At 57.3% G+C, this 56,642-nt stretch carries 58 protein-coding genes (2 of these 58 cut by a window edge); 29 read left to right on the top strand and 29 right to left on the bottom strand.

From position 1 onward, the window contains the following. The 3 genes in view from gspE to gspC are tightly spaced (at most 15 nt apart) and all read right to left on the bottom strand, a layout consistent with a single transcriptional unit that may run on beyond the window. A protein-coding gene (gspE, locus tag N037_RS03650; RefSeq protein ID WP_032639030.1) for a type II secretion system ATPase GspE crosses the window boundary here: on the bottom strand, positions 1-1,035 show its 5' portion. It extends 444 nt beyond the left edge of the window; 1,035 of the gene's 1,479 nt are visible here — the first part of the coding sequence; it begins with the start codon at positions 1,033-1,035; its stop codon lies off the left edge, out of view. Between the two features lie 15 nt (positions 1,036-1,050). Then, a complete protein-coding gene (gene gspD / locus N037_RS03655) occupies positions 1,051-2,976 on the bottom strand; it encodes a type II secretion system secretin GspD (RefSeq protein ID WP_032639032.1) in 1,926 nt (641 codons plus the stop codon). 13 nt (positions 2,977-2,989) lie between these two features. Continuing rightward, positions 2,990-3,721, bottom strand: coding sequence for a type II secretion system protein GspC (gene gspC / locus N037_RS03660; RefSeq protein ID WP_032639034.1), 732 nt, complete (start codon positions 3,719-3,721; stop codon positions 2,990-2,992). Between the two features lie 300 nt (positions 3,722-4,021). Here gspC and N037_RS03665 point away from each other — a divergent pair, with 300 nt between their 5' ends. Further along, complete coding sequence (locus tag N037_RS03665; RefSeq protein WP_032639036.1) at positions 4,022-5,587, top strand: ExeA family protein; 1,566 nt, start codon at positions 4,022-4,024, stop codon at positions 5,585-5,587. After that, a complete protein-coding gene (locus N037_RS03670; protein WP_032639037.1) occupies positions 5,587-6,216 on the top strand; it encodes a hypothetical protein in 630 nt (209 codons plus the stop codon). Before N037_RS03665 ends, N037_RS03670 begins: the two co-directional genes overlap by 1 nt. Here the strand turns inward: N037_RS03670 and N037_RS03675 are convergent, their stop codons facing one another. The 3 genes from N037_RS03675 to N037_RS03685 form a co-directional block, all read right to left on the bottom strand. Then, complete coding sequence (locus N037_RS03675) at positions 6,217-6,840, bottom strand: helix-turn-helix domain-containing protein (RefSeq protein WP_032639039.1); 624 nt, start codon at positions 6,838-6,840, stop codon at positions 6,217-6,219. Positions 6,841-7,111: 271 nt separating this feature from the next. Then, on the bottom strand, positions 7,112-7,942 hold the full coding sequence (locus N037_RS03680) for an N-acetylmuramoyl-L-alanine amidase (protein WP_032639041.1): 831 nt from the start codon (positions 7,940-7,942) through the stop codon (positions 7,112-7,114). Beyond that, positions 7,939-8,262 (bottom strand): heavy metal-binding domain-containing protein, encoded by a 324-nt coding sequence (locus N037_RS03685; RefSeq protein WP_023310944.1) that lies wholly within the window; start codon positions 8,260-8,262, stop codon positions 7,939-7,941. Before N037_RS03685 ends, N037_RS03680 begins: the two co-directional genes overlap by 4 nt. A 97-nt stretch (positions 8,263-8,359) precedes the next feature. On the opposite strand from N037_RS03685, the gene N037_RS03690 reads away from it, so the two are divergent. The 6 genes from N037_RS03690 to artJ all read left to right on the top strand — a co-directional run bounded on the left by N037_RS03690 (position 8,360) and on the right by artJ (position 12,902). Continuing rightward, positions 8,360-8,878, top strand: coding sequence for a lipoprotein (locus N037_RS03690; RefSeq protein WP_023335076.1), 519 nt, complete (start codon positions 8,360-8,362; stop codon positions 8,876-8,878). 226 nt (positions 8,879-9,104) lie between these two features. Next, the gene (gene artP, locus N037_RS03695) at positions 9,105-9,833 is read left to right on the top strand and encodes an arginine ABC transporter ATP-binding protein ArtP (RefSeq protein WP_023310942.1); all 729 of its coding nucleotides are present in this window, start codon (positions 9,105-9,107) and stop codon (positions 9,831-9,833) included. 19 nt (positions 9,834-9,852) lie between these two features. Beyond that, positions 9,853-10,584, top strand: a complete 732-nt coding sequence (gene artI, locus N037_RS03700; RefSeq protein ID WP_008500032.1) for an arginine ABC transporter substrate-binding protein ArtI — start codon at positions 9,853-9,855, stop codon at positions 10,582-10,584. 6 nt (positions 10,585-10,590) lie between these two features. After that, positions 10,591-11,307, top strand: a complete 717-nt coding sequence (gene artQ, locus N037_RS03705) for an arginine ABC transporter permease ArtQ (RefSeq protein ID WP_023310941.1) — start codon at positions 10,591-10,593, stop codon at positions 11,305-11,307. Next, on the top strand, positions 11,307-11,975 hold the full coding sequence (gene artM / locus N037_RS03710; protein WP_032639043.1) for an arginine ABC transporter permease ArtM: 669 nt from the start codon (positions 11,307-11,309) through the stop codon (positions 11,973-11,975). The genes artQ and artM overlap by 1 nt, the downstream gene beginning before the upstream one ends. 195 nt (positions 11,976-12,170) lie before the next feature. Then, positions 12,171-12,902 carry an arginine ABC transporter substrate-binding protein ArtJ gene (artJ, locus tag N037_RS03715; RefSeq protein WP_023335073.1) on the top strand — a complete coding sequence of 244 codons (732 nt, stop codon included), beginning with the start codon at positions 12,171-12,173 and terminating at the stop codon, positions 12,900-12,902. A gap of 84 nt (positions 12,903-12,986) precedes the next feature. Here the strand turns inward: artJ and N037_RS03720 are convergent, their stop codons facing one another. Further along, entirely contained in the window at positions 12,987-14,459 is a 1,473-nt protein-coding gene (locus tag N037_RS03720) for a sensor histidine kinase (protein ID WP_023335072.1), read from the bottom strand. Beyond that, positions 14,456-15,178, bottom strand: a complete 723-nt coding sequence (locus tag N037_RS03725) for a response regulator transcription factor (RefSeq protein ID WP_023335071.1) — start codon at positions 15,176-15,178, stop codon at positions 14,456-14,458. Before N037_RS03725 ends, N037_RS03720 begins: the two co-directional genes overlap by 4 nt. 144 nt (positions 15,179-15,322) lie before the next feature. Between N037_RS03725 and N037_RS03730 the strand changes: the two genes are divergently transcribed. Genes N037_RS03730 through N037_RS03740 form a run of 3 tightly spaced genes read left to right on the top strand, consistent with a single transcriptional unit; the run spans position 15,323 to position 16,973 of the window. After that, complete coding sequence (locus N037_RS03730) at positions 15,323-15,919, top strand: cytochrome b/b6 domain-containing protein (protein ID WP_023335070.1); 597 nt, start codon at positions 15,323-15,325, stop codon at positions 15,917-15,919. A gap of 9 nt (positions 15,920-15,928) precedes the next feature. Beyond that, the gene (locus N037_RS03735) at positions 15,929-16,699 is read left to right on the top strand and encodes a molybdopterin-dependent oxidoreductase (RefSeq protein ID WP_023335069.1); all 771 of its coding nucleotides are present in this window, start codon (positions 15,929-15,931) and stop codon (positions 16,697-16,699) included. 28 nt (positions 16,700-16,727) lie between these two features. Further along, positions 16,728-16,973: a pentapeptide MXKDX repeat protein gene (locus tag N037_RS03740; RefSeq protein ID WP_023335068.1), complete on the top strand. Its 246-nt coding sequence runs from the start codon at positions 16,728-16,730 to the stop codon at positions 16,971-16,973. Between the two features lie 40 nt (positions 16,974-17,013). Here N037_RS03740 and rlmC read toward each other — a convergent pair whose 3' ends face one another. The 9 genes from rlmC to nfsA all read right to left on the bottom strand — a co-directional run bounded on the left by rlmC (position 17,014) and on the right by nfsA (position 25,456). After that, entirely contained in the window at positions 17,014-18,141 is a 1,128-nt protein-coding gene (gene rlmC / locus N037_RS03745; RefSeq protein ID WP_023335067.1) for a 23S rRNA (uracil(747)-C(5))-methyltransferase RlmC, read from the bottom strand. A gap of 40 nt (positions 18,142-18,181) precedes the next feature. Then, positions 18,182-18,655, bottom strand: a complete 474-nt coding sequence (locus tag N037_RS03750; protein ID WP_032639045.1) for a YbjO family protein — start codon at positions 18,653-18,655, stop codon at positions 18,182-18,184. A 65-nt stretch (positions 18,656-18,720) separates the two neighbouring features. Beyond that, on the bottom strand, positions 18,721-19,566 hold the full coding sequence (gene potI, locus N037_RS03755; RefSeq protein ID WP_023310934.1) for a putrescine ABC transporter permease PotI: 846 nt from the start codon (positions 19,564-19,566) through the stop codon (positions 18,721-18,723). Continuing rightward, positions 19,563-20,516, bottom strand: coding sequence for a putrescine ABC transporter permease PotH (potH, locus tag N037_RS03760; protein WP_023335064.1), 954 nt, complete (start codon positions 20,514-20,516; stop codon positions 19,563-19,565). The genes potI and potH overlap by 4 nt, the downstream gene beginning before the upstream one ends. 9 nt (positions 20,517-20,525) lie before the next feature. Next, positions 20,526-21,659 (bottom strand): putrescine ABC transporter ATP-binding subunit PotG, encoded by a 1,134-nt coding sequence (gene potG, locus N037_RS03765; protein WP_024907855.1) that lies wholly within the window; start codon positions 21,657-21,659, stop codon positions 20,526-20,528. A 98-nt stretch (positions 21,660-21,757) separates the two neighbouring features. Then, a complete protein-coding gene (gene potF / locus N037_RS03770) occupies positions 21,758-22,870 on the bottom strand; it encodes a spermidine/putrescine ABC transporter substrate-binding protein PotF (protein ID WP_032639047.1) in 1,113 nt (370 codons plus the stop codon). 351 nt (positions 22,871-23,221) lie between these two features. Next, positions 23,222-23,698 (bottom strand): YbjN domain-containing protein, encoded by a 477-nt coding sequence (locus N037_RS03775; RefSeq protein ID WP_014169308.1) that lies wholly within the window; start codon positions 23,696-23,698, stop codon positions 23,222-23,224. A gap of 63 nt (positions 23,699-23,761) precedes the next feature. Further along, positions 23,762-24,664, bottom strand: coding sequence for a 30S ribosomal protein S6--L-glutamate ligase (gene rimK / locus N037_RS03780; protein WP_032639049.1), 903 nt, complete (start codon positions 24,662-24,664; stop codon positions 23,762-23,764). A 69-nt stretch (positions 24,665-24,733) separates the two neighbouring features. After that, positions 24,734-25,456 (bottom strand): nitroreductase NfsA, encoded by a 723-nt coding sequence (nfsA, locus tag N037_RS03785; protein WP_032639051.1) that lies wholly within the window; start codon positions 25,454-25,456, stop codon positions 24,734-24,736. 184 nt (positions 25,457-25,640) lie between these two features. Between nfsA and N037_RS03790 the strand changes: the two genes are divergently transcribed. Beyond that, positions 25,641-25,910, top strand: coding sequence for a GrxA family glutaredoxin (locus N037_RS03790; RefSeq protein ID WP_006809455.1), 270 nt, complete (start codon positions 25,641-25,643; stop codon positions 25,908-25,910). 30 nt (positions 25,911-25,940) lie between these two features. Here N037_RS03790 and N037_RS03795 read toward each other — a convergent pair whose 3' ends face one another. Further along, positions 25,941-26,315, bottom strand: coding sequence for an inner membrane protein YbjM (locus N037_RS03795; protein ID WP_023335059.1), 375 nt, complete (start codon positions 26,313-26,315; stop codon positions 25,941-25,943). 273 nt (positions 26,316-26,588) lie between these two features. Between N037_RS03795 and N037_RS03800 the strand changes: the two genes are divergently transcribed. The 5 genes from N037_RS03800 (at position 26,589) to N037_RS03820 (ending at position 31,510) form a co-directional block, all read left to right on the top strand. Then, the gene (locus N037_RS03800; protein ID WP_023335058.1) at positions 26,589-28,274 is read left to right on the top strand and encodes an aspartate:alanine antiporter; all 1,686 of its coding nucleotides are present in this window, start codon (positions 26,589-26,591) and stop codon (positions 28,272-28,274) included. A 252-nt stretch (positions 28,275-28,526) separates the two neighbouring features. Next, positions 28,527-28,847: a metalloregulator ArsR/SmtB family transcription factor gene (locus tag N037_RS03805; RefSeq protein WP_023335057.1), complete on the top strand. Its 321-nt coding sequence runs from the start codon at positions 28,527-28,529 to the stop codon at positions 28,845-28,847. Between the two features lie 40 nt (positions 28,848-28,887). Beyond that, positions 28,888-30,177, top strand: a complete 1,290-nt coding sequence (locus N037_RS03810; protein WP_032639053.1) for an arsenic transporter — start codon at positions 28,888-28,890, stop codon at positions 30,175-30,177. 12 nt (positions 30,178-30,189) lie between these two features. After that, positions 30,190-30,621 (top strand): glutaredoxin-dependent arsenate reductase, encoded by a 432-nt coding sequence (arsC, locus tag N037_RS03815; RefSeq protein ID WP_032639055.1) that lies wholly within the window; start codon positions 30,190-30,192, stop codon positions 30,619-30,621. 118 nt (positions 30,622-30,739) lie between these two features. Then, entirely contained in the window at positions 30,740-31,510 is a 771-nt protein-coding gene (locus tag N037_RS03820) for an SDR family NAD(P)-dependent oxidoreductase (RefSeq protein ID WP_032639057.1), read from the top strand. On the opposite strand, the gene N037_RS03825 is transcribed toward N037_RS03820, so the two are convergent. After that, positions 31,507-32,058: a TetR/AcrR family transcriptional regulator gene (locus tag N037_RS03825; RefSeq protein ID WP_032639059.1), complete on the bottom strand. Its 552-nt coding sequence runs from the start codon at positions 32,056-32,058 to the stop codon at positions 31,507-31,509. The genes N037_RS03820 and N037_RS03825 overlap by 4 nt on opposite strands. Before the next feature lie 81 nt (positions 32,059-32,139). On the opposite strand from N037_RS03825, the gene N037_RS03830 reads away from it, so the two are divergent. Together N037_RS03830 and N037_RS03835 are read left to right on the top strand one after the other, a co-directional pair. Beyond that, positions 32,140-33,354, top strand: a complete 1,215-nt coding sequence (locus N037_RS03830; RefSeq protein ID WP_032639061.1) for an MFS transporter — start codon at positions 32,140-32,142, stop codon at positions 33,352-33,354. Further along, on the top strand, positions 33,344-34,156 hold the full coding sequence (locus tag N037_RS03835; protein WP_032639063.1) for a Cof-type HAD-IIB family hydrolase: 813 nt from the start codon (positions 33,344-33,346) through the stop codon (positions 34,154-34,156). The genes N037_RS03830 and N037_RS03835 overlap by 11 nt, the downstream gene beginning before the upstream one ends. A 67-nt stretch (positions 34,157-34,223) precedes the next feature. Here the strand turns inward: N037_RS03835 and N037_RS03840 are convergent, their stop codons facing one another. After that, positions 34,224-35,456, bottom strand: coding sequence for an MFS transporter (locus N037_RS03840; protein WP_032639065.1), 1,233 nt, complete (start codon positions 35,454-35,456; stop codon positions 34,224-34,226). Positions 35,457-35,624: 168 nt separating this feature from the next. On the opposite strand from N037_RS03840, the gene N037_RS03845 reads away from it, so the two are divergent. The 3 genes from N037_RS03845 (at position 35,625) to deoR (ending at position 37,795) form a co-directional block, all read left to right on the top strand. Next, positions 35,625-36,353, top strand: a complete 729-nt coding sequence (locus N037_RS03845) for a phosphatase PAP2 family protein (protein WP_032639067.1) — start codon at positions 35,625-35,627, stop codon at positions 36,351-36,353. 7 nt (positions 36,354-36,360) lie between these two features. Beyond that, positions 36,361-36,969: an undecaprenyl-diphosphate phosphatase gene (ybjG, locus tag N037_RS03850; protein ID WP_023335048.1), complete on the top strand. Its 609-nt coding sequence runs from the start codon at positions 36,361-36,363 to the stop codon at positions 36,967-36,969. Positions 36,970-37,036: 67 nt separating this feature from the next. After that, the gene (gene deoR / locus N037_RS03855) at positions 37,037-37,795 is read left to right on the top strand and encodes a DNA-binding transcriptional repressor DeoR (protein ID WP_032639068.1); all 759 of its coding nucleotides are present in this window, start codon (positions 37,037-37,039) and stop codon (positions 37,793-37,795) included. 87 nt (positions 37,796-37,882) lie between these two features. Here deoR and dacC read toward each other — a convergent pair whose 3' ends face one another. Beyond that, positions 37,883-39,088, bottom strand: coding sequence for a serine-type D-Ala-D-Ala carboxypeptidase (dacC, locus tag N037_RS03860; RefSeq protein ID WP_023335046.1), 1,206 nt, complete (start codon positions 39,086-39,088; stop codon positions 37,883-37,885). A 240-nt stretch (positions 39,089-39,328) separates the two neighbouring features. On the opposite strand from dacC, the gene N037_RS03865 reads away from it, so the two are divergent. Next, positions 39,329-39,955, top strand: a complete 627-nt coding sequence (locus tag N037_RS03865; RefSeq protein WP_032639070.1) for a glutathione S-transferase family protein — start codon at positions 39,329-39,331, stop codon at positions 39,953-39,955. Here the strand turns inward: N037_RS03865 and N037_RS03870 are convergent, their stop codons facing one another. Continuing rightward, a complete protein-coding gene (locus N037_RS03870) occupies positions 39,956-41,074 on the bottom strand; it encodes a PQQ-dependent sugar dehydrogenase (protein WP_032639072.1) in 1,119 nt (372 codons plus the stop codon). Positions 41,075-41,181: 107 nt separating this feature from the next. Further along, entirely contained in the window at positions 41,182-41,565 is a 384-nt protein-coding gene (bssR, locus tag N037_RS03875) for a biofilm formation regulator BssR (RefSeq protein ID WP_023310914.1), read from the bottom strand. Between the two features lie 216 nt (positions 41,566-41,781). On the opposite strand from bssR, the gene rimO reads away from it, so the two are divergent. Next, complete coding sequence (rimO, locus tag N037_RS03880; RefSeq protein ID WP_032639074.1) at positions 41,782-43,107, top strand: 30S ribosomal protein S12 methylthiotransferase RimO; 1,326 nt, start codon at positions 41,782-41,784, stop codon at positions 43,105-43,107. A gap of 59 nt (positions 43,108-43,166) precedes the next feature. Here the strand turns inward: rimO and gsiD are convergent, their stop codons facing one another. Genes gsiD through iaaA form a run of 5 tightly spaced genes read right to left on the bottom strand, consistent with a single transcriptional unit; the run spans position 43,167 to position 49,389 of the window. Continuing rightward, entirely contained in the window at positions 43,167-44,078 is a 912-nt protein-coding gene (gene gsiD / locus N037_RS03885; protein WP_023335042.1) for a glutathione ABC transporter permease GsiD, read from the bottom strand. A 1-nt stretch (position 44,079) separates the two neighbouring features. Then, positions 44,080-45,000: a glutathione ABC transporter permease GsiC gene (gene gsiC, locus N037_RS03890; RefSeq protein ID WP_023335041.1), complete on the bottom strand. Its 921-nt coding sequence runs from the start codon at positions 44,998-45,000 to the stop codon at positions 44,080-44,082. Positions 45,001-45,005: 5 nt separating this feature from the next. Then, positions 45,006-46,544, bottom strand: coding sequence for a glutathione ABC transporter substrate-binding protein GsiB (gene gsiB, locus N037_RS03895; RefSeq protein ID WP_023335040.1), 1,539 nt, complete (start codon positions 46,542-46,544; stop codon positions 45,006-45,008). 23 nt (positions 46,545-46,567) lie between these two features. Further along, on the bottom strand, positions 46,568-48,439 hold the full coding sequence (gene gsiA / locus N037_RS03900; protein ID WP_032639076.1) for a glutathione ABC transporter ATP-binding protein GsiA: 1,872 nt from the start codon (positions 48,437-48,439) through the stop codon (positions 46,568-46,570). Positions 48,440-48,450: 11 nt separating this feature from the next. Next, complete coding sequence (gene iaaA / locus N037_RS03905) at positions 48,451-49,389, bottom strand: beta-aspartyl-peptidase (RefSeq protein ID WP_032639150.1); 939 nt, start codon at positions 49,387-49,389, stop codon at positions 48,451-48,453. A 188-nt stretch (positions 49,390-49,577) separates the two neighbouring features. Here iaaA and moeA point away from each other — a divergent pair, with 188 nt between their 5' ends. Continuing rightward, positions 49,578-50,810: a molybdopterin molybdotransferase MoeA gene (gene moeA / locus N037_RS03910; protein ID WP_032639079.1), complete on the top strand. Its 1,233-nt coding sequence runs from the start codon at positions 49,578-49,580 to the stop codon at positions 50,808-50,810. A gap of 1 nt (position 50,811) precedes the next feature. Further along, positions 50,812-51,564, top strand: a complete 753-nt coding sequence (moeB, locus tag N037_RS03915) for a molybdopterin-synthase adenylyltransferase MoeB (protein ID WP_023335036.1) — start codon at positions 50,812-50,814, stop codon at positions 51,562-51,564. 86 nt (positions 51,565-51,650) lie between these two features. Here moeB and fsa read toward each other — a convergent pair whose 3' ends face one another. After that, complete coding sequence (gene fsa, locus N037_RS03920) at positions 51,651-52,313, bottom strand: fructose-6-phosphate aldolase (protein ID WP_032639081.1); 663 nt, start codon at positions 52,311-52,313, stop codon at positions 51,651-51,653. Between the two features lie 128 nt (positions 52,314-52,441). Here fsa and N037_RS03925 point away from each other — a divergent pair, with 128 nt between their 5' ends. The 3 genes from N037_RS03925 to N037_RS03935 form a co-directional block, all read left to right on the top strand. Then, entirely contained in the window at positions 52,442-53,341 is a 900-nt protein-coding gene (locus N037_RS03925; protein WP_032639083.1) for a glycyl-radical enzyme activating protein, read from the top strand. A gap of 4 nt (positions 53,342-53,345) precedes the next feature. Continuing rightward, the gene (locus N037_RS03930; RefSeq protein ID WP_032639085.1) at positions 53,346-55,778 is read left to right on the top strand and encodes a formate C-acetyltransferase/glycerol dehydratase family glycyl radical enzyme; all 2,433 of its coding nucleotides are present in this window, start codon (positions 53,346-53,348) and stop codon (positions 55,776-55,778) included. A gap of 166 nt (positions 55,779-55,944) precedes the next feature. Next, on the top strand, positions 55,945-56,642 hold the 5' portion of the coding sequence (locus tag N037_RS03935) for a Cof-type HAD-IIB family hydrolase (protein ID WP_032639087.1). 118 nt of this gene lie beyond the right edge of the window; only the first 698 of its 816 coding nucleotides appear in the window; it begins with the start codon at positions 55,945-55,947; its stop codon lies off the right edge, out of view.

The raw sequence follows: 56,642 nt of genomic DNA on the forward strand, positions 1-56,642 counted from the left end.
GGTGTGCAGCGTAGACATGACCAGGTGACCGGTGAGCGACGCCTGCACCGCAATTTGCGCGGTTTCGCCGTCGCGAATTTCCCCGATCATCACCACGTCCGGATCCTGACGCAGAATAGCGCGCAGCCCGCGGGCAAAGGTCATGTCCACGCGCGGGTTAACCTGCGTCTGCCCCACCCCTTCCAGCTCGTATTCAATCGGGTCTTCCACGGTCAGGATGTTGCGTTCATGGCCGTTCAGCGCCGAGAGAATGGCGTACAGGGTGGTACTTTTACCGGAGCCCGTTGGCCCGGTGACCAAAATAATGCCGTGCGGGCGGTCAATCAGCCCTTTTAACTTCTCCAGCTCTTCGTCAATCAGGCCCAGCTTGTTGATATCGGGCTTCAGGTTGCTTTTATCGAGCAGACGCATGACCACGCGCTCGCCGTACTGGGACGGAATGGTCGAGACGCGCACGTCGATCGCCTTGCGGCCAATGCGCAGGGAGATACGGCCATCCTGCGGCAGGCGCTTCTCGGCGATGTCGAGTTTTGACATGACCTTGATGCGCGACACCAGCAGCGGTGCCAGCTTGCGCGCCGGCTGCAGCACCGGGCGCAGCACGCCGTCAACGCGAAAGCGAATGCTCAGCGTGCGCTCGAAGGTTTCGATATGAATATCCGACGCGCCGTCTTTGACCGCCTCGCCGAGAATGGCGTTGATCAGGCGGATCACCGGGGAGTTTTCGTCGTTATCGAGCAGATCCTCGTTATCCGGGATCTCCTCGGTTAACGCCATCAGATCGATATCCGCGTCCATGTCGTCCACCAGCTGCTGCGACACGCCGCTGCTCTGCTGCCAGATCCTGGCAAGCAGTTCGTCAAAGGCTTCCGGCGTCAGGGTCACCGGAACGAACGCGCGTCCCAGCACCCGGCGCACCTCCAGCAGTGCAAACGCCGGGGTGTCTTCACGGATATAGACGTCGCTGTTGTAAAACAAAACGCCGTTATCTTTTGCGTAGCTGCTGCTACACAGGGTTTTAGTCAGTTCGTCCACGGTGCCCTCTCCGTCTTAGTGTTTAAACGGATTGCGCGGTGCGCTGGCGCTGGTTTTTACCGGCGCAGCGCTGGCGTCAACGGGAAACGCGGGCAGGACCGCGTTATCCGTGGGTTCGATAATGCCGAGCTTTTTCTCTTCCACGCGCTGCTGCTGGCGGGCGCGGATCTGGTCATATTTCTCTTTCGACGCCGCGCTGTAGTTGTCGTCGTCGCGCAGAACGGTGGTATGGATAAACACCATCAGGTTGCGTTTAGACGTATCCTGCGAGGTATAGCGGAACAGCTGCCCCACCAGCGGAATATCGCCCAGCAGCGGCACTTTAGAGACCGACTGTTTGGTGACGTTTTCCATCAGGCCACCGAGCACCACCGTCTGCCCGCTGTGCACCATCACTTCGTTGTTGATGGTGCGGGTGTTAAAGGTTGGGCCGAGGCTGGCGTCTTCCGTCGCGCTGTTGTCAACGCTGGAGACTTCCTGCTCAATCTTCAGGTGGATCATGTCGCCGTCGTTGATTTGCGGCACAATTTTCAGCTTGGTACCGACCGTCTTACGCTCAACGGAGTTAAAGACGTTGTCGCCGCTGGTGGTCTGGGAGCCGGAGAGCACAGGCACGTCCTGACCGACGTTGAACGACGCCTCTTTGTTATCCAGCGTGACCACGCTTGGCGTGGAGAGAATGTCGTTTTTGCCGTCGGTAGAGAGCGCGGTCATCAGCGCCCCGAAATCACCGTTAAAGAAGCCGGTCGCCAGGCCGGTGAAGCTCGCCCCCTTCATGGTGCCGTTCTTGACCTGGCTGATTGGCAGGCCGGTGGAGCCGAACTGCACGCCGCCGTGCTTGCTGGTCCACTGCACGCCGAGATCCAGGCCATTACCGTCCTGCACTTCAGCAATGATCGCTTCCACCAGCACCTGCGGACGGCGGATGTCGAGCTTGTCGATCACCTTCTCCAGCGAGTTCATCACGTTAGGCTGGGCGGTGATCACCAGTGAGTTGGTTGACTCGTCGGCGCTGATGTTCAGCTCGCTGGACGCGGTGGCGGTTTTCGCCTTCGGCGTGCCGGCCTTGTCTTTCAGCTGTTCGCCAATCCCGGTGAGAACCGGCACCACCTTCGTGGCGCTGGCATATTTGAGGTAGAAGACGCGGGTATTCCCCTCGTTGTTCTGCTCGCGATCCAGCTGCTGGATCAGGGAGCGGGTACGCATGCGCGCATCTTCCGAGCCGCTGATCACCAGGCTGTTGGTTTCGTCATCCGCCACCACTTTGGTCGCCAGCTGCGGCGCGTTCTGCCCCTTCTGCTCTTCGTTGTTGAGGTTGTTCAACATGTCCGAGAGCTCTTTAGCAGAGGCAAAGCGCAGCGGCACAATTTCGCGGCGCTGAATGCCGTCTTTATCAACGCGCTGCACCAGATCCACCAGGCGGTTCACCACCGAGGCTTTACCGGTCAACAGCAGCACGTTGGACGGCTCGAAGTGAACCACGTTACCGATGCCGGTGGCATCGTTAAGCTGGCGCAGCAGCGGAGCGAGTTCACGTACCGGCACATTTTCCATGCGCACCACGCGGGTGATGATCTCATCGCCTTTGCCCGGGTTTTTGCTGTCCGCCAGCGGCGCGCCGGCGGTGCGGGCTACGCTTGAGCGCACCACTTTCACCATGCCGTTGTCCATCGGGATCACCGACAGGCCGTACAGGTCCAGCACGCTCAGGAAGAACTGGTAGTACTCATCTTCCGTCAGCACGTTGTAGGTTCGCACCGACACAGAGCCCTGAACGGACGGGTCGACGAGAATGGTTTTGTTCAGATTGCGGCCTACCGTATCGATAAACTCGCGGATATCGGTATTTTTAAAGCTCGCGCTAAAGTTGGCTGCAAGCAGCGAACTCGAATATAACGACAATGCGGTCAGCGCCACGCACGCCCATGGAAATTTCTTCATGTCTGTACACTTGTTAATTGTTTAGAACATTAACCCGAATATTTTCAAGGTGAGCGTGACGCCTGACGACGACCTCCGCTTCTTTCATTTTCGACCAGCTGGCAATAATACTTTTTGCCTTAGCTTCATCGGTCATATCGACAGAATTTACTTCTACGGCCACGTCCCCTTTTTTCAGACCCGAATGGCTGTAGAAGGAGGAGGCATTCCTTGGATTAATGTTGTAGCCTTCCAGCTGGCCCTTTTCGATTAACGGCTTTAACACCAGGTAATCATTCAGATGCACGCTTTCCGCACCTGCATCTTTCGTCGATTTGGTCACCGGGCCGCTGTCAACGCCGCCCTTAAAATAATCAGGTTTATTTAATGCCAGTACCTGCGTAGCACCTTCGTAATTAACCACCACATTGTCTTTGTTAATTTCCTGAATAAAAGCATCGTTAAACCCGATCAGCGGCTCGCCTTCACGGTAGCTCTTCTGGCCACCCGGCGTTTTGATAACGGCGAACGAAAGCCAGGCGTCATCGCTGCGAACAATGCCTTCTATCTCCGCTGCCAGCGGGGCGTTTACCGCCGTTGCCGTGTTGTCCTGACGTACCGCTGCCGTGAAAAGGGTGAATGGCTTTTCGTCATGACGTTTTTTCAGCGGCTGCGCATCAGCATTAGCCAACTTATTCGTAACTTTTTTATAATCTTTAAACGTCAGATACCCTTGCTGGCCGCAAAAAATTAACAGCGCAAACATAATGCAAGGCGTTACCCACCGTGACAGAAATGAGAACCTCATTTTTCATCTGGCCTTTAACAAAGCGAAAATAAGCAGCGTCGTGCTGCGCCAATATGTGAGCAAAGAGTAATTTCACGCTGTAAAAACGACCACTGACTTTGCCGCTAACTTTCATACCGAAAAATATTGACCGTATAAAATCCAGATGTTAGGCCTCACCGGCAGGATATTTTTACCCTGTGCGCAAATTGACCACCCTATAGCGTTGCTTTACTTTCTCGTCCTGTTGCTATTCCTAATCAGAGACGGTAAGTCGTTATGTATCAGAGCCACTTTAATTTTAAAAATCCGCCCTTTCGGAAAATAACCCGCTTATCCGGGGATTTTCTGGTGCCTTATCATCAGGACGTGTTCAACCTGCTGAAAGAGAAAACCCAACTGGCGGGAATTACCGGGCTCTTTTCCAGCGATGCCCCGCTGCTGGGCCAGTTCAGCAGTGCCCTGAAATCCGCTAATCCTGGCGTGCTTGCCATCAACGCGTTTCCAAAACTGAGTGCCAGTAGCCTGCTGTACAAACTCAATTCGGGAACGAAAGAGAGCAAGAACCGGCTTCAGGCGGTGGATGCCGTTCTGCGTCAGTGGCAGGAGGGGAAAGCGAAAGCCAAAGTGCTGGTCATCGCCCATACCGAAGCGATGAAAGACAACTGCCGGGAAGTCCTGGCGATGCTGCTCACCCGCGCTCAGGAGCTGGATTTCCGGTTGTCCGTGGTGTTGATGGGCGCGGCGGAGCAGGAAGCCGTTCTGAATCAGCAGCCTGAACTGCGTGAATACACGCACACACATCATACCTTGCGTCCCCTGACCTGCCGCGAATTCCTGAGCTATGTTCAGGCGCAGTGTGGGGAGCACGGGTGCGATACTTCGCCGTTAACGCCGGCGCGCGTGCGCAAGATGCATGTCCTGACCAAAGGGAGTATCAGCAAGCTGAACGAGCTGGCGCACCTCTCGCTGCTGGCCGCCTGGACCGAACGGGCAAGACAGGTCAGCCCGCGTCATTTACGCCTGGCGGCAGGTGAGATCCTGCCCGCGAAAAAACACGGTAAGCGCCTGGCAACCGTGGGATTATTCGCGTCCGTGCTGTTCGCCGCCTGCGGCTGGTATTTAACCTCCTCTATTAGTGCAAGACTGCCGGTTCAACTGCCCGTTCCCGTGAGCTGGCAACACCCGGCGCCAAAAGTACAGGCGCCCGTGGTGCCGGTTATCGACAACGAGGTGGTGAATCAGCCGGACGCCATGCATCAGCTTTATCAGATGTGGGGGTATGACGCCTCGGCGGACGATGCCCTGTGTCAAAACGCCGCGAAGGTGAACCTGATGTGTAAGCAGGGGAACGCCTCACCGGACGCGCTGGCGCAGGAAGGCTATCCGTGGGTAAGCGAACTGAAAACCGGCAATCACCTCAACTATGCTGTGGTCGCTCGCGTCGGGGATACCTCACTCGACCTGCTGATGAACAACCGCACCTGGCAGGTGAGCCGCAGCTGGTTTAACCAGCATGCCACCGGGAACTTTACCCAGCTGCACCGCCTGACGCCGGAAGGCAAAGACGCCATCAGCGCCGCCAGCGATGCAAAAGACATGGGTTGGCTCGATCGGCAGTTAAGCGTGGCCCTTAACCAGCCGCAAACCCATGCCCAGACCTGGACAACGGAGATGGTGAAACGCACCCGTGAGTTCCAGCAACAAATGCATCTGCATGTGGATGGTATTCCGGGGGAAGATACGCTGATGCAGTTAATGCGTGAAACGCATTCCACGCCGAGCGTATTAATTCAGGCCTCGCGTTCCACGCCGGACGCAAAAAAACAGGAGAAGCATTCCTGATGTCTACCATCTGTCTTGCTGCTCAGCGCAGCTACGTTTCCGGGGAAGCGGTCTGGTTTTCGTACCGCCTCCCCAGCCTGAGAAAAATCTTTGGCAACGCCTTTTTATGGACGTTGGGCCTGTGCGCCATGCTGATGGCGGGCCTGTACGCGCATACTTACTGGAGCCTGCGCCATCCTGCGCCGGAACCGGTAAAAAAAGCGAGCGTCGCGAAACCCGAAACGCAGCTTTCCGATATGCACTACGTGTATGTGAGCAAGCCGTTCCCGCATCCGCAGCCGAAACCGGCGCCGGTGCAGGCCGACGTACCTGCCATGCAGGATCTGCCGATTAACAGCGATGATGCCGACTGGCAGCAGGCGCCCGACGGCGCCGAACCGCACGATACGTCGCGAGATACATTACCGGGCACCGAAGCGCATGATGCCGCTCCCGCCAGCGCAGGCGGCGAGGATGCTTCTTTAACTGAGCTGTTTAAGCAGGCGTTAAAAGAACAGGAGCAGGATTATTCGCACGGCAAAATTCCCGCGCCGCCGGTGGACGAAACGCAGGATAATTTACAGTCGAGGGTGCGACATAAGGTGGATGACCGATCGCCTTTGAGTCAGAAAGGCGACCGGCTGGAGTAATTAATATTTTTCAGGCAACGTTGTCAGGTTAAGGAGTCGTCCTTTTTCCACAACAATATATTGACCCTTCTTCAGGTCGGAGAGGATTTTAATAATGGTACTACGCGCCAGGTTGGTGTATTCCTGAATATAATCGTAGATATTAATATCACGCTGATGGAGCACAATCAGTTCATTAATCTCGTACAAGAATTCACGCACCACTGAATAAGCGCTGCGGGCAACCAGCACATCGTCACGTTTGCTCAGCATGCAGATGTACCAGGCCAGCACTTTGGTCAGTTCAGGCCATAAATTGTTGTCCGTCATCAGCTGCGCGAAGACCTCTTTTTTGATCGAGCGCACCACGGTGTTAGCGCGAACGAGGCCGTACATATGGGTTGCGCTGTAGTACATAGATGAGAGACCAAAAATGCACTGGCCCGTCACCGTGAACATACACAGTTCGTCGGATTCGCGTCGGAATTCAACTTCACCGCTGACGATAATATGAATATATTGTGATTCAGACGTGGATATTTTCTGCCATTTCTTTAAGGTTTTTTCCTCAAAGCCTGACGTTGCAGAAATAATGGCGTCCATTTCCTGTTGCGGACGTAATTTTTTTGCATAGATGCTTAACATTGTTATACCCGATTTAAGATGTGAATTTTAAAAATGCAGGCGTAAGGCAAAAAAAGCCTTACAACTCGAATATTTTCCTGATGATGTTCTCAAGGAGAAAAATAAAGAATAAGTTCGATATGATTTTTTGCTGCATTACTTAGCAAGCTATGCATCTATCTTAAATCCGGATGATTTTAAGTCAATTAACTAAAAATGAATTGAGTTTGTACTTAAGATTAATCTGAAGGAATCAAAGAGAAAACGACTCATTCGGGGGTATTCCGAAGGATTACCCCTGTCCGTAATTCTCCAGAAGGGCTTCAGCAATGGCCATCGTTTCGACGTCCGCGACGCCGTTCCACAGGTCAGGCCGGAAATGCATCTGGAACGCCGTGATGATGCGCTTTTGCTGCGCCGGGGTGCTGTCAGCCGGCACTTCATAGCCATACCGTGCGAGGAGATCGAGTAATTCCCCGGTATCCACCTGCTGATAGCGCGGACGCCCGTTTATATAGAACGCGACGCGCGCCGGATCGGGCCACGCGCCAATGCCCTGCTGTGCCAGCTGCCGCCACGGGAACAGCGGACCGGGGTCGTCTTTGCGCTGCGGAGCGATGTCCGAATGGGCCACCACGTTTTCAGGCCTGATGCTGTAGCGGGTAATAATGTCTCTGGCGAGCGGCACCAGCGCCGCAATTTGCGCGGGCTCAAACGGGGTAAAATGCTTAACGCCTGACGTTTTTTGCCAGCCGCGATTTTCCAGCTCAATGCCGACAGAGGTATCATTAATCCGGTTAGTGCCGCGCCAGAAGCTGATGCCCGCATGCCAGGCCAGTTCGCTCTCAGGCACCAGCTGCCAGATGCGCGGTTTACCGTCCGGCGCCGGGGGTTTAGCCGGGATCAAATAGTGCGAGCTGACGTTCTTATCCGTCAGCGTGGCCAGCGAGCTGTCAAAGTCATCCGCGGTGTAGTGGATCACCAGCACCTTTATTCGCGGGTAAGCCGCCTGCGCCTGATGGCGCGTGTCCAGCTCGTAGGCGCCTTTGTCGATGATCCCTTTTTCGGTGGCACACCCTGCCAGCAGCAGCGCCAGCAGGAGTGTCGCATACAAACGCTTCATCGCAGGGTTTTTACCGCCGTACCGCTTACGCTCACCATCAGCATGCTGGCATCTTTCCCGACCGTTTCGTAGTCGATATCAATCCCCACGACAGCATCCGCGCCGAGGGCTTCCGCCTGCTCGCCAAGCTCTTTAAAGGCGATTTCGCGCGCTTTACGCAGCTCTTTTTCGTATGCGCCCGAGCGGCCGCCAACGATGTCGCGGATACCGGCAAAAAAGTCGCGGAAGATATTGGCGCCGAGAATCGCTTCGCCGGTAACCACGCCGCAATACTCGGTTATTGTCTGCCCTTCCAGGGTTGGCGTTGTTGAAAACTGCATGGTTTCTCTCCTTCTTTAGCGTTCAATGCCTTAGGCACAGCATTATCGGTTCGTTACGCTATGATTGAAAGGATAGTTAATAAATAAGGAAATCAACATGCGCTATTCTGCTTTAACACTTTTGGTGCCCTGCGCGCTGGTGCTCAGCGCCTGTACCACCACGGTCACGCCAGCCTTTAAGGATATCGGTACCCGCAGCGGCCCCTGCATCGAGGGCGGCCCGGACACCGTGGCGCAACAGTTCTATGATTATCGCATTCAGCACCGCAGCAACGATCTCACCGGCCTGCGCCCGTATCTGAGCGACGGCCTGGCAAAACTGCTTAACGACGCCACCCGCGATCCGCAGCATAACGCCCTGCTGAAATCCGACCCGTTCTCCAGCCGTACCACGCTGCCGGACAGCGCTGAAGTAGCCAGCGCGTCAACCATCCCGAACACCGATGCCCGCAATATTCCGCTGCGCGTGAAGCTGACGCAGGGAACCCAAACCTGGCAGGATGAAGTGCTGATGATCCGTGAAGGACAGTGCTGGGCGGTAGACGACGTGCGCTACGTGGGCGGCAGCGTTCATGCCCCGGCAGGCACGCTTCGCCAGTCGATTGAGAATCGCTAAACCCGCCGATGCAACCTGGTAACCCCCGTAAAATGTGCGGCATTTCATGCGGAATGCCGACATTTATACTCGCCGACCTTACCGTTCGCTATTTTGTGCTATGTTTAAGAGGAAACACGGGTTATATTTAACTTTTAACGCAGAAATATTGCATAACTATTCTGTCAACGGTACTATCTGCGGCCTCAATTGCTATAGATTGCCTGGATGAGTAAAGACTGCCCCGATGAGTATTAAACTAAACGGCATTAACTGCTTCTACGGCGCACACCAGGCGCTGTTTGACATCACGCTGAACTGCCCGGAAGGCGAAACGCTGGTTTTGCTTGGACCAAGCGGTGCAGGCAAAAGCTCCCTTCTGCGCGTCCTTAATCTGCTTGAAATGCCCCGTTCAGGTACGCTGGCAATTGCCGGTAACCATTTTGATTTCGCGAAAACGCCGTCTGATAAAGCGATTCGCGAACTGCGTCAAAACGTCGGCATGGTCTTCCAGCAATACAATCTCTGGCCGCATCTGACCGTTCTGCAAAACCTGATTGAAGCGCCGTGCCGCGTGCTGGGGTTAAGCAAGGATCAGGCGATAGCGCGTGCCGAAAAGCTGCTGGATCGTCTGCGCCTTAAACCTTACAGCGACCGCTATCCGCTGCACCTTTCCGGTGGTCAGCAGCAGCGCGTGGCCATTGCCCGCGCACTGATGATGGAGCCAGCGGTACTGCTGTTTGATGAACCGACCGCGGCGCTGGACCCGGAAATCACCGCCCAGATCGTCAGCATCATTCGCGAGCTGGCGGAAACCAATATTACGCAGGTTATCGTCACCCACGAAGTGGAAGTGGCGCGTAAAACCGCCAGCCGTGTGGTCTATATGGAAAACGGTTATATCGTTGAGCAAGGTGATGCGAGCTGCTTCGCGAACCCGCAAACCGATGCCTTCAAAAACTATTTATCTCATTGATTGTGTCAGGGGAAATATAATGAAAAAAGTATTACTTGCCGTGCTGCTTGCTGGCGTTACCCTTTCCGCTACCGCAGCCCAGACCATTCGTTTCGCCACGGAAGCCTCTTACCCTCCGTTTGAATCCATTGATGCGAACAACAAAATTGTTGGCTTCGACGTGGACCTGGCTAACGCCCTGTGTAAAGAGATCGACGCGACCTGTACCTTCAGCAACCAGGCGTTCGACAGCCTGATCCCAAGCCTGAAGTTCCGCCGTATCGACGCGGTGATGGCCGGTATGGACATCACCCCGGAGCGTGAAAAGCAGGTGCTGTTCACCACCCCTTACTACGACAACTCCGCCCTGTTCATTGGTCAGAAAGGTAAATTCACCTCTGTCGATCAGCTGAAAGGCAAAAAAGTCGGCGTGCAGAACGGCACCACGCACCAAAAATTCATCATGGATAAACATCCGGAAATCACCACTGTTCCGTATGACAGCTACCAGAACGCGAAGCTGGATCTGCAAAATGGTCGTATCGACGGCGTATTTGGTGATACCGCGGTTGTGACCGAGTGGCTGAAAGCGAACGACAAGCTGGCGCCTGTGGGCGACAAAGTGACCGATAAGGATTACTTCGGTACCGGTCTGGGGATTGCCGTTCGTCAGGGCAACACTGAGCTGCAGCAGAAATTTAACGCTGCGCTGGAAAAAGTGAAGAAAGACGGCACCTACGAAACCATCTACAAAAAATGGTTCCAGAAGTAATTCCTGATGAATGAAATTTTTCCTTTAGCAAGCGCCGCCGGGATGACCGTCGGCCTTGCCGTTTGCGCACTGATTATCGGCCTCGTGCTGGCGATGTTCTTTGCGGTGTGGGAATCCGCGAAATGGTTCCCCGTCGCCTGGACAGGCTCCGCGCTGGTCACCGTGCTGCGTGGGCTACCGGAAATTCTGGTGGTCCTGTTTATCTATTTCGGCTCCTCGCAGCTGCTGCTCACGCTGTCTGACGGCTTCACGATCAATCTTGGCTTTGCGCAGATCCCGGTGCAGATGCAGATTGAAAACTTCGACGTCAGCCCGTTCCTGTGCGGCGTGATTGCCCTCTCCCTGCTCTACTCCGCGTACGCGTCGCAAACGCTGCGCGGTGCGCTGAAAGCCGTGCCGCAGGGTCAGTGGGAGTCGGGTCAGGCGTTAGGCCTGTCGAAATCAGCCATCTTCTTCCGTCTGGTCATGCCGCAGATGTGGCGCCATGCCCTGCCGGGCCTCGGCAACCAGTGGCTGGTGCTGCTGAAAGATACCGCGCTGGTGAGCCTGATCAGCGTGAACGATTTGATGCTGCAAACCAAAAGCATCGCCACCCGTACCCAGGAGCCCTTTACCTGGTACATTGTGGCGGCGGCTATCTACCTGGTGATCACGTTGCTCAGTCAGTACATCCTCAAGCGTATTGACCTGCGTGCGACGCGCTTTGAACGGAGACCAGGCTGATGCTTGAATATTTCCCCGAGTTGATGAAAGGGCTGCACACCAGCCTGGCGCTGACCGTGGCGTCCATTATCGTAGCGCTGATCCTGGCCCTTATCTTTACCATCATCCTGACGCTGAAAACGCCGGTGCTGGTGTGGATTGTGCGCGGGTACATCACCCTGTTTACCGGTACACCGCTGCTGGTGCAGATCTTCCTGATTTACTACGGCCCGGGCCAGTTCCCGTCGCTGCAGGAGTATCCGGTTATCTGGCACCTGCTCTCTGAACCGTGGCTGTGTGCCCTGATTGCCCTTTCGCTGAACAGTGCGGCCTATACCACCCAGCTGTTCTACGGGGCGATCCGCGCCATCCCTGAAGGACAATGGCAGTCCTGCGGGGCGCTGGGCATGAGCAAGAAAGACACGCTGGCGATCCTGCTGCCGTACGCCTTTAAGCGCGCGCTCTCCTCTTACTCCAACGAAGTGGTGCTGGTGTTCAAAAGTACCTCTCTGGCCTACACCATCACCCTGATGGAGGTGATGGGTCACGGACAGCTGCTCTATGGACGCACCTATGACGTAATGGTGTTCGGCGCGGCTGGCGTGGTTTACCTGGTGGTTAACGGCCTGTTGACGCTGATGATGCGCCTGATCGAGCGTAGAGCGCTGGCGTTTGAGCGCAGATCGTAGATCGGGCAAGCGCAGCGCCACCCGGCAAGAAGTGCATAAATGTGATTAATCAATGCGGATAACTTTTTGGTTATCCGCTTTTTTTTATCCCAATATAAATATTTACTCATATATATTGCATACAAATTCATTAAATGGCATTGTACATCCATGCCGCAGACACGGCGCATAAATAAGACAGACGGGAGTATTACAATGAAAAAGTTAGTTCTGGCCGCATTACTCACAGCCTTCGCCGCTGGCGCATCCGCTGCTGATAAAATTAATTTTGGCGTGTCCGCCACCTATCCGCCGTTTGAATCGCTGGATGCCAGCAACCAGATCGTGGGTTTCGACATTGACCTGGCGAAAGCGCTGTGCAAACAAATGCAGGCCGACTGCACCTTTACCAACCACGCGTTCGACAGCCTGATCCCGTCGCTGAAATTCAAAAAATACGATGCGGTGATCTCCGGGATGGACATCACGCCTGAGCGCAGCAAGCAGGTCGCGTTCACCGACCCGTACTACGCCAACTCGGCGGTAGTGATTGCGAAGAAAGGCGCTTATACCTCTTTCGATCAGCTGAAAGGCAAACGCATCGGGATGGAAAACGGCACCACGCACCAGAAGTACCTCCAGGACAAGCATCCTGAAGTGAAAACCGTAGCCTATGACAGCTATCAGAACGCGATTATCGACCTGAAAAATGGCCGTATCGACGGCGTGTTCGGCGATACGGCCGTGGTGAACGAATGGCTGAAAACCAATCCGCAGCTGGGCACCGCAACCGAGAAAGTGACCGATCCGCAGTACTTCGGCACGGGCCTCGGCATCGCGGTACGTCCGGATAACAAAGCTCTGCTGGAAAAACTGAACGGCGCGCTGAAAGCGATTAAAGCGGACGGCACGTATCAGAAAATCAGCGAGCAGTGGTTCCCGCAGTAAGGGTTTTTGCCGGGTGACGGCTGCGCCTTACCCGGCCTACGGGGGGAGTTGTAGGCCGGGTAAGCGCAGCGCCACCCGGCACTCTCACAACGGCACAAAGAACCTGAACCGTGCCCCGCTCACCGACTCCATCAGCCTGATCCCGCCGCCGTGCAGCTCCAGCATGCGTTTTACGATTAACAGCCCTAACCCGCCGCGATTCTCCCGCGATGCCTGTGGGTTTAACGCAGAAGGACGCTGAAACAGATCGTCACGCAATGCACGCTCTATGCCTGACCCGCTGTCCGCCACCTCAACCTGAAGAAGCCCATTCTCCTGCCAGACTTTTAGCAAAATCTCGCCTCCTGCCGGAGTATGGCGAACCGCATTATCCAGCAAATTCGTGACCACCCGCTCAATCATCGACACATCGGCATACACCAGCGGCAGTGGCCCAGGGACGTCTATATGTATTCGCAACTGCCTTGTCTGTGTGGTCAGTTCAAATTTCTGTGCCACATCTGAAATCAACTCAGCCATCGCAAAACGCTCGCGCTGCGGTTTAATTCCCCCATGCTCAAGGCGCGCCAGTTCAAACAGCTGTTGAGAGAGATGGCGCACTTTCTGCCCCTGACGCAGCGCGATAGCCAGGTACTGCTTCTGCTCTTCTGGACTCAACGTGGCGGACTTGAGCGATAAGGTTTCGAGATACCCTAGCAGTGAAGTCAGCGGCGTACGAAGATCGTGAGAGATATTGGCGATAAACTCCCTGCGCTGGCGGTCGCTGTCAGCCAGTTGATCCCATTGTGAAGCAATCTTGCGCGACAACTCGATAAACGTATTACGAAGCAGTTCAACTTCGTTTTCAGGTGCCAGATTGACCGGCCGGGCGGCCAGACTTTTTATGGCGCTTATGCTGTCCTGCTCAAGGTCATCTACCTCGCGGGTTAACTGTTCCACTGGACGGGTAACCCATTTTTTGACTAACCACCAGGCCAACGCGCCAAAGATTAATGCCAGTAACAGCGATCCTACGATAGCGTCGGTCAAGGTCTTATGCCACGCGGTATTCGCCAGTGCATTGAGGTTTTCGCCCTGGAGAATAATATACAGGTAGGAATGCAGATTGCCGTTAAGGAGGATCGGCGCAACGCTGAACACCTTGCGCTGATCAAGACTTCTTGGGTCATCACCATACACAGGAAAAGCGGCCCCGGATAAATAGTTGTTTAACGGGGTAAGATCGATCGTTTGGCGCTTCATGTGCCCGACCGGCGCCGCGTCTGCCACAATATGTCCCTGAGGCGACACCACGTAGAGTTCAACGCTGGGATTAAGCGTCATCAGACGATCAAATAGCGATTTGAGATTCTCAGTGTTTGCTTTACCCTGGTTATCCAGAAGCGGTTCACTGTTTACTATCTGCTGCGCCAGCCCCGCAGACAGACGCTGCACCATGGCATCACCATACTGCTTACTGCTATAAAGCTGTACCCCACATGCCACGAACATGCATACAACAAGCGTGGCGCTAAAAAGAAGTGACAGACGCTGGCTTAACGTTAAGTGGCTTATCATACGTGGGGCTCCGCTTTTTCCACGGCAAATTTGTACCCTTTCCCCCACACCGTCAGAATGATATCTGGCTCTGCAGCATCTTTTTCAATTTTGACACGCAGACGGTTAATGTGCGTATTTACCGTGTGCTCGTACCCCTCATGCTGATAGCCCCAGACATGATCCAGCAACGATAAACGGGAAAATACCTCGCCCGGATGACGGGCAAACCAGTAGAGCAAATCAAACTCACGCGGGGTTAAGTCGATGGTTTCCCCTCGCAGGCGAACCTCTCGTGCCAGAGGGTCAATTTCCATGCCGTGACAGCGAATGATGCCAGCCTCAAGACGTAGATTTTGCCCCATTGCTTCCTGACGTCGAAAGAGCGCCTTGACGCGAGCAATCAGCTCCAGAACGGAGAAGGGTTTAGGGAGATAATCGTCAGCCCCCATCTCGAGCCCCAGTACACGGTGCGTCTCGCTGGTGCGTGCGCTAATGATAATGACAGGCAGATAGCGGGTCATCTGGCGGATACGGCGACAGATCTCCAGCCCGTCCACGCCAGGCAGCATCAAATCGAGAATGACTGCATCCCATTGCTGTTTTTCCAGTTGTAGCAGTGCACGTTCACCATCGGATTCGTGCACAATCTCGAAACCTTCATCTTTTAAGTTCAGGCTCAGGAAGGCGGCGATATCGCAATCGTCCTCCACCAGCAATATTTTCTTTGCGTTACTCATGACCCACGTCCACGCCGTTTCATTACAGATGAGCTTACCTAATAACGCCCGCCAGAGTTATCACATTTTATTTAAACTTCCGTGAGGATGTAGTGACCAAATTTATCTTAGGATTTGACCACGCAATGGGATAACGAGGTCACCATGTCTCAGCCAACAGCTGTTATTCATCCCCTTTGGGTCAGGGTGTGTCACTGGATTAATGCCCTTGCCATGGCTGGCATGGTATTCAGCGGATGGCGAATATATAACGCTTCGCCGTTGTTTCCCTTCTCTTTTCCCTCTTCCCTTACGCTGGGAGGCTGGCTGGGTGGCGCGCTGCAGTGGCACTTCGCCATGATGTGGGTTTTAGGCATTAACGGCCTGATCTACTGCACGTTAGGTGTTGTCACCGGTCGCTTTGCACGCACCTTTTTTCCTATATCTGTTAAGGGGTTGCTCAAGGATATGTCGCTGGCCCTGCGGGGAAAACTGCAGCATGCCGATCTCAGCCACTACAACATGGTTCAAAAACTGGCCTACTTACTGGCCATATTAACTGGGGTAATGCTCGTGCTTTCCGGGCTGGTTATCTGGAAATCCGTGCAATTTCCGCTTTTACGCGAACTGTTTGGAGGCTATGACACCGCACGTTACATCCACTTCTTTTGCATGTCCTTCATTGTTGCGTTTGTCGTGATCCACCTTCTTATGGTGCTGCTTGTTCCTAAAACATTACTGGCCATGCTGCGCGGTCGCTAAGGGTATCTCATGAAAAAGCCTACCTTTCTCTCTTCCCGCGACGCGGAATATCTGGTGAAGGACGCCGAAAAATCCGTAAACGCACAGCGACGTCACTTTCTTAAACAGGGGCTGACGTTAGGCGGGATCATGCTGCTTACGGGGTGTGACCTGAGCGACAACGCCAGTGTTGAAACTGCACTTTTACGAATGTCGCGCTTTAACGATCGTGTCCAGGGGTTTCTGTTTAGCGACCGCCATCTGGCACCTGAATATGCCGAACGCGACATCACCCGGCCTTTCCCGTTTAACGCGTTTTACGACCGCGACCAGATTCCGCAGATCGACGGACGGGATTATCAACTCGCTATTCGTGGCCTGGTGCGCGACACCCGCAGCTGGTCCCTGCCTGAGCTGTATCGCATGCAGCAGGTAAACCAGATCACGCGCCATATTTGCGTCGAAGGGTGGAGCGCCATAGGCCGCTGGGGCGGTATCCCCTTCCACCATTTTCTGCAGGTTATCGGTGCCGACACCCGTGCCAAATACATCAGCTTCCGCTGCGCGGATGATTACTACACCAGCATTGATATGGCGACCGCGCTGCACCCGCAAACGCTGCTTGCCCTGACCTGGGATAACCAAATCCTACCTCCTGAGTATGGTTATCCCATGAAACTCCGTATTCCGACCAAGCTGGGATACAAAAATCCCAAGCATATTCAGGTCATTGAAATCACCAATCGCTTCCCTGGCGGTTACTGGGAAGACCAGGGTTACAACTGGTTTGGTGGCAGTTAATACAACAACGTAAACGACGAGGAATACCATGAAAAAGATGATCATTGCGGCAACCATGCTTTCTGCTCTGTTTATGGCAAATGTGCAGGCGGCAGATTCCATGAGTAAAGAGACGATGGCGAAAGACAACATGTCCAGACCACACGATAAAATGTGTAAGGACAACATGTGCAAAGACGCCATGAAGAAGGATCACATGGGGAAAGACAAAATGGGCAAAATGGATAACATGAAAAAAGATGAGATGGGTAAAAAAGACGCCATGAGCCAGTAGGCCCGATCGCAGCCGGAGGGCCGCCCTCCGGCTGCTTTGCTTATTGTTTAACGAGCAGCGTCAACACTTCATAATGCGCGGTATGCGGGAACATATCGAAAAGCTGAACGCGTTCAATGCGGTAGCCCGGCAGGCTGGCAATATCTTTCGCCATGGTCTGTGCGTTACAGCTGGAATAGACGATGTACTCCGGTGCCATCTGGCTCAGGTAGTCGCACAGCGCATTCCCAATGCCGCGGCGCGGCGGGTTGACCAGCACCAGCGCCGGCACGTTGCCCTGGCCGGTGGCGAACTGCGTGGAGTCCAGCGCCTGAAAGTGCAGATTCGTTAACCCCAGCTCGGCGGCGGACTGTTTCGCGCAGGCAATCGCTTCGGCAGAAATCTCAATTCCGGTGAGCTGCATCTCGGGCGTGGCGCAGTGCAGGCCAAAGCCGCCCACGCCGCAGAAGAGATCCCACATATGCTGGATGTTTAACGCACGCACCCAGTCGCGGGCGGTGGCGTAGAGGCTGCTAGCCACGGTTGGGTTAGTCTGGAAGAAGCTTTGCGGGCGGATCCACAGCGGCACGCCGTTGAAGTTCTCGGCCAGCGCGTGCTGTTCGGTGAAGAAAATCTCTTTCTCCCCTTCCATGATCGCCATATGCACCGGCTGAATATTCGCCGTAATGACCTTCAGCTGCGGAAGCTGCGCCTGCAGCCACGGCAGCGCCGCGCGAAGCTGCTCCAGCTTGGTTTCGGAGCGCAGCACGACGCGCAGCATCATGCCGCCGTCGATCTGGCTTTCCGTCAGCAGAAGGTATTTCAGCTCCCCGCGCCTGCGGGCGACGTTGTAAGGCGTTAACCCTGCACGGGCGATAAACGGTTTCAGCGCGGCAAAAACGGGCTCAAAGGAGGCGGGATACAGCGGACAGTCGGTTAAATCTTCCGGCGTGCCGTCGCGGTGCAGCATCCCCAGCAGCGGTTTTTCCACGCTGCCGCTGACCACCATCTTGGCTTTATTACGAAAACCCTGCTCCGGGCCGCTGACGGGCGCGCACCACTCGCCCACCGCGTGTGCTGCCAGCAGCTGTTGCAGGTCGGCCATTTTGGCGGTGAGTTGTTGAGAAACCGGCTGTTCTATCCACTGACAGGAGCGGCAGCGTCCGGCGTCATAGAGTGCGCACTGCATATGAAAACCTTAAGAATCACGAGGGCTGCGATTATACACATTATTGCAGGCGGAAGAATCTCCGACTGGAGGCCGGAACGAAGAGTAGACAGAGCACCAGCATATCCGGCAGTTTTTGCATAAACAGCGCGCGCAGGATCTCGCGTTTGGATTCACCGGCAATGCTGAACAGCTCCGGGTAGCCGTATCCCAGCGAGGCGGCCCAAAGATAGCTGGCGGCAGTCACCTGCGTAAGCAGATAGACCCAGCGCGCCCAGTTGCGCCCTTTGACCAGCGAAAACGCGCAGTAGATCTCGATAAACACCAGCACCAGGCTGCTCAAAAAGACCAGCGTCAGATTCCACGTCTGCACGCTGCGGTGAATGAATTCACCGATGCCGCGCACGCCCAGGGTGTTCAGAATCATCAGCACGTCGAGGCAGCGGATCATAATAATGGCGAGCGCCGCCACCTGAACCAGTGCAGGGACGTTAGGACGCGCGTGCGTAGTACGTGATTTTTTTAGTAATCCCAATGTTTTACTTCCCTGAAAAACAGTGCCGCGTCATGCGCGGCACATCACTGGAAATTTTAAATCCTTCAGCCGCGTCTTGCACGCTGGATATCGCGCACGCGCTGCTTTTCCGCGCGCGCCATCAGATACCAGGCGATAAATCCGACAATTCCGACCACGCCGAGGATGATAGAGGCCAGGGCGTTAATCTCCGGGTTGACCCCCATGCGCACGCTGGAGAAGACCAGCATCGGCAGCGTCGTCGCCCCCGGCCCGGAGACAAAGCTGGCGATAACCAGATCGTCCAGCGACAGGGTAAACGCCAGCAGCCAGCCGGAGATCACCGCCGGCATAATCATCGGCAGGGTGATGATGAAAAAGACCTTCAGCGGCGTCGCGCCGAGATCCATCGCCGCCTCCTCAATGGAGCGATCCAGCTCGCGCAGGCGCGAGGAGATCACCACCGCCACGTAGGCGGTACAGAAGGTGACGTGCGCCAGCCAGATGGTGAGCATGCCGCGATCCGCCGGCCAGCCGATGGCGTGCGCCAGGGCCACGAACAGCAGCAGCAGCGCGAGACCGGTAATCACGTCCGGCATGACCAGCGGCGCGGTGATCATAAAGGCGAACCCGTTCGAGCCGCGAAAACGCCCGAAGCGCACCATCACCAGCGCGGCGATCGTGCCCAGCACGGATGCCATTGTCGCCGCCAGGGCGGCAATGGTCAGGCTCAGCCCCACCGCGCTCATCATCGCATCATCGTGGAACAGCTCGCTGTACCAGCGCGTCGACCAGCCCGCCCAGACCGTCACCAGCTTGGAGCTGTTGAACGAGTAGATCACCAGCATCAGCATCGGCGCATACAGGAAGGTAAAGCCGATCACGAGGATCGCAATTCGCCACGGGGAGCGCACTACCGGTAAGTTGTTCATCCGTGGTCTCCCATCTGTTTCTGCTGATGCTTGTGGAACCACATGATCGGCACGATCAGCAGCAGTAACATCACAATCGCCACCGCAGAGGCCACCGGCCAGTCGCGGTTATTAAAGAACTCCTGCCACAGCACACGGCCAATCATGATGCTGTCCGGGCCGCCGAGCAGTTCCGGGATCACAAACTCCCCCACCGCCGGGATAAAGACCAGCATTGACCCGGCGATAATCCCGCCTTTGGTCAGCGGGACAATGACGCTGAAGAAAGTTTTTAACGGACGGGCGCCGAGATCGAGCGACGCTTCCACCAGCGAGTAATCAATGCGCGTCAGGGCCGTGTAGATCGGCAGCACCATAAACGGCAGATAGGCGTAAACAATCCCGATATAGACCGCGAGGTTGGTGTGCAGGATCGTCAGCGGCTGATCGATAACCCCGAGCCACATGAGAAAGTTGTTCAGCACGCCGTTGTTTTTCAGGATCCCCATCCAGGCGTAAACGCGGATCAGGAACGAGGTCCACGACGGCAGGATCACCAGCAGAAGAAGTATGTTACGCGTCGACGGCTTGCTGTGCGCCACCGCCCACGCCAGCGGGTAGCCCATTACCAGGCAGCAGAGGGTCGAAATCGCCGCCACCTGCAGCGACTGCAGATACGCTTCGAAATAGAGCGGATCGTCGGTGAGCTGCAGGAAGTTACCCAGGTTTAAGGTCAGCGTCAGCTGCCCGTCGGCCCAGTCCAGCAGGTTGGTATAGGGCGGGATCGCCCGCGCCATTTCCGCCAGGCTTATCTTGAAAACAATCAGGAACGGCAGCAGGAACAACAGGATCAGCCACACGTACGGCATGGCGATCACCAGCTTGCGGCCGTGTTTCATCTGCATGCGCGTCAGAAAACCGGCAAAGGCGCCCGGCTTTTCTGCGCGGGCTGGAGGTTCAAGTGTGCTCATGATCGCTCCTTATACCGTCAGCACGACGCAGCTGTCAGCATCCCAGCACAGGCGCACTTCGTCACCCCAGGTCGGCTGCCCCTTGCGATAGCGATGTTCGTTCTGTAGCTGCGCGCTGAGCATCTGCCCGCTTTTCAGACGCACATGGTAAATAGACAGATCGCCCAGATAGGCAATGTGGACCACTTCGCCCACGGCAAAATTATAGCCATCGGCAGGCGGATCCTCACAGAGCATGATCTTCTCCGGACGCAGCGCCACGTACACCGGCACGTTGTCCACCACCGAGTTATCAGGATCGACCTTAAGCGGATGCTGCAGCCCCGGCGATTCAATGACCAGGCCATCTTCCTGACGATCTTTCAGCAGCCCTTCGAAAACGTTAACTGAGCCAATGAACTCCGCGCTGTAGCGGGTGGTTGGGTGCTCGTAAATCTCTTCCGGCTCGCCGATCTGCACGAACTTCCCGCGGTTCATGATCGCAATACGTCCGGCCATGGTCATGGCCTCTTCCTGATCGTGGGTGACCATCACGCAGGTCACGCCCACGCGCTCGAGAATATCCACCACTTCGAGCTGCATACGATCGCGCAGCTTTTTATCCAGCGCGCCCATCGGCTCGTCGAGCAGCAATAATTTCGGGCGTTTTGCCAGACTGCGGGCCAGCGCCACGCGCTGGCGCTGGCCGCCGGAGAGCTGGTGCGGCTTACGCTTCGCGAACTCCTGCATGTGCACCAGGCTCAGCATCTCGGCCACGCGCGCGGTAATTTCGGCCTTCGGGAGCTTGTCCTGCTTCAGGCCAAAGGCGATGTTCTGCTCCACCGTCATGTGCGGGAATAGCGCGTAGGACTGGAACATCATGTTAATCGGGCGCTGATACGGCGGCACGCTGGAGAGATCCACGCCATCGAGCATGATCTGCCCGGCGGTGGGCTGTTCGAAACCAGCCAGCATGCGCAGCAGGGTCGATTTACCGCAGCCAGAAGCCCCCAGAAGGGCAAAAATTTCGCCTTTATAGATAGTCAGGCTGACGTCGTCCACGGCATGCTGGCCATCGAAAGATTTGGTGAGGTTACGAATTTCAAGAAGCGGGGTCAGCGCTTTACGGACTTTCGCCTGCGGGCGGGGGATCGCGTCATTCACGGGGTGCTCTCCGGCAGAAATCAAATCATGGTGCAGGCGCACCATAACGGTGCGCCTGTTGCCGGGGGCGATTCGCTTGCCCGGCCTACGACAAAGGGTTATTTACCGCTTTTCACCTTGGTCCACGCGCGAGTACGCACGCGGTCAATTTTTGGATCCTGAACCTTAAGGGTGAAGAGCTTGGCGAACACGTCCGCCGGTGGATAGATAGCCGGGTTGTTACGGATTTCTTCGCTCACCAGCGGCACGGAGGCCTTGTTACCGTTCGCGTAGTAAACGTGGTCGCTGATGTGGGCGATCACCTCAGGACGCATCAGGTAGTTGAGGAACTGATAGGCTTCGTCTTTGTTCTTCGCATCAGCCGGCATCGCGAAGACGTCAAAGAAGGCCAGCGCCCCCTCTTTCGGAATGAAGTAAGAGACGTTCACGCCGTTTTTCGCCTCTTTCGCGCGGTTAGCCGCCTGCCACACGTCGCCCGCCCAGCCGATCGCAACGCAGATGTCGCCGTTCGCCAGGTCGTTAATGTACTGAGACGAGTGGAAGTAACGAATGTTTGGACGCAGCTTCAGCAGCAGATCGGTCGCCGGGCCGGTGTAATCATCGGCTTTACTGCTGTTCGGGTCTTTGCCCAGGTAGTTCAGCACGGTCGCGAAAATCTCTTCCGGCGCATCGAGGAAGGAGACGCCGCAGCTTTTCAGCTTCTCCAGGTTTTCCGGCTTCAGCACCACGTCCCAGCTGTCCAGCTTGACGTCCGGGCCCAGCACCGCTTTGACTTTATCAACGTTGTAGCCGACACCGGTAGTCGCCCACAGGTAAGGCATGGCGTATTTGTTGTCCGGGTCATGCTTCGCCACCAGCTTCAGCACTTCCGGATCGAGGTTTTTCCAGTTCGGTAACTTGCTCTTATCCAGCGGCTGGAAGACGCCTGCCGTCAGCTGACGCTCCAGGAAGCTTGCAGAAGGCACCACAAGATCAAACCCGGTGCTGCCCGCCATCAGTTTTCCTTCCAGCACTTCGTTGGAATCGAAAACGTCGTAGACCACTTTAATGCCGGTCTCTTTTTCAAAATTCGCCACCGTGTCCGGCGCAATATAGTCAGACCAGTTGTAAACGTGCAGCGTTTTTTGTTCCGCAGCGAGCGTGCCGGCAGAGACGGCCATCAGAGCACCCGCAACCAGACCCGATAACCATTTTTTATTCAAGGCGATCATATCTTTATTCCTTCTGAAAGCTCGTTAACAAACGAACTAAAACTGTGCAATCTGAAGATATGCAATAATCATGCATAGTTTGTCGCTCTGCCTAAAATAAAAAGAAACCTCTTTACCCGGCAGCTTCCGCTCGCTTTTTTAAGCATCGCAAGAATAACTGTAGCCCGTGTCTCCGGCTATAGCCCAGACGAAAAAACGCCTTTTATCAATTTTTTATGCAGGTTATGTCTACGTGATAAGCCGAAACGGCCTTGAGGGAGGTGAAAAATTCTTTAAAGAAAGGTTAAAAGCAGCAGAAAAAATGGCCTTCTGCAGCCGCTATGGCAGCGACTGCGCAAAAGTCAGACAGGCTTAGTGAAGAAAATTGGGAGATGCATCATTATTCTCTGCATCATCTTCCGCGCTATACAGCAGATGATGCGCGTTGGCTTCCATCATGACCATCGAAATTTGCTCTTCACTCAAGCGCATAAACCAGGAGAACTGCTTGAACGACAGCCCGGCACCGGAGAATAAAGACTGGCAAACGACCAGTTTTGGCAGATTATCATCCTGTATGTCGAGAAATGCTTTCACCGTCAAAGAACTGGCGTTGATCGCTGACAGGTCGGAGGCCAGCGCGAGCAGCGCAGACGGCTTCACTTCAGCCAGCGCGGAGAAAAGGATCACGTCGTTAATGAGATCGATTTTGGCATCGAAAATGCCGTCGAAATTCTGCATATGAGGCAGATGCAGCGCCTGGCAGGAATCGCATTCGAAGAACGTAATTCCGGCATCATCAAGCCATTGACGTAACGTATCCAGTGTAGGTACGACCTGTAAATCCATCGCTGTGCAGCCTCTTTAGTAAAAACTTCGCATAGGGTACTCAAAAAGCGCGCGGTAATCCATTTAACCGCCCGTTTTAAGACAGTAGCCCGGCGTGGCATGACGCTCGATCCATGAGATCATTTTACCCGCAATATCGACACCTGTGGTTTTTTCCACGCCTTCCAGCCCCGGCGAGGCGTTCACCTCCATCACCAGCGGCCCGCGCGTCGCCCGCAGAAGGTCTACGCCCGCCACGTCCAGCCCAAGGGTTTGCGCCGCTTTGACGGCAATTTCCCGCTCCCGGTCGCTGATATCAGCGATTCTTGCAATGCCGCCGCGGTGAAGGTTAGAGCGGAAGTCGCCCTCTTTCGCCTGGCGCTCGATGGCCGCCACCACTTCATTGCCGACCACGAAGCAGCGAATATCTCGCCCTTTCGCCTCTTCGATGTACTCCTGAACCAGAATGTGGGCATTCAGTCCCCGGAAGGCGTCAATCACGCTCTCCGCCGCCTGACGCGTCTCCGCCAGCACCACGCCAATGCCCTGCGTACCTTCCACCAGCTTGATGACCAGCGGCGCACCGCCCACCATATCGATAAGATCGCTGGTGTCGTCCGGGGAATGGGCAATCCCCGTGACGGGGAGATCGATCCCCTGACGGGCAAGCAGCTGCAGCGAGCGCAGCTTGTCGCGGGCGCGGGAAATGGCGACGGATTCGTTGAGCGGATAGCTGCCCAGCATCTCGAACTGGCGCAGCGCGGCGGTGCCGTAATAGGTGATCTGGGAGCCGATGCGCGGGATCACCGCATCAAAGTGCGGCAGCTTGCGGCCTTTGTAGTGAATCGACGAGGCGGCCGGGTCGATGTTCATATAGCAGGACATCGGGTCGAGGATCTCAACCTGATGCCCGCGTTTCGCCGCCGCGTCTCGCAGGCGTTTACATGAATAGAGCGTTCCATCCCGGGACAATATGGCAATTTTCACCCTGCACCTCTCTGAAGACATAGAAAAAGCCTGCATATCATATACGCAGGCAGGCGCAGGAGGAATGGACTATCGCGTCGCCCAGCCCTGTTTGTGGAGGTAATCAAGAATGAACGGGCGGTTTTCTTTAATGATGGTGCGACGAATATGGTCGGTCCAGGTATCACGACGGTTATTGCTGCCGCGCGTCATGTAGTAGTTCGCCAGCTCTTCATCATAGTGATTCAGGACGTCCTGATCGACCGGCTGGTAGTGGTTTTCGTGCACCAGCATCGCGGCAGGAATACGCGGCTTCAGATCCGGATTATCTGCAGGCCAGCCGAGGCACAGGCCGAACAGCGGCAGCACGTGTTTTGGCAGCTTCAGCAGCTCGGTCACGCTTTCGATGTTATTACGCAGGCCGCCGATATAAACGCCGCCTAACCCCAGCGACTCCGCCGCCGTAAAGGCGTTTTGCGCCATCAGCGCGGTATCCACCACGCCCAGCAGCAGCTGTTCGGCCAGCCCCAGCTCGGCCTCAGGGCAGATCTGCAGGTGGCGGTTAAAGTCGGCGCAGAACACCCAGAACTCTGCCGCCTGGGCCACATGCTTCTGCCCGCCGGTCAGCGTGACCAGCTGCTCGCGCATGGCCGGGTCAGTAATACGGATAATGGAACTGCACTGCAGAAAGCTGGAGCTGGAGGTCGCCCTGGCGCTGTCAATAATCGCGGCACGCTGCGCCTCGGTAATCGGCTCATCGGTGAAGTGGCGAATGGAGCGGTGGGACTGGAGCAGGTCAATCGTTGGTGTCATCTTGTCTCTCTTTGTCTTGCTAAATACGTATGGCAGCCAGTATAGGCAATGATTTGCGCGGTGTAATTGGCGAAACATAGCCTGACTGTATCAAAGCGACAGGCGAAACCTTCTTTAATGGCGGCTGGTTATCGGGCACTATATGTCCTATTCGCCGTCAGGCTTGTTTTTTGAGGAGAGAGAAATGTTTGCAGTAATTTTTGGTCGTCCAGGGTGCCCTTACTGTGTGCGCGCGAAAGAGCTGGCTGAGAAACTGACCGAAGAGCGCGATGACTTCAACTTCCGCTACGTGGATATCCACGCGGAAGGCATCACCAAAGCGGATCTCGAAAAAACCGTCGGCAAGCCGGTTGAAACCGTACCGCAGATCTTCCTCGATCAGAAACACATCGGCGGCTGCACTGACTTTGAAGCTTACGCCAAAGAACATCTGGGCCTGTTTGCCGCCCAGTAATGAAAGGACGCCCTCACCGAGAGGGCGTTTTTATTTGGGGTGCCGTCGGTGTAGAAGCAGGCTGCGCACAAATAAGTAGCAGAGCGCGCCAAGAGCGCACCAGAATACGGCGCTCATCAACCACGCCAGCTCCTGCCAGAAACTTCTCGTCGACACATACAGCAAGCGCATCAGCAGCAGACACAGCGGCGCAGCCAGTATGGCACCCAGCAGCGGTTTTGCCACCTCCCCTTTACGGGAGAGAAAACTGGCCGCGGCACCCGGCAGCGTAAAAAAGAGCAGCCCCAGCTCCGGATGACCGGACGCCCTGAATGCCCCTTTCACATTAAAAGCGAGCGACATGCACACGACGGTGAACAGCAAAAAGCAGCTGATCACCCCTGCCCAGTTTCGTTTAATGTTCAAACTATCCTCCTGACTTATCTCTATCAAATATACCTTCGTCGGGTAGACGCCCAGTCAGATAAAGCAATGCGGCAATCCTTGCCAAAGTACGCACAGGGTGATGCGATAATCAGTAGCTGTCAGTAGCTAATGCGATTAAACTACACGCCAGCTAATGTTTTAGGGAATAAAGCAGGAAACAGGGAGCGTTAACGCCTTTCCCTGACCCAGAAAACAGTAGCCCAAAAAGTCCTTTCATTCAACAACTTACTGGTAAACAAGAAGTTAGCCTCCGTGAATATAAACGTCGCAGACTTGTTAAATGGGAATTACATCCTGTTATTATTTGTGGTACTGGCGCTGGGCCTTTGCCTGGGTAAATTGCGCCTGGGTTCAGTTCAACTTGGTAATTCCATTGGCGTTTTAGTCGTCTCCTTATTATTAGGCCAGCAGCACTTCAGCATTAACACGGACGCGCTCAACTTAGGTTTTATGCTGTTTATTTTTTGTGTTGGCGTGGAAGCGGGGCCGAACTTTTTTTCAATTTTCTTCCGCGACGGCAAAAATTATCTGATGCTGGCGCTGGTGATGGTCGGCAGCGCGCTGCTGATCGCGTTAGGGCTGGGTAAACTGTTTGGCTGGGATATCGGGTTAACGGCCGGTATGCTGGCAGGCTCCATGACCTCCACCCCCGTGCTCGTGGGTGCCGGCGATACCCTGCGCCATTCCGGCATGGCCGGCACGCAGCTCTCTACCGCCCTCGACCACCTGAGCCTGGGCTACGCCCTGACCTATCTGATTGGTCTGGTGAGCCTGATCGTTGGCGCACGTTACCTGCCAAAACTGCAGCACCAGGATCTACAGACCAGCGCCCAGCAAATCGCGCGCGAGCGCGGTCTCGATACCGATTCCAAACGTAAAGTCTATCTCCCGGTGATCCGCGCCTATCGCGTCGGGCCAGAGCTGGTGGCATGGGCAGACGGCAAAAACCTCCGCGAGCTGGGGATTTACCGCCAGACGGGCTGCTATATCGAACGCATCCGCCGCAACGGCATTCTGGCGAACCCGGACGGCGACGCGGTACTGCAGATGGGCGACGACATCGCGCTGGTGGGTTACCCGGACGCGCACGCCCGTCTCGACCCGAGCTTCCGTAACGGCAAAGAGGTGTTCGACCGCGACCTGCTCGACATGCGTATCGTCACCGAAGAGATCGTGGTGAAAAACCATAACGCCGTTGGCCGCCGACTGGCCCAGCTGAAGCTGACCGACCACGGCTGCTTCCTCAACCGCGTGATCCGCAGCCAGATTGAGATGCCTATCGACGACAACGTCGTGCTCAATAAAGGCGACGTGCTCCAGGTCAGCGGCGACGCCCGCCGCGTGAAAACCGTTGCCGATCGCATCGGCTTTATCTCCATTCACAGCCAGGTCACCGATCTGCTGGCCTTCTGCGCCTTCTTTATTGTTGGCCTGATGATCGGGATGATCACCTTCCAGTTCAGCAACTTTAGCTTCGGCATCGGTAACGCCGCCGGGCTGCTGTTTGCCGGGATCATGCTGGGCTTCCTGCGAGCCAACCACCCGACCTTCGGCTACATTCCGCAGGGCGCGCTGAACATGGTGAAAGAGTTCGGTCTGATGGTCTTTATGGCAGGCGTTGGCTTAAGCGCCGGCAGCGGTATCGGCCACAGCCTGGGCGCCGTCGGCTGGCAAATGCTGGTTTCCGGACTTATCGTCAGCCTGGTGCCGGTGGTGATCTGCTTCCTGTTCGGCGCCTACGTGCTGCGCATGAACCGCGCCCTGCTCTTCGGGGCGATGATGGGGGCGCGTACCTGTGCGCCAGCGATGGAAATCATCAGCGATACCGCGCGCAGCAACATCCCGGCGCTGGGCTATGCGGGCACCTACGCTATCGCGAACGTGCTGCTGACGCTGGCGGGTACGCTGATCATCATCATCTGGCCTGGACTCGGATAACTCCTAAGTTTGCGCGTGGCGAAATTATTTTCGTTACGCGCAGAACTTTTTTATCAGGGGGCAGTCATAACTAGTGCCACTGCTTTTCTTTGATGTCCCCAATTTGTGGAGCCCATCAACCCCGCCGTTTTGGTTCAAGGTTGATGGGTTTTTTGTTGCCTGAAATTCCCGTACCTCTCATCTCAGCTTCTCTCCTGCAATAAAAACACATATGATTAAACGCATATAAAAATCACACCTGCAGGAACTCCCATGCTCCACCCACTCCAGCTCTTCAAAACCCTCTCCGACGAAACGCGGCTCGCCATCGTCATGCTGCTCCGTGAAGCAGGCGAGCTGTGCGTCTGCGATCTCTGCGCCGCGACAGCCGAATCTCAGCCTAAAATCTCCCGCCATATGGCGCTGCTGCGCGAGTCCGGGCTGGTTATCGATCGCCGTGAGGGGAAATGGGTCCATTACCGTCTCTCTCCCAACATGCCTGCGTGGGCGGCAACCGTTATCGACAACAGCTGGAACTGCCTGCGGGACGAGACGCGCATGAAGCTGAAAAACCGACTTTCAGGCTCATGCTGATCGAAACATATTCACAAAAACAGATATAAAGGAGTAAGCGATGTTTCTGGCAGGGGCTATTTTTCTGTTTACGCTGGTGCTGGTCATCTGGCAGCCCAAAGGGCTCAGTATCGGCTGGAGCGCCACCATTGGTGCCGTGCTGGCGCTGGCCAGCGGCGTGATTCACATTAACGATATACCTGTGGTGTGGAATATCGTCTGGAACGCCACGGCAACGTTCATCGCCGTCATTATCATCAGCCTGCTGCTGGATGAGTCTGGCTTTTTCGAGTGGGCGGCGCTGCACGTTGCCCGCTGGGGGAACGGTCGCGGGCGATTGCTGTTTACGTATATCGTGCTGCTGGGCGCAGCCGTTGCGGCACTGTTTGCCAATGACGGTGCGGCGCTGATCCTGACCCCTATCGTTATCGCCATGCTGCTGGCGCTGGGGTTCAGCAAGCAAGCCACGCTGGCGTTTGTGATGGCGGCGGGTTTTATCGCCGATACCGCCAGCCTGCCGCTGATTGTGTCCAACCTGGTCAACATCGTGTCGGCAGACTTCTTTAAGCTGGGGTTCAGCGAATACGCCTCGGTGATGATCCCGGTAGATATCGCCGCGATTGCCGCAACGCTGGTAATGCTGCATCTGTTCTTTCGCAAGGAAATCCCCCCGGAATATGACCTGGCAAAACTCCGCGAGCCCGCCCGGGCCATTCACGACCTCCCAACCTTCAGAACGGGCTGGATAGTCCTGCTGCTTCTGCTCGTCGGTTTCTTCGTACTTGAACCTCTCGGCATTCCGGTCAGCGCCATTGCGACCGTCGGCGCGCTGATTTTATTCGCTGTCGCAAAGCGCGGACATGCGATAAACACAGGGAAAGTGCTGCGCGGCGCACCGTGGCAGATCGTTATTTTTTCGCTGGGGATGTATCTAGTGGTGTATGGCCTGCGCAATGCCGGGCTGACGGACTATCTCACAGGCATATTGAATAACCTCGCCGGACACGGGCTGTGGGCCACCACGCTGGGGACCGGATTCATCACCGCGTTTCTGTCATCCATAATGAACAATATGCCCACGGTACTAATTGGCGCGCTCTCCATCGAGGGCAGTACGGCGACGGGATTGATCAAGGAAGCGATGATTTACGCCAACGTGATTGGCTGCGACCTGGGGCCGAAAATCACGCCTATCGGCAGCCTCGCCACCCTGCTCTGGCTCCACGTGCTGGCGCAGAAGAACATGACGATCACCTGGGGCTACTATTTCCGGACGGGCATCATTATGACGCTGCCGGTCCTGTTTGTGACGCTCGCCGCGCTGGCGCTACGTTTCTCCTTCACACTGTAATGAGCCACTGATATGAGCCACATCACCATTTATCACAACCCCGCCTGCGGCACCTCGCGCAACACGCTGGAGATGATCCGCAACAGCGGCACGGAGCCAGAGATTATCCTCTATCTGGAAACCCCGCCGTCGCGCGATAAGCTGACCACCCTGATTGCCGATATGGGTATTTCAGTTCGGGATCTGCTGCGTAAAAACGTGGAGCCCTATGAACAGCTCGGCCTGGCGGAAGATACGTTCACCGACGAGCAGCTTATCGGTTTTATGCTTCAGCACCCGATCCTGATTAACCGTCCGATCGTGGTGACGGCGCTGGGTACCCGCCTGTGCCGCCCGTCTGAAGTCGTTCTCGATATCCTGCCGGACGCGCAAAAAGGGGCGTTTACGAAAGAGGATGGCGAAGCCGTGGTGGACGCCAGCGGGAAAAAAATCTCGCCAAAGTAACCCGTTGATAATGGCGCAGTAAGGTTTGCCCGCGGCGTATCCCGCCCACCGGCCGGGTTGCATCAGCCGAAACCCGGCACATACTTCTGAGGGTTAATCCTGGTGAGGGTATGCAGGTATGGGCTTGAAAAACAAAACCGCCGTCATCTTCGGCGGCAGCGGCGCTATCGGCAGCGCAGCGGCGCACGCGCTGGCGCGCGAGGGAGCGGATGTCTACCTCGCCGCGCGCAGCCACGCCAGGCTCGAGCAGGTCGCCGATAGCATTCGCGCCGACGGCGGGTCTGCCAGCACGTTTGTTTTCGACGCGCTCGATGCCTCCGCGCAGCTCCCCGACCTTTCCCGCATTGATATCGTCGTCAACGCCACGGGCTTTATGCACGATCAGGGTAAACGCCTTGAGGCATTAACGCTCGACGAGTTCAGGCAGGGTTTCGACCCTTTCCTGGCCGCGTATTTCAACATTGCAAAAGCCGTGTCGCCCCGCATGGGCGGCGAGCATACCGGGACCATAATTACCGTCGTCGCCCCGGCCGCAAACATGGTGATGGCGGGCCACCTCGGGCATATCGTCGGCTGCGCGGGTACGGAAGCCTTGACCAGGGCGCTTGCAGCTGAGCTGGGGACTCAAAATATTCGTGTGCTGTGTCTGCGTTCGCACGCGATAGCCGATGCGGTGCAGGCGGGTTCGTATGTGGGGACCATTTTCACCGCCAAGGCGCAGGCAATGGGGATTACGGTCGAGCAGTTTCTCGGCGGTGCCGCGCAAAGTACCCTGACGCATCGCCTGCCTACGCTGGCACAGGTGGCAGACACGATTGCGTTTCTGGTCTCAGATGCGGCAGGCGCCATCACGGGAACTACCGTCAATATGACCGCGGGCGCAACCTAGCGGCCGCTCTCGCCCGCAATCCTGCCCACCATCGCACGGATCTCTTCGCGGGTTAACGGCGCCCGATCGGTGACATAGTGCAGCGTCATCCCTTCGATAAACGCGTCCAGCGCGCGGGTGGTGACCGGGTCGAACCACTGCTCCAACGTGGTCTGGCTCATCTTCATCCAGTCCTGCATCACCGTTTTAAGCGCCGCGCTGCGGTGCATAAAGGCGTAAAGCTGATACATCAGCGCCATGTTGTGCGGCGTGGTCACCTGCGAGCTGTGGATCAGCGTGGTGATGGATTCGCACGCCATTTCCGGCCCGGTGACGCCGGCGAAGAAATCCCGGTACTGCTGCGACATCTGCCGGGTAAACCACGTGAAGGCCTCCTCCAGCAGCGGCTCCATGCCGTCGAAATAGTAGGTCATCGACCCCAGCGGCACGCCCGCGCAGGTAGCGATTTTACGGTGCGTGACGGCGTGAATCCCGTGCTCGGCAATGGTATCGAGCGTTGCCTGCAGGATCTTCTCCCGGCGTTGCGGATCGTTCGGTGGTCTGCTCATAACTTCCTCACGTGGTTTGTGTACAAATGTACACAAACTTGCTAGTGTTGTCGCTATTGTTGTACTTCTGGTGCTACCTCAATGACGCTGACCTCTCCCCGCAAAACCCTGCAGCGACGCCTGTGGGCGCTGTTTATGTTCTTCTTCATTCCCGGCCTGCTGATGGCCTCCTGGGCCACGCGCACCCCCGCAATTCGCGATATTTTGTCCGTTTCTACCGCTGAAATGGGCATCGTACTGTTCGGCCTGTCGATAGGCTCCATGAGCGGCATCCTCTGCTCCGCGTGGCTGGTAAAGCGCTTCGGTACGCGAGCGGTGATCCGCACCACCATGTGCTTTGCCGTGTTCGGGATGGGAATATTGAGCGTGGCGCTGTGGTGTGCGTCGCCGGTGCTGTTCGCCCTGGGGCTGACGGTATTTGGCGGCAGCTTCGGTTCGGCGGAAGTTGCCATCAACGTTGAAGGAGCAGCGGTCGAACGTGAGATGAACAAAACCGTGCTGCCGATGATGCACGGTTTTTACAGCCTCGGCACGCTGGCCGGTGCGGGCGTGGGGATGGCGCTGACGGCCACCGGCGTGAGCGCGAATCTGCATATCCTGCTGGCGGCGCTGGTGTGCATCATTCCGATTCTGACCGGCATCCGGGCCATCCCGGACGGCACCGGTAAGAACTCCGCTGACGAGCAGCACTCGGCCGAAAAAGGGCTGCCCTTCTACCGAGATTTTCAGCTGATGCTGATCGGCGTGGTGGTGCTGGCGATGGCGTTCGCGGAAGGTTCCGCCAACGACTGGCTGCCGCTGCTGATGGTGGACGGTCACGGCTTTAGCCCGACCTCCGGCTCGCTGATTTACGCCGGGTTTACGCTGGGGATGACCGTGGGTCGCTTCACCGGCGGCTGGTTTATCGACCGCTACAGCCGCGTAGCGGTGGTACGCGCCAGCGCCCTGCTGGGCGGCCTGGGTATAGCGATGATCATCTTTGTCGACGTGGACTGGATTGCCGGGGTCTCGGTGATCCTCTGGGGACTGGGCGCGTCGCTCGGCTTCCCGCTGACCATTTCAGCCGCCAGCGATACCGGCCCGGATGCCCCGACGCGCGTCAGCGTGGTGGCAACCACGGGCTATCTTGCCTTCCTGGTCGGGCCGCCGCTGCTCGGCTTCCTCGGCGAGCACTACGGGCTGCGCAGCGCCATGCTGGTGGTGTTAGGGTTGGTCATCATCGCGGCGCTGGTGGCGCGCGCGGTGGCAAAGCCGGAAACGAATCAAACGACACTGGAGAAGGGATATGAGCGTTAAACTGATCGCCGTCGACATGGATGGTACTTTTTTAAGCGATGCCAAGACCTATAATCGGCCGCGCTTTCTGGTGCAGTACGCCCGCATGAAGGCGCAAGGCATTCGCTTCGTGGTCGCCAGCGGCAACCAGTACTACCAGCTGATCTCCTTTTTCCCGGAGATCGCGCACGAAATTTCATTCGTTGCTGAAAACGGCGGCTGGGTCGTGAGCGAAGGAGAAGATGTCTTTAACGGTGAGCTGTCGAGAACCCATTTCGAAACCGTCGCGAACGTGTTAAACGAGGTTCCGGGCATTGAGATCATCGCCTGCGGGAAAAGCAGCGCGTATACGCTGAAATGTTATGACGAGAGCTTTAAGGATATCGCGGCGAAGTATTACCACCGCCTCGAAATGGTCAGTGATTTTGATAACCTGGAGGATATTTTCTTCAAGTTCGGGCTTAACGTGTCTGACGAAGAAATACCGCGTATTCAGGCGCTGCTGCATGAAAAGCTGAGCGACATCATGGTGCCCGTCACGACCGGCCACGGCAGTATCGACCTGATCATCCCCGGCGTGCACAAAGCTAACGGCCTGCGGATCCTGCAAAAGCGCTGGGGCATTGACGATAGCGAAGTGGTGGCCTTCGGCGACAGCGGCAACGACGTGGAGATGCTGCGTCAGTCCGGGTTCAGCTTTGCGATGGCGAATGCCAGACCGCATATTAAAGCGGTGGCCCGTTTTGAAGCGCCGCACAATAACGATGAAGGCGTTTTAAACGTGATTGAGAAGGTGTTGAACGGGGAGGCGCCGTTTAATTGATACCGTGCGGTCGGGTGCCCTCTCCCCTCACCCTGGCCCTCTCCCCAAAGGGGAGAGGGAAGAAAGATTAAGGCTGCAGGGCGTTCCCGACGCGTTTGTCCTTCAGGAACACCACCATCAGTCCAACCCACAGCGCGCCGTTGGCGAGGTTAAACAGGCTGAACAGCCCGTTGCCGCCCATCGCGTAGGCATGCTTGCTCACCTCGATACCGATGGTAAAAATCAGCATCTGCAGCATGCCCATCGCCGCGGAGACCGTGCCTTTACTCATCTCGCTCGCAAACAGCGTCAGGCGCACCAGCCCGGCGTTGGCCACGCCAATCCCGAAGGCATAGAGGCTGAGCCCCGCCGTCATCCACAGATAGGCGTGGGATGACGCGACGGTCGCCACCGCAGCCAGAATCAGCCCTGCCGCAATCGGCCAGCCGCCCATGATAATCAGTGAACGCACGGTGCGGCGTGACGTCAGGCGTGCCAGCACCAGGTTACCGATAATCAGCGCGCCAAAGATCGGCACCTGCAGCAGACCATACTCGTAGCTGCTGAGCTTTTCACCGCTAATGATAATAACCGGAGACTGCGCAATCCACGCCAGCAGCGGCAGGCTAACGAATCCGGTCGCCAGCGCGCCCGCCACAAAGCGGCCATTCTTCAGCACTTCTTTGTAATCCCGACCCAGCTCTTTCAGCGAGAGTTTCTCGCCGATGCGGGTGGCCGTTTCCGGCATCGCGCGGTGCAGGCCAAAGAACGCGAAGGCAGCGAGAACTGCAAAGAGCACAAACATCCCTTCCCACGGCGCAACGTGCACCCACGCGGCCCCCACCAGCGGCCCGAGTAAGGGTGCGATCAGCGCGACGTTCGCCATCAGCGCGGTAATTTTTATACACACCGCCTCTTCAAACGACTCCTGAATGGCGGCATACCCCACGGCGCCGATAAAGCACAGGCTCACCCCCTGCAGGAAGCGCAGCAGGGTAAATTGTTCAATGTTTTGCGCCAGCAGCGTGGCGAGACAGGTGACGATAAACCACACCACGCCCGTGAGCATTACCGGACGGCGGCCAATACGATCCGACAGCGGGCCTAACAGCCACTGTAAAAACATGCCGCCGGCCAGATAGGCGGTCATGGAGGTCGGCACCCACTCAATTCCCGCGTTGTACTGCGCCACAACGGCCAGCATACCGGGCTGGATCATATCGTTGCCGATATAGGTAGAAAATTCGTAGAGCACCAGACACAGGGGGAAAAGCAACGCCTGACGACCCAGACGTGAACCAGAAGAAGAACGGTTTAACATGCAATCTCTTAATAATGACAAAATCGCGACGAGTTTAATGAAATGCCGCTGCCCGAGATAGTGATTTATCGAGGATAAACAGAAATAAAGCACATATCGTCTTCGTTTAAGGTTTCCTTAAGTTGACAGATTTATGATAGCCCGATTACTCGTCAACGACCCCAAATTATGGCACTCACTTCCAGCCGTTCAGAATTGTCTAACTTACAGACAAATAAGACAAAACGACTTTACCGCTTGCCGGGCCGCTTTTATGGTTATCAGCTTTTCATACTGATCGCCCTTGCCGTGCTTTTCACGTGGCTATCGCGCAATGAAGCGCTCGACAGATGGATCACCGGTTTTTGGTATGACGCAGCAACGCAGAGCTTTCCGCTGCAGAAAGACCACCTGCTGGATCTGCTGAACCACCGTCTGGCGAAATACATCGCCATCGCCTTAGGTGCCGTGGCGCTGTTTTACGGTGCCTACAAGCGCAACGCAAGGCTGGTTACGGCAGCGCTGCTGATGGGCGTTGGCGCGCTGGTGGTAGGCGTGCTGAAAAGCGTGAGCCATCACAGCTGCCCGTGGGATCTGGTGGAATATGGCGGTAAGGCCGTCTCTTATCCCCTGTTCAGCGCCGTCCCTGCTGACAGCGGTCCGGGGCGCTGTTTCCCCGGCGGTCATGCCTCCAGCGGCTTTATGGTGATGGGGCTGTTTTTTGCCTTCTGGCGCGAGCGTCCGCGTCTCGCCTGGAGCTTCGTCGCGCTGGGCGTGGTGTTAGGTCTGGCGATGGGCTACGGCCAGGTCATGCGCGGGGCACATTTTTTCTCTCACAACCTGTGGGCTGGGTGGTGGGTCTGGTTTTCCCAGGTGGTGGTCTACGGACTGGTTTCCGCCCGGTTTGCTAAAGAGTGATAACGCTATGTTAGAGAATTTGAATTATCAGCTGTTTTATCTGATCAACGCCACGCCAGCCTCGCCTGAGTGGACGATCGATTTTGCCACCTTTCTGGCAAAAGATCTGATCGGTATCGTGCCTGCGCTGGCTGCCATCCTCTGGCTGTGGGGGCCCCGCAGCCAGGTGAAGGCGCAGCGCCAGCTGGTGATTAAAGTGGCGATGGCGCTCGGGGTAAGCGTACTGCTGAGCTACATTCTGGGTCACGCCTTCCCGCACGATCGTCCTTTTGTCGATCATGTCGGCTATACCTTCCTTCACCACGCGCCGGATGACTCGTTCCCGAGCGATCACGGAACGGTGATCTTCACCTTCGCGCTGGCTTTCCTGTTCTGGCATCGCCTGTGGTCGGGTGCGGTCCTGATGGTGGCGGCTCTGGCTATCGCCTGGTCTCGCATTTACCTGGGCGTTCACTGGCCGCTGGATATGGTGGGCGGTTTCCTGGTGGGGCTGATCGGCTGCGTGAGCGCGTCTATTCTGTGGAGTCTCTTCGGTGAAGCGCTCTACCGCACGCTGTCTTCACTCTATCGCGCCATTTTTGCTATCCCGATCCGCAAAGGCTGGATACGTGACTAACCCCAACCTGACAGGTTACACTTGAACCCCCGCCCTGCGGGGGTTCACTTTTTTATCCCGAGGAACTATGGAAACACGTCGCGATGACCGCATTGCTCAGCTGCTACAGGCGCTGAAGCGCAGCGATAAGCTGCATCTTAAGGAAGCCGCCAACCTCCTCGGCGTCTCAGAGATGACCATTCGTCGGGATCTGAACAGCGAAAGCGCGCCCGTCGTGCTGCTCGGCGGGTATATTGTGCTTGAGCCGCGTAGCGCCAGCCATTATCTGATCAGCGACCAGAAGACGCGCCTGGTGGAAGAGAAACGTAAAGCCGCCCGGCTTGCGGCCTCGCTGGTACAGCCGCACCAGACGCTGTTTTTTGACTGCGGCACCACCACGCCGTGGATTATCGAAGCCATCGACAGCAGCATCCCTTTTACCGCCGTGTGCTACTCCCTGAATACCTTTCTGGCGCTTCAGGAGAAACCCGAGTGCCGGGTGATCCTCTGCGGCGGCGAGTTTCACGCCAGCAACGCCATCTTTAAGCCGCTTAACCTGCAGGACACGCTCAGCAATCTCTGCCCGGACATCGCGTTTTATTCCGCCGCAGGCGTTAATGTGCGCCAGGGGGCAACCTGCTTTAATCTGGAAGAGCTGCCGGTGAAGCACTGGGCGTTGAGCGCCGCGCAGTACCATGTGCTGGTGGTCGATCACAGCAAGTTTGGTAAGGTGCGTTCGGCAAGAATGGGCGAACTGTCGCAGTTTGACGCCATCGTCAGCGACTGCCGCCCGGACGACGAGATTGTGGCGCATGCGAAGGCGCAGCAGGTGAAGTTGATGTATTGAGGTTATGCCGGGTGGCGGCTTCGCCTTACCCGGCCTACAGCGGCTCGAACGTAGGCCGGGTAAGCGCAGCGCCACCCGGCAAAAAACTTAGTTGAACCAGCTGCCAAACCACCCGTGGAATTTCATCATCACGAAGTCCCACATCCGGCTGAAGAAGCCGCCCTCTTCCACCGCTTCCATCACAATCAGCGGACGCTGTTCAATCGACTTGCCGTTCAGCTGGAAATCAATCGTCCCGACCACCTGGCCTTTCTTCAGCGGCGCGGTGAGCTGCGGATCGGTCAGGGTATAGCTGGCCTTCAGGTTTTTCAGCTGACCGCGCGGAATGGTCACCGATCCTGCTTCACCCGCGCCCAGATTCACTTCGCTCTTGTCGCCAAACCAGACGCGCTGGCTGACGAACGTGGCATCCGGTTTAATCGGCGTCACGGTTTCATAGAAGCGGAAGCCCCAGGTCAGCAGTTTTTCTGACTCATTAAAGCGAATACGGTCGGTTTTGGTCCCCAGCACTACCGAAATCAGACGCATGTCGCCCTGCGTCGCGGAGGCCACCAGGTTATAGCCTGCACCCGCCGTGGTGCCGGTTTTCATCCCGTCCACGTTAACGTTGCTGCTCCACAGCAGACGGTTGCGGTTCGGCTGGCGGATTTTATTGAAGGTAAACTCTTTCTCTTTGTGGATGGCGTATTCATCCGGCACGTCGTGAATAAGCGCTTTCCCCAGCAGCGCCATGTCGCGCGCGGTGCTGAACTGGCCCGGCGCATCCAGGCCGTGAACGGTTTTAAAGGTGGTGTTGGTCAGGCCCAGCTTTTGCGCGTAGCCATTCATCAGACCGATAAATGAATCCTGACTTCCCGCGACGTAATCCGCCAGCGCAATACAGGCGTCGTTCCCGGACTGGATAATCACCCCTTTATTCAAATCAGATACGGAAACCTGATCGCCCGGCTTCAGGAACATCACGGAAGACCCGCGCAGCGCCGGGTTGCCGGTCGCCCAGGCATCCTTCCCGATGGTAACCATATCGTCCAGCTTAATTTTGCCCGCTTTCAACGCCTGGCCGACCACATAGCTGGTCATGATTTTGGTCAGGCTTGCCGGATCGAGTTTCTCATCCGCATTCCCTTCCGCCAGCACTTTACCGCTGGAATAATCCATCAGGATCCAGGCGCGCGCATCCACAGGCGGCGCTTCGGGTGCAGCCTGCTCAGCTGCATAGAGAGTTGGTGCAAACAGGAAAAGGAGCGCAGAGCCTGCCGCCAGGCTGCGCAGAGAAGTCATTTTACGCGTCATAAATGCCACCCGAGTGTCCATTCAAAAATTACGTCACATCACCGTGTCGCAAGAAGCGATGAGTAATAGCGCACTAAAACGGTTAAAGAAACCCAACGAGGGTAAAGTTATTAAAGTTTATGCAATAACATTCAGATACGCTTTGATTAAGACGATTTTTTTGTCTTCTGTTGCGTAATTGTTAGGTTTATCTCACCATGGCGAAAGCTGACCCGGATTCACATCTCATCAGGAGTAAATATGATTACGCTTTGGGGCAGGAACAACTCGACCAACGTTAAAAAAGTGCTCTGGACGCTGGAAGAGCTGGATTTACCGTTCAATCAAATCATGGCCGGCATGTCGTTCGGCGTGAACAAAGAGGCCGACTATCTGGCCATGAACCCGAACGGCCTGGTGCCGCTGCTGCGCGATGATGAAACAGACGCGACGCTTTGGGAATCCAACACCATTGTGCGTTACCTCGCCGCCCAGTATGGTCAGGGCCGCCTGTGGGTAGAAAGCCCGGCCCGTCGCGCCCAGGGTGAAAAGTGGATGGACTGGGCGAATCAGACCCTATCGCCAACCCACCGCGTGATCCTGATGGGGCTTATCCGTACGCCGGAAGCCGAGCGCGACTATCCGGCCATTCATGCCGCTCAGGACGCGTGCGAAAACCTGTTTGCGATGATGGATGACGAGCTGGCGAAGCACGCCTGGTTCTCCGGTGAGGCGTTCGGCGTGGGCGATATTGCCGTGGCGCCGTTCGTCTGGAACCTGACCAATATGGGCCTGACGTGGACGCCGCGCCCTCACCTTGAGCGCTGGCTAAAACAGCTGAGCGATCGCCCGGCATACCGCAACGTGGTAATGATCCCGGTCACCTGATCACGCGCCGGACGGGCTGACTTTCAACAGCTGCCCGTCCGTCTCGTCGGTCAGCACATATAAATAGCCGTCCGGCCCCACCCGCACATCACGAATACGTTGATTCCGGTCGCCCAGAATTCGCCCGTCCTCCGTTACCTTATTGCCGTCCACGCTCAGCACGATAACGTCCTTTTCCTTCAGCGCCCCAATAAACAGCTTGTTTTTCCACTGCGGGAAAACGTCGCTGTTGTAGAACGCCATGCCGCTCACGGCAGGTGACACTTTCCAGACGAACAGCGGTTTTTCGGTTCCCTCAACGTGCTCGCCTTTGGCTTCCGGAATTTTCAGACCGCTGTAGTTAATGCCGTGCGTCGCCAGCGGCCAGCCGTAGTTCTTTCCTTTCTCCGGGATGTTGATCTCATCCCCGCCGCGCGGGCCGTGCTCGTTCAGCCACAGCGCGTCGCTCCAGGGATTCATCGCCATCCCCTGCGGGTTGCGAATACCGTAAGACCAGATTTCGGGCCGCGCGCCGGGGGTATTCACAAAGGGGTTATCCGGCGGCACTTTGCCGTCCTCGGTGAGGCGCACCACTTTACCCTGCAATTTATCCAGATCCTGCGCCGTCGGACGCTGGTTGTTCTCGCCGAGTCCGATAAAGAGCGCGCCTTTGCCGTCGAACACCAGTCGCCCACCAAAATGGTTACCGGTAGAGAGTTTCGGCATCTGGCGGAACACCACCTGGAAGGCTTCAATGCGCGTAAAGTCGTCGCTCAATCGGCCATAGCCCACCGCCGTGCCGGCTTTGCCGTCATTCCCGGCCTCGGCGAAGCTCAGCCAGATGCGGCGCGATTGTTCAAAATCCGGGGCGAGGACCACGTCCAGTAATCCTCCCTGACCGTTTGCCCAGACCTTCGGCACGCCGACAATCGGATCGGACAGCCCTTTTCCGGCCTGCCAGCGTTTGAGCTGACCGCCCTTCAGGGTCACCAGCAGTCCTTTATTGTCCGGCAGAAACGCCAGAGACCAGGGGTGATCGAGTTTATTTTGCAGCACCTCGACCTTGACCGCCTCTGGGGCAGCAAGAAGCGAAAACGGAATGAACAACGCAGGCAGGGAAATTAGCGAGGATCGAGGCATAACGCGCTCCTTTATTGACATATGGCATAAAGGTTAGCCACTGCATCCGGGCGCGTTACCACTTTTACAAAAGCTTAATCAGAAGGGGGAGTTGCCTCCCCCTGGTCTCAGTGCTGTTCAAGCTTCTCGTGCTCGTTCAGGCACATGATGCATAGAGAGAGCGTGGTCAGGCAGTTTTCAAGCTTCTCCGCGTTAACAGCGATAAAATTCGGGCAGTCGTGGCGTCCATTCATCAAACATACCCCAGCAATTGAGAGCACCTCAGCGGCGCGGCGCAGGGCGATTAGCTCACTTTCGCCGTATTTCGCCTTCAGGGTCGGTGCTTTTTCACGCATGAAATTGCAAAGTTCAAACAGGTTATCACGCAGATGTTCGCTTTCGCTGACTGACATATACCCTTTTGCCTTCCTCAACTGCAGGTACGCGGCCAGGTCGATTCGGGCGTTGATCAGCTTGTTAAGCAGATCGCGTTTTAGTCTGTCAACGGTCATGCTCTTTCCTCCTCTGTCAGCCATTGTGCATAATCAGGATAAGTACATTTTTTGTACAGTTTAATGCCTGGGATCAATTTTTATTAACTGATTAACATTATTTACAATGTTACAACGTCTGCCCGACGCATCCGCCTTGCAAAGAGTGTATAAATCCCCCGCGATACGCTGTAAAATCCCGCCCTGATAACTCCATAATTGATGAATTTTTAACCTATGAGCAATGTTACGCACCAGCCGAAAATCGGCTTCGTCTCCCTGGGCTGCCCGAAAAACCTGGTGGATTCAGAACGCATCCTGACCGAACTGCGCACCGAGGGCTATGACGTGGTGCCAAGCTACGACAACGCCGATATGGTGATCGTGAATACCTGCGGGTTTATCGACAGCGCGGTTCAGGAGTCACTGGAAGCCATCGGTGAAGCCCTGACGGAAAACGGCAAAGTGATCGTCACCGGCTGTCTGGGCGCGAAAGAAGACCAGATCCGCGAAGTGCACCCGAAGGTGCTGGAGATCACCGGCCCGCACAGCTACGAGCAGGTGCTGCAACATGTTCATCACTACGTGCCAAAACCAAAGCACAACCCGTTCCTGAGCCTGGTGCCGGAACAGGGCGTGAAGCTGACGCCGCGCCACTACGCGTACCTGAAAATTTCCGAAGGCTGTAACCATCGCTGCACCTTCTGCATCATCCCGTCCATGCGTGGCGATCTGGTGAGCCGTCCGATTGGTGAAGTGCTGGCGGAAGCTAAACGTCTGGCCGATGCGGGCGTAAAGGAGCTGCTGGTCATCTCCCAGGATACCTCCGCCTACGGCGTGGACGTTAAGCATCGCTCTGGTTTCCACAACGGCGAGCCGGTGAAAACCAGCATGGTGGGCCTGTGCGAACAGCTGTCTAAGCTTGGTATCTGGACGCGTCTGCACTACGTCTATCCATACCCGCACGTTGACGACGTGATCCCGCTGATGGCGGAAGGCAAAATTCTGCCGTACCTGGATATCCCGCTGCAGCACGCCAGCCCGCGTATTCTGAAGCTGATGAAGCGACCTGGCTCCGTTGATCGCCAGCTGGCGCGCATCAAGCAGTGGCGCGAGATCTGCCCGGATCTGACCCTGCGCTCCACCTTCATCGTCGGCTTCCCGGGTGAAACCGAAGAAGACTTCCAGATGCTGCTCGACTTCCTGAAAGAAGCCCGTCTGGACCGCGTAGGCTGCTTCAAGTACAGCCCGGTAGAAGGCGCAACCGCCAACGAGCTGGCGGACCAGGTGCCGGAAGAGGTGAAAGAAGAGCGCTGGAACCGCTTCATGCAGCTGCAGCAGCAGATCTCTGCTGAACGCTTGCAGGAGAAAGTGGGCCGCGAAATTCTGGTGATTATCGACGAAGTGGACGAAGAGGGCGCGATTGGCCGCAGCATGGCGGATGCCCCTGAAATCGACGGCGCGGTGTACCTGAACGGCGAAACCAGCGTTAAGCCAGGTGATATTATTCGCGTGAAGGTTGAAAACGCGGACGAGTATGACCTGTGGGGTAGCCGGGTTTAATCTCCCCCTCTGTTGTAGGCCGGGTAAGGCGTAGCCGCCACCCGGCACATTTCACTGCCCTACCCCTTAATCCTCGGATCCAGCGCGTCGCGCAGCCCGTCACCCAGCAGGTTAAACGCCAGCACGGTCAGGAAAATCGCCAGGCTCGGGAAGATGGCCACGTGCGGTGCAATCACCATATCCGCCCTCGCCTCGTTCAGCATGGCGCCCCACTCCGGCGTTGGAGGCTGCGCCCCTAACCCCAGAAACGACAGGCTGGCCGCCGAGATAATCGACACGCCGATACGCATGGTGAAATAGACCACGATGGACGACACCGTACCCGGCAGAATATGGCTGAACAGGATCGTGGCGTCGCTGGCCCCCATGCTGCGGGCGGATTCGATAAAGGTCTGCTGCTTCAGCACCAGCGTGTTGCCGCGCACCAGGCGCGCGAACGCCGGAATCGAAAAGACCGCCACCGCGATAATAACGTTCGCCATGCCGCTGCCCATTATTGCCACCACCGCTATCGCCAGCAGAATGCCGGGGAAGGCAAACAGCACATCGCAGATGCGCATAATGATGCGGTCCCACCAGCCTTCGTAATACCCGGCAACCAGACCCAGCACGGTACCGATGGCCGCGCCGATCAGCACCGCGAACACCCCGGCGGCGAGCGAGATCTGCGCCCCGACCAGCACGCGGCTGAAGATATCGCGCCCGAGGGAGTCCACGCCGAACCAGTGCAGCATTGAGGGTCCGTCGTTCAGACGGTCGTAGTCAAAATAGTTTTCCGCATCAAACGGCGCCACCCACGGCGCAACGATCGCCACCGCAATCAGCAGCAGCACAAACAGCCCCGCCGCCATTGCGACCGGCTGACGGCGAAAACGCCGCCAGAATTCGGACCACGGCGTGCGGATATGTTCCGGTTTGAGCCCCGGCATAGCGTTTAAAACGGCCTGACGTCGCCAGTTCAACAATCGCATCTTACTTGTACCTGATGGCCGGGTTAATGGCGGCGTAGAGCACGTCCACCACTAAGTTGATAAGGATAAACTCCAGCGAGAAAAGCAGGACTTCCGCCTGAATGACCGGGTAGTCGCGCATCTCGACGGAATCGACCAGCAGGCGTCCCAGCCCCGGCCAGTTGAAGACCTTCTCCACGACGATAGAGCCGCCCAGCAGGAAGCCAAACTGCAGCCCCATCATCGTCACCACCGGGATCATCGCATTGCGAAACCCGTGCTTGAGAATGACCCACTTCTCGCTAACCCCTTTCGCCCGTGCGGTGCGAATATAATCTTCGCTTAGCACGTCAACGAACGAGGCGCGGGTAAAGCGGGCCATTACCGCCGACACGGCAGCCCCCAGCGTCATGGAAGGCAGGATGTAATGCTTCCAGGTATCGGCCCCGACGGTCGGCAGCCAGCCCAGTTCGACGGAGAAGATCTGCATCAGCAGCATCCCCAGCGCGAACGCCGGGAAGGAGATGCCGGTCACCGCCAGGGCCATGCCGAGCTTGTCCGGCCAGCGGTTGCGCCAGACGGCCGCGACAATCCCGGCGCCAAGCCCAAACAAGACCGCCCAGCTCATGCTGGCAATCGTTAACCAGAACGTCGGCATAAAGCGGCTGGCAATCTCCTCCGACACCGGACGGCGCGACACCATCGAGATACCAAAATCGCCCTGCAGAACGTTGCAGATATAATGGATGAACTGCAGATACAGCGGCTGGTCGAGGCCAAGCTGTTTACGCACCATGTCAATAACGGTGGCATCCGCTTCGGGCCCGGCAACCAGGCGCGCCGGATCGCCCGGCAGCATATGGACAAATAAAAACACCAGAACCGCCACAATCAGCAGCGTCGGAATAAGCCCCAGCAGGCGTTTACAAACATAATTCAGCATGAGGTTTATTTTAAATCCGCATCGTCAAAGCTAAAGCCCGTGTCCGGCATGATGTAGAACCCGGTTAACGCTTTGTTATGGGCTGACACCAGTTTCTCCACCACCAGCGGCACCCACGGTGACTCTTTCCAGATAATATCCTGCGCGTCTTTGTAGAGGCGCGCTTTCTCTTCCGGTTTGGTGGTTTTCAGGGCATCGGCCAGGTCTTTGTCCACCTGCGGGTTGCTGTAAAACGCGGTGTTGAACAGGGTTGGCGGCCAGTTCTGCGAGGCGAATAGCGGCGACAGCGCCCAGTCGGCTTCGCCGGTCGAGGCCGACCAGCCGGTATAGAACATCCGCACCCCGCTCTCTTTCTGCCCTTTCCCCTCTACTTCTGCCGCACGCTGTCCGGCATCCATCGCGGTCACCTGCGCCTTGATGCCGACCTGCGCCAGCTGCTGCTGGGTAAACTGCAGCACCTTCTGGGCGGTACTGTGGTTATGCGACGACCACAGCGTGGTGCTGAACCCGTTCGGGAAGCCCGCCTCTTTCAGCAGCTCGCGCGCTTTGGCCGGATCGTACGGCCACGGCTGATAGCTCTGGGCATATGCAATAGCAGGAGGCAGTACGCCGGTGGCCGGGGTGGCATAGCCCGCAAAGGCGACCTTCACCAGCGCCTGGCGGTTAATGGCGTAGTTGATCGCCTCACGCACCTTCGGGTTATCAAACGGCTTTTGCGTGACGTTCATGCTGATGTAGCGCTGCATGATAGACGGGCTGGCGACCAGCTCCAGCTTGCTGTTTTTCTGCAAAATGGCGGCCTGCTCATACGGGATCGGGAAGGCAAACTGCGCCTCGCCGGTTTGCAGCATCGCCGCGCGGGTGTTGTTATCCACCACCGGACGCCAGGTGATGGTGTCCAGCTTCGGCAACCCTTTCTGCCAGTAACCCGCGAATTTCTTCACCTTCACAAAATCGGTCTGGTTCCAGGTGAGCAGTTCGTAAGGGCCGGTGCCAACAGGGTGGAAGCCGATCTCCTTGCCGTATTTCTTCAGCGCGGCGGGGGAAATCATCGCCGTTGCCGGGTGTGCCAGAATATTGATAAACGCGGAGAACGGCTCTTTCAGGGTGATTTTTACCGTTGCCGGGTCGACCACCTCGGTGCTGGCGATATTTTTATACAGGTTATAGCGCTTGAGGCTATTTTCCGGATTGCTGGCGCGATCGAGGTTAACCTTCACCGCCTCCGCATTGAAATCGGTACCGTCCTGGAACTTCACGCCGGAGCGGAGCTTAATGGTATACACCAGCCCGTCGTCGGAGACGGTATACCCCTCCGCCAGCACGTTTTTGAGCTTCATCTCTTTATCCAGACCGAAAAGGCCCTGATAGAACGATTTCGCCACCGCCTGAGAGAGCGTGTCGTTGGCGTCATACGGATCGAGCGTGGTGAAATTCGAGCCGACGGCAACCACCACGTCTTTGGCAGCGAACGCGGGGGCAGCGGCCAGGGCTGCCGTCACGCTCGCGGCTAACAACCATCTACGCGCTACAAAAGTAACCATTGTGTTCTCCTGCCTGTTGTAAGTTATAACCGCGAAAACGCATTGTCCTGACGCGGGGGAGCCACGAAATGACCCGGACCGACCTCGCGAAGCGTCACGCGCTCGACGGCCTCGCCGCGTTTACGAATATTGCTCGGCATTTCATCCTGCAGCAGCACGCGCTGGCCGTGACGGTGCGCCGGATCGGCAACCGGGACCGCCGCGATAAGCTTGCGGGTGTACGGGTGCTGCGGGTTCTCAAACACCGCCCTTCGCGGCCCAATCTCCACGATCTGCCCCATGAACATCACCGCCACGCGATGGCTGATGCGCTCGACAACGGCCATATCGTGCGAGATAAACAGGAAGGCGATGCCCATATCCCGCTGTAAATCCAGCAATAAGTTGATGATCTGCGCCCGGATAGAGACATCCAGCGCCGAAACGGACTCATCGGCAATCACCACTTTCGGGTTCAGCGCCAGCGCGCGGGCGATGCAGATACGCTGCCGCTGTCCGCCGGAAAATTCGTGCGGATAACGCCAGGCGTGCTCCGGCTTCAGGCCGACGCGCTCCAGCAGCCAGGCCACGCGACGCTGTGCCGCTTCGCCGTCGAGCAGGTTATGTACCCGCAGCGGCTCCATGATCGAATACCCCACCGTATGGCGCGGATCGAGGGAGGCATACGGATCCTGGAAAATAAACTGAATATCCCGCCGCACCGCCTGCAGCCTGCTGTCCGGAAGGGTATCAATGCGCTCACCGTTAAAGGTAATGCTGCCTTCCTGTGATTCCACCAGACGGAGCAACGCGCGCCCGGTGGTGGATTTACCGCAGCCGGACTCCCCCACCAGCGCCAGCGTTTCGCCCGGCCAGAGATCGAAACTGACGTTTTCCACCGCGTGCACTTCGCGCTTTACGCGGTTCAACACCCCGCTGCGCAGCGGAAAACGGGTGACCAGATTGCGTACCTCCAGAATGGGCTTGCCCGGCACCACGGTGTCCTGCTCGCGCGCATCTTCCTGCTGCTCGGACGCCTCAAGAGAAATCAGGGGGAAGCGGCGCGGCAAATCGCTGCCGTTCATCGCTCCCAGACGCGGAACCGCCGCCAGCAGCGCTTTGGTGTAAGGATGCACGGGCGCGTGGAAAATCTGCTCGACCGGGCCGGTTTCCACCGCGCTGCCCTTGTGCATCACCAGCACCCGATCGGCGATATCGGCGACCACGCCCATATCGTGGGTGATGAAAATCACCCCCATCTCCATCTCCTGCTGCAGTACTTTGATGAGCTGCAGGATCTGCGCCTGAATCGTCACGTCCAGCGCCGTCGTTGGTTCATCGGCAATCAGCACCGCCGGACGGCAGGAGAGCGCCATGGCAATCATCACCCGCTGGCGCATGCCGCCGGAAAGCTGATGCGGGTAGCGCCCCAGAATGGCCTGCGCCTCCGGAATGCGCACCAGCTCCAGCATCCGTCGGGCCTCTTTGAGCGCTTCATCGCCGCTCAGCCCCTGGTGCAGGCGGATAGACTCGGCGATTTGTTCCCCGACCGGAAAAACCGGGTTCAGGGAGGTCATCGGCTCCTGGAAGATCATCGCAATATCCGCCCCGCGTACGCCCTGCATCTGCGAACCGCTTAGCTCATTTAAATCAATGACCTGACGGTTGCGGCGGCGCAGGAGCATTTTCTCACTGCTGATTTGCCCGCCCGTCTGCTCCAGCAGGCGCATCAGCGCCAGCGCGGTGACCGATTTACCGGAGCCGGATTCACCCACAATCGCCAGCGTCTCGCCGCGCCTGAGCGAAAACGATAAATTCTGTACTGCGGGGATGGACTGCCGCTCTTCCTGAAACGCAATATTCAGTTGTTGGACAGCCAGCACTTCGCGGTTGTCCAGTTCTTCACTGTGCGGCACGCGCTGCCCCCTTATTCACGATAGATGCCCGTGCTCGGTTCATCACCGGCATAACCCCAGGCGCGATACATGCCTTCACTGTTGAACGGCAACGCCACGTTGCCCTCACGATCCACCGCAATGAGTCCGCCGACGCCGCCCAGGGCAGGCAGTTTCTCCATCACCACGCGCTCGCAGGCTTCGCTGAGGCTTAAACCGCCGTAATCCATCAGCGCGGTGATGTCGTAGGCCGCGAGGGCGCGGATAAACACTTCCCCGGTTCCGGTACACGACACCGCCGCCGTCGCGTTATTGGCATAGCAGCCGGCGCCCGGCAGCGGGCTATCGCCGACGCGCCCGGGCAGCTTGTTGGTCATCCCGCCCGTTGAGGTCGCCGCCGCGAGGTTTCCGGCCTTATCCAGCGCCACCGCGCCGACCGTGCCCATTTTGGTGGTTTCATCCAGCGGCGCAGTGTGGTCAAGCTGCGTCATGCCCGCCGTACGGGCTTCCAGCAGTTGCCGATAGCGTTCTTCCGTGGAAAACAGATCCGGCGATACCGGTTCCATCCCGTGCTCGAAGGCAAACGCCTCTGCCCCGGCCCCCGTCAGCAGCACGTGCGGGCTCGCCTCCATCACCAGACGCGCCGCCAGCACCGGATTGCGCAGATGACTCACGCCCGCCACGGCGCCCGCCTTCAGGGTGACGCCGTCCATCACGCAGGCATCCAGCTCGTGGGTTTCATCCCGGGTAAAGACCGAACCGATTCCGGCATTAAAGAGCGGGCACTCTTCCAGCAGGCGCACCGCCTCGGTGACCACGTCCAGCGCGCTTTCGCCCGCTTCCAGCATTCTCTGGCCCGTTTCCACAATGGCGTACAGCGCGTCGATATAGCGCTTTTCCTGCTCGGGACTGAGCTGTGCTCGGGTGATTGCCCCGGCGCCACCATGAATTGCGATTACCGCATTAACCATTCGCATCACCCGTTAGCCTGATTTGCGGCTTTTTCTATAAATATCATTATCGTCGATGAAACTTCAGATGATTTTTGAATATAGAAAGACGTAACTGTGATGTAAAGCGTACACCCATCGGGTCATACAGTTAGCCGCACTTTTCTGCCATAATGAGCGCTTTCGTTGTTACTCCGCAGGAGCCCACCATGGATTTTACCGCCGGACTGATGCCGCTTGAGACGGCACTCACGCAGATGCTTGACCGAGTTTCCCCGCTGCATGACGTTGAGACGCTGCCCCTCGTGCGCTGTTTTGGCCGTATTGCCGCACGCGATATCGTCTCTCCGCTTAACGTGCCGGGGTTTGATAATTCCGCGATGGACGGTTACGCGGTACGCCTGGCGGATCTCCAGACGGGTAACGCCCTGCCGGTGGCGGGTAAAGCCTTTGCGGGGCAGCCGTTTAGCGGTGAGTGGCCTGCGGGCACCTGCGTACGCATCATGACCGGCGCGCCGGTTCCGGCTGGCTGCGACGCCGTGGTGATGCAGGAAGAGACCGAACAGACCGACGACGGCGTGCGTTTTACCGCCAGCGTCAAAGCGGGCCAGAACATCCGCCGCACGGGCGAAGACATCACCCTTGGCGCAACGGTCTTTGCCGCCGGACAGAAGCTGACGGTTGGTGAACTGCCAGTGCTGGCCTCGCTCGGCATCGCGGAAGTTGACGTTATCCGTAAGGTGCGCGTTGCCGTTTTCTCAACCGGCGACGAGCTGCAGCTTCCGGGCCAGCCGCTGCAGGACGGCCAGATTTACGATACCAACCGCCTGGCGGTACACCTGATGCTGGAGCAGCTGGGCTGCGAGGTGATTAACCTCGGCATCATTCCTGACGATCCGGAAAAACTGCGCGCCGCGTTTATCGAGGCGGATAACGCCGCCGACGTGGTCATCAGCTCGGGCGGCGTCTCCGTGGGCGAAGCGGATTACACCAAAACCATCCTCGAAGAGCTGGGCGAAATCGCCTTCTGGAAGCTGGCGATCAAGCCGGGCAAACCGTTCGCGTTTGGCAAGCTCACGCACGGCTGGTTCTGCGGCCTGCCGGGTAACCCGGTCTCGGCGGCGCTCACCTTCTACCAGCTGGTTATCCCGCTGCTGGCGAAGCTTTCCGGCAACAAGGCTAACCCGCTGCCGGAACGCCAGCGCGTGCGCGCCGCCACGCGCCTGAAAAAATCCCCGGGCCGTCTCGATTTCCAGCGCGGCATTCTGGCGCGCAACGCCGACGGCGAGCTCGACGTGAGCACCACCGGGCACCAGGGCTCGCACATTTTCAGCTCCTTCAGCCAGGGCAACTGTTTTATCGTGCTGGAGCGCGAGCGCGGCAATGTGGAAGCAGGCGAGTGGGTTGAGATCGAGCGTTTTAACCACCTGTTCGGAGGCTGACATGACGGTGGAGCTGAGCGACCCGGAGATGATGCGCTACAACCGCCAGATCGTGCTGCGCGGGTTTGACTTCGAGGGTCAGGAAGCGCTTAAGGCAGCCAATGTGCTGGTCGTCGGTCTCGGCGGGCTTGGCTGCGCCGCCGCGCAGTACCTTGCCGCAGCGGGCGTGGGCAGGATGACGCTGCTGGATTTCGATACCGTATCGGTGTCCAACCTGCAGCGCCAGACGCTGCACAGCGACGCGACGGTTGGCCAGCCGAAGGTGGACTCTGCCCGCACGGCGCTGGCGCGCATTAACCCTAATTGTGAATTCACCCTGATTGACGCAATGCTGGATGACGACGCGCTGTCGGCACAGATTGCGCAGCACGACCTGGTGCTGGACTGCACCGATAACGTCGCCGTCCGTAACCAGCTCAACGCGGGCTGTTTTGCCCACAAAATCCCGCTGGTCTCCGGCGCGGCGATCCGCATGGAGGGGCAAATCAGCGTCTTCACGTACGCGGAAGGCGAACCCTGCTACCGCTGCCTGAGCCGCCTGTTCGGCGAGAACGCCCTGTCCTGCGTTGAGGCGGGCGTGATGGCGCCGCTGGTCGGCGTGATTGGTTCATTGCAGGCAATGGAAGCGATCAAGGTGCTGGCGCGCTACGGCACGCCTGCCGCGGGGAAAATCGTGATGTACGACGCGATGACCTGCCAGTTCCGCGAGATGAAGCTGATGCGTAACCCGGGGTGTGAGGTTTGTAGCAAATAAAAAAGTCGGGTGGCGGCTCCGCCTTACCCGACCTACAACGGCTCGAACGTAGGCCGGGTAAGCGTTAGCGCCACCCGGCAACAGCATCAGATAGACGTCCGTCCAAACGCGCCCTGCCAGTCCTGCTCAAACTTCACAATCGCCGCATCCACGGCCGGAGAGGTAATAAACTGCTGCGCCACGTCCAGCGGCAGCGTGATGGACTCGCAGCCTGCCAGCAGGCAGTCCAGCGCCTGACGCGGCGTTTTAAAGCTCGCGGCCAGCACTTTTGACTGCGGGGCGTGCAATGTCAGCAGTTGCTGCAGTTCAACCACGGTCTGGATCCCGTCCCCGCCCTGCGCGTCCACGCGGTTAACGTAGGGTGCCACATACTCCGCCCCCGCCAGCGCGGAGAGCATCCCCTGCGCGGCACCGTATACCGCCGTACCCAGCGTCGGGATCCCTTCCGCTTTTAGCATCTTGATTGCCGCCAGCCCCTCTGCGGTCACCGGCACTTTCACCACCAGGTCGTTAATGATGGCGCGCAGCCTGCGCGCGTCCTCCACCATCCCTTCGGCAGTAGTCGCCATCACCTGAGCAAACAGACGGCCTTTCCCGCCCAGCGCGTCGTGCAGCGCAGGCAGCAGTTCATCGAGCGGCGTTTTGCCTGCTGCCACAATGCTTGGGTTGGTGGTCACGCCCGCCAGCGGGAAGATACGCGCCAGCTTTTTAACTGCCGCAACGTCAGATGTGTCGAGATAAAGTTCCATGATGTCACCCTCAAATTTAGCCTGCACTTACCCTATCACGACAAAACCTGCTCAGTAGTTGACCTGCATCAAGATAACTTTCATTCGAAAGTCATTTAATCTTCATATGCAAGATGCGAGGCAAAATCATGATCTTCAATATTCAGCGTTACTCTACCCACGACGGCCCCGGTATTCGAACCGTGGTATTCCTGAAAGGCTGCTCGCTGGGCTGTCGCTGGTGTCAGAACCCGGAAAGCCGCTCCCGCAGCCGGGACGTGCTGTTTGATGCGCGTCTGTGCCTGGACGGCTGCGACCTGTGCCAGCAGGCGGCACCGGGCTGTGTCGAACGTGCGCTGAACGGGCTGGTCATCCACCGCGAAAAGCTGAGTGAAGAGACGCTCAATGCCCTCACCGACTGCTGCCCGACTCAGGCGCTCACCGTCTGCGGTGAAGAACAGCAGGTCGACGAGATCATGGCGACCGTACTGCGCGACAAACCCTTCTACGACCGCAGCGGCGGTGGAATCACCCTCTCCGGCGGCGAGCCGTTTATGAACCCCGAGCTGGCGCACGCCCTGTTTAAAGCCAGCCACGAACAGGGGATCCACACCGCCGTCGAAACCTGCCTTCACGTGCCGTGGCACTATATTGAGCCGTCATTACCCTACGTCGATCTCTTCCTCGCCGACCTGAAGCACGTCGACGGTGACGTCTTCAAGCAGTGGACGGACGGTTCGGCTAAGCGAATCCTGGATAACCTGAAGCGCCTTGCCGCCGCCGGGAAAAAAATCACCATCCGCGTGCCGCTGATCCAGGGCTTTAACGCGGACGAAGCGTCCGTTACCGCCATTACCAACTTCGCTGCCGACGAACTCGGCGTCGAGGATATTCATTTTCTGCCCTATCACACGCTGGGCATGAACAAATACACCCTGCTCGGCCAACCCTACTCTGCCCCTGACAAACCGCTGGATAACCCTGCCCTGCTGGACTTCGCGCAGCAGTACGCCTGCCAGAAAGGGTTAACCGCGACCTTACGAGGATAAACTTATGACAACCCTGAATCTCAACACCCTCAGCGAGCGCATTAAAGCGCACAAAACGGCGCTGGTGCATATCGTCAAGCCGCCGGTCTGTACCGAGCGCGCACAGCACTACACCGAAATGTACCAGCAGCACATGGACAAGCCGATCCCGGTACGCCGCGCTCTGGCGCTGGCGCATCACCTGGCTGAACGCACCATCTGGATCAAACACGACGAGCTGATTATCGGTAACCAGGCAAGCGAAGTGCGCGCCGCGCCGATTTTCCCGGAATACACCGTCTCCTGGATTGAGAAAGAGATCGACGATCTGGCGGACCGCCCGGGCGCAGGCTTTGCGGTGAGCGAAGAGAACAAGCGCGTGCTGCATGAGATCTGCCCGTGGTGGCGCGGCCAGACGGTGCAGGACCGCTGCTACGGCATGTTCACCGACGAGCAGAAAGGCCTGCTGGAAACCGGCATTATCAAAGCCGAAGGCAACATGACCTCCGGCGACGCGCACCTGGCAGTGAACTTCCCGCTGGTGCTGGAGAAAGGTCTCGACGGCCTGCGCGCTAAGGTGGCCGAGCGCCGCTCGCGCATCAACCTGACGGTGCTGGAAGACCTGCACGGCGACCAGTTCCTGAAGGCGATTGATATCGTGCTGGAGGCGGTGAGCCTGCACATCAAGCGCTTTGCCGACCTGCCGCGTGAAATGGCGTCCACCGAAACCCGCGAAAGCCGCCGCAACGAGCTGCTGGCGATGGCGGAAAACTGCGACGTGATTGCCCACGAGCCGCCAAAAACCTTCTGGCAGGCGCTACAGCTGTGCTACTTCATCCAGCTGATCCTGCAGATTGAGTCCAACGGCCACTCCGTCTCCTTCGCGCGCATGGACCAGTATCTCTATCCGTTCTATCGCCGCGACGTGGAGCTGAACCAGAGCCTCGACCGCGAGCACGCCATCGAGCTGCTGCACAGCTGCTGGCTGAAGCTGCTGGAAGTGAACAAGATCCGCTCCGGCTCGCACTCCAAGGCTTCCGCTGGCAGCCCGCTGTACCAGAACGTCACCATCGGCGGCCAGAAGCTGGTCAACGGCGAGCCGATGGACGCGGTGAACCCGCTCTCCTACGCGATTCTGGAATCCTGCGGTCGCCTGCGCTCCACCCAGCCGAACCTGAGCGTGCGCTACCATGCGGGCATGAGCAACGACTTCCTCGACGCCTGCGTGCAGGTGATCCGCTGCGGCTTCGGGATGCCGGCGTTCAATAACGATGAAATCGTTATCCCGGAATTCATCAAGCTCGGCGTCGAGAAAGACGATGCCTATGACTACGCCGCGATTGGCTGCATCGAAACCGCCGTCGGCGGTAAATGGGGCTATCGCTGCACCGGCATGAGCTTTATCAACTTCGCCCGCGTGATGCTCGCCGCGCTGGAAGGCGGCCGCGATGCCACCAGCGGCAAGGTGTTCCTCCCGCAGGAAAAAGCGCTCTCTGCCGGTAACTTCGACAATTTCGAAGAGGTGATGGCGGCGTGGGATACCCAGATCCGCTACTACACCCGCAAATCCATCGAGATTGAGTACGTGGTGGACACCATGCTGGAAGAGAACGTCCACGATATTCTCTGCTCGGCGCTGGTAGATGACTGCATCGAGCGCGCGAAAAGCATCAAGCAGGGCGGCGCGAAGTATGACTGGGTCTCCGGTCTGCAGGTGGGCATCGCCAACCTCGGCAACAGCCTGGCGGCGGTGAAGAAGCTGGTGTTCGAACAGGGCATCATCGGTCAGCAGCAGCTGGCGGCCGCGCTGGCGGATGACTTCGAGGGGCTGACCCACGAGCAGTTGCGCCAGCGCCTGATCAACGGCGCGCCGAAGTACGGCAACGACGACGACAGCGTGGATATGCTGCTGACGCGCGCCTATCAGACCTACATTGAAGAGCTGAAGCAGTACCATAACCCGCGCTACGGCCGTGGTCCGATCGGCGGAAACTACTACGCGGGTACCTCTTCCATTTCCGCGAACGTGCCGTTTGGCGCGGCGACGATGGCCACCCCGGACGGACGTAAGGCGCACACCCCGCTGGCGGAAGGGGCAAGCCCGGCTTCCGGTACGGACCACCTCGGCCCGACGGCGGTCATTGGCTCTGTAGGGAAACTGCCGACGGAAGCGATTCTCGGCGGCGTGCTGCTGAACCAGAAGCTGAACCCGTCGACGCTGGAAAACGACAGCGATCGCCAGAAGCTGATGGTGCTGCTGCGCACCTTCTTCGAGGTGCATAAGGGCTGGCATATTCAGTACAACATCGTCTCGCGCGACACGCTGCTGGAAGCGAAGAAACACCCGGATCAGTATCGTGACCTGGTGGTGCGCGTGGCGGGCTACTCGGCGTTCTTCACCGCCCTGTCGCCGGATGCGCAGGACGATATTATCGCCCGTACTGAGCATACGCTGTAAAAAAACGCCCGGTGGCGCTGCGCTTACCGGGCCTACATTGTCTCCCCGTAGGCCGGGTAAGGCGAAGCCGCCACCCGGCTTTCTGACTTTCATTCGAAATTAAATTTGTGCTCCCCGTCACCTTGTTATTAGAATGTTTCAAAAAGCAGTGACCCAGGAGCACAGTATGACCGTTAAAGTTATCGTCACCGATATGGACGGAACTTTCCTTGATGATGCCAAGCAGTACGATCGTGACCGCTTCCAGGCGCAGTTTGAGCAGCTTAAAGCCCGCGACATTGAATTTGTGGTCGCCAGCGGCAACCAGTATTACCAGCTCATCTCCTTCTTCCCGGAGCTGAAAGACAGGATCTCCTTCGTGGCGGAAAACGGCGCGCTGGTGTTCGATCGCGGCGAACAGATTTTCCACGGCGAGCTGACGCGTCATGAATCACAAATCGTGATTGGCGAACTGCTGAAGGACAAAGGGCTGAACTTCGTGGCCTGCGGGCTGGAAAGTGCCTACGTCAGCGACCAGGCCCCTGAAGCGTTCGTGGCGCTGATGTCAAAGCACTACCACCGCTTAAAGCGCATCAGCGATTACCGCGAAATTGACGACGTGCTGTTTAAGTTCTCCCTGAACCTGCCGGATAGCGATATCCCGAATCTGGTGGATAAACTGCACGTCTCCCTGGACGGCATCATGAAGCCGGTCACCAGCGGCTTTGGTTTTGTCGATTTAATTATCCCCGGCCTGCACAAGGCCAACGGCATTAGCCGTCTGCTGAAGCGCTGGAAAATCTCCCCGCAGGCGTGCGTGGCCATTGGCGACAGCGGCAACGATGCCGAGATGCTGAAGCTGGTGAAATATTCCTTTGCGATGGG

This window comes from Enterobacter sp. EGD-HP1 (genome assembly GCF_000733275.2).
Taxonomy (GTDB): Bacteria; Pseudomonadota; Gammaproteobacteria; order Enterobacterales; family Enterobacteriaceae; genus Enterobacter.

Coding starts and splice junctions, on each gene's coding strand:
- gspD (WP_032639032.1), bottom strand. CDS start 2,976: ATGAAGAAATTTCCATGGGCGTGCGTGGCGCTGACCGCATTGTCGTTA.
- gspC (WP_032639034.1), bottom strand. CDS start 3,721: ATGTTTGCGCTGTTAATTTTTTGCGGCCAGCAAGGGTATCTGACGTTT.
- N037_RS03665 (WP_032639036.1), top strand. CDS start 4,022: ATGTATCAGAGCCACTTTAATTTTAAAAATCCGCCCTTTCGGAAAATA.
- N037_RS03670 (WP_032639037.1), top strand. CDS start 5,587: ATGTCTACCATCTGTCTTGCTGCTCAGCGCAGCTACGTTTCCGGGGAA.
- N037_RS03675 (WP_032639039.1), bottom strand. CDS start 6,840: ATGTTAAGCATCTATGCAAAAAAATTACGTCCGCAACAGGAAATGGAC.
- N037_RS03680 (WP_032639041.1), bottom strand. CDS start 7,942: ATGAAGCGTTTGTATGCGACACTCCTGCTGGCGCTGCTGCTGGCAGGG.
- N037_RS03685 (WP_023310944.1), bottom strand. CDS start 8,262: ATGCAGTTTTCAACAACGCCAACCCTGGAAGGGCAGACAATAACCGAG.
- N037_RS03690 (WP_023335076.1), top strand. CDS start 8,360: ATGCGCTATTCTGCTTTAACACTTTTGGTGCCCTGCGCGCTGGTGCTC.
- artP (WP_023310942.1), top strand. CDS start 9,105: ATGAGTATTAAACTAAACGGCATTAACTGCTTCTACGGCGCACACCAG.
- artI (WP_008500032.1), top strand. CDS start 9,853: ATGAAAAAAGTATTACTTGCCGTGCTGCTTGCTGGCGTTACCCTTTCC.
- artQ (WP_023310941.1), top strand. CDS start 10,591: ATGAATGAAATTTTTCCTTTAGCAAGCGCCGCCGGGATGACCGTCGGC.
- artM (WP_032639043.1), top strand. CDS start 11,307: ATGCTTGAATATTTCCCCGAGTTGATGAAAGGGCTGCACACCAGCCTG.
- artJ (WP_023335073.1), top strand. CDS start 12,171: ATGAAAAAGTTAGTTCTGGCCGCATTACTCACAGCCTTCGCCGCTGGC.
- N037_RS03720 (WP_023335072.1), bottom strand. CDS start 14,459: ATGATAAGCCACTTAACGTTAAGCCAGCGTCTGTCACTTCTTTTTAGC.
- N037_RS03725 (WP_023335071.1), bottom strand. CDS start 15,178: ATGAGTAACGCAAAGAAAATATTGCTGGTGGAGGACGATTGCGATATC.
- N037_RS03730 (WP_023335070.1), top strand. CDS start 15,323: ATGTCTCAGCCAACAGCTGTTATTCATCCCCTTTGGGTCAGGGTGTGT.
- N037_RS03735 (WP_023335069.1), top strand. CDS start 15,929: ATGAAAAAGCCTACCTTTCTCTCTTCCCGCGACGCGGAATATCTGGTG.
- N037_RS03740 (WP_023335068.1), top strand. CDS start 16,728: ATGAAAAAGATGATCATTGCGGCAACCATGCTTTCTGCTCTGTTTATG.
- rlmC (WP_023335067.1), bottom strand. CDS start 18,141: ATGCAGTGCGCACTCTATGACGCCGGACGCTGCCGCTCCTGTCAGTGG.
- potI (WP_023310934.1), bottom strand. CDS start 19,566: ATGAACAACTTACCGGTAGTGCGCTCCCCGTGGCGAATTGCGATCCTC.
- potH (WP_023335064.1), bottom strand. CDS start 20,516: ATGAGCACACTTGAACCTCCAGCCCGCGCAGAAAAGCCGGGCGCCTTT.
- potF (WP_032639047.1), bottom strand. CDS start 22,870: ATGATCGCCTTGAATAAAAAATGGTTATCGGGTCTGGTTGCGGGTGCT.
- N037_RS03775 (WP_014169308.1), bottom strand. CDS start 23,698: ATGGATTTACAGGTCGTACCTACACTGGATACGTTACGTCAATGGCTT.
- nfsA (WP_032639051.1), bottom strand. CDS start 25,456: ATGACACCAACGATTGACCTGCTCCAGTCCCACCGCTCCATTCGCCAC.
- N037_RS03790 (WP_006809455.1), top strand. CDS start 25,641: ATGTTTGCAGTAATTTTTGGTCGTCCAGGGTGCCCTTACTGTGTGCGC.
- N037_RS03805 (WP_023335057.1), top strand. CDS start 28,527: ATGCTCCACCCACTCCAGCTCTTCAAAACCCTCTCCGACGAAACGCGG.
- N037_RS03810 (WP_032639053.1), top strand. CDS start 28,888: ATGTTTCTGGCAGGGGCTATTTTTCTGTTTACGCTGGTGCTGGTCATC.
- arsC (WP_032639055.1), top strand. CDS start 30,190: ATGAGCCACATCACCATTTATCACAACCCCGCCTGCGGCACCTCGCGC.
- N037_RS03820 (WP_032639057.1), top strand. CDS start 30,740: ATGGGCTTGAAAAACAAAACCGCCGTCATCTTCGGCGGCAGCGGCGCT.
- N037_RS03825 (WP_032639059.1), bottom strand. CDS start 32,058: ATGAGCAGACCACCGAACGATCCGCAACGCCGGGAGAAGATCCTGCAG.
- N037_RS03830 (WP_032639061.1), top strand. CDS start 32,140: ATGACGCTGACCTCTCCCCGCAAAACCCTGCAGCGACGCCTGTGGGCG.
- N037_RS03835 (WP_032639063.1), top strand. CDS start 33,344: ATGAGCGTTAAACTGATCGCCGTCGACATGGATGGTACTTTTTTAAGC.
- N037_RS03840 (WP_032639065.1), bottom strand. CDS start 35,456: ATGTTAAACCGTTCTTCTTCTGGTTCACGTCTGGGTCGTCAGGCGTTG.
- N037_RS03845 (WP_032639067.1), top strand. CDS start 35,625: ATGGCACTCACTTCCAGCCGTTCAGAATTGTCTAACTTACAGACAAAT.
- ybjG (WP_023335048.1), top strand. CDS start 36,361: ATGTTAGAGAATTTGAATTATCAGCTGTTTTATCTGATCAACGCCACG.
- deoR (WP_032639068.1), top strand. CDS start 37,037: ATGGAAACACGTCGCGATGACCGCATTGCTCAGCTGCTACAGGCGCTG.
- dacC (WP_023335046.1), bottom strand. CDS start 39,088: ATGACGCGTAAAATGACTTCTCTGCGCAGCCTGGCGGCAGGCTCTGCG.
- N037_RS03865 (WP_032639070.1), top strand. CDS start 39,329: ATGATTACGCTTTGGGGCAGGAACAACTCGACCAACGTTAAAAAAGTG.
- N037_RS03870 (WP_032639072.1), bottom strand. CDS start 41,074: ATGCCTCGATCCTCGCTAATTTCCCTGCCTGCGTTGTTCATTCCGTTT.
- bssR (WP_023310914.1), bottom strand. CDS start 41,565: ATGACCGTTGACAGACTAAAACGCGATCTGCTTAACAAGCTGATCAAC.
- rimO (WP_032639074.1), top strand. CDS start 41,782: ATGAGCAATGTTACGCACCAGCCGAAAATCGGCTTCGTCTCCCTGGGC.
- gsiD (WP_023335042.1), bottom strand. CDS start 44,078: ATGCGATTGTTGAACTGGCGACGTCAGGCCGTTTTAAACGCTATGCCG.
- gsiC (WP_023335041.1), bottom strand. CDS start 45,000: ATGCTGAATTATGTTTGTAAACGCCTGCTGGGGCTTATTCCGACGCTG.
- gsiB (WP_023335040.1), bottom strand. CDS start 46,544: ATGGTTACTTTTGTAGCGCGTAGATGGTTGTTAGCCGCGAGCGTGACG.
- iaaA (WP_032639150.1), bottom strand. CDS start 49,389: ATGGTTAATGCGGTAATCGCAATTCATGGTGGCGCCGGGGCAATCACC.
- moeA (WP_032639079.1), top strand. CDS start 49,578: ATGGATTTTACCGCCGGACTGATGCCGCTTGAGACGGCACTCACGCAG.
- moeB (WP_023335036.1), top strand. CDS start 50,812: ATGACGGTGGAGCTGAGCGACCCGGAGATGATGCGCTACAACCGCCAG.
- fsa (WP_032639081.1), bottom strand. CDS start 52,313: ATGGAACTTTATCTCGACACATCTGACGTTGCGGCAGTTAAAAAGCTG.
- N037_RS03925 (WP_032639083.1), top strand. CDS start 52,442: ATGATCTTCAATATTCAGCGTTACTCTACCCACGACGGCCCCGGTATT.
- N037_RS03930 (WP_032639085.1), top strand. CDS start 53,346: ATGACAACCCTGAATCTCAACACCCTCAGCGAGCGCATTAAAGCGCAC.